The sequence below is a fragment of the Bdellovibrio bacteriovorus genome (assembly GCF_002208115.1).
Lineage (GTDB): Bacteria > Bdellovibrionota > Bdellovibrionia > Bdellovibrionales > Bdellovibrionaceae > Bdellovibrio > Bdellovibrio bacteriovorus_C.
The window spans coordinates 396,498-453,361 of the sequence record NZ_CP020946.1; the positions used below are offsets into that span (position 1 = coordinate 396,498).

Below are 56,864 nucleotides of genomic sequence, written 5' to 3' on the forward strand. Positions count from 1 at the left end.
CTCGTGAAATCTTCTTCCTGGGGCGCAATTACACAGCTCAAGAGGCCTTTGACATGGGCATGGTGAACGCCGTGGTTCCGCACAAGGATCTTGAAAAGGTGGCTTTGGAATGGGCCAAAGAAATGAACTCAAAAAGCCCGACGGCGATGCGCATGCTGAAGTATGGCTTTAACATGATCGACGACGGCCTTGTTGGTCAGCAACTGTTTGCGGGAGAGGCGACTCGTCTGGCTTACGGGACAGAGGAAGCCGTGGAAGGGCGTAACTCGTTCGTTGAAAAACGTCCGAAGGATTTCTCCAAATTCCCTTGGCATTACTAGGGGCAAGATACAGAAAAGAATAAACTCCGAAAACACGGTCCGAAAGACCGTGTTTTTTCATTTAAAACCAGCCCAACGATTTGAAAATCCCTATCAAGTGCCAGTGCTTGAATACAGCTGTATTTGTTTGTGCGAGGGGAGGACAATAGGGTCATGAAACTTGCTATATTCTTCGCACTGCTAGCGTTCGTAGGACTGGCATTCTGGGGATGCCCGACGAAGAAGTATATTCCAGATCCAACCCCACCCCAGCCTGAAGTGCAGATTCAATCCATGCGGTATGATGAAGTGTTAAGACAACATGGGCAGGCCCCACCGGTGGGACCTCGCCAAGACCAGCGTCGAATGCTGGCTATGAATTACTAGAAAATACTGATTCCCACAGACAGGAAGGTTTCGGAAGAATCCTGCGGACTCATGCCGGCCTCAATGTTAAAGCCCATGCCTGACAAATAGATCATCGCATAGTTGCGTTCGTTGTATTCTTCAAACGTCAGGCGTTTGTAGCCAACGCCCGCATAGAATGGCAAAAAGTTGGCCGTTTCAAAGTACCAGCGATAAGCCAAAGCCAAGCCGCGGTACTCAATATCTTCTTTGGATGAAGACACGGAACGCTCAACACCCACCAGAAAGCGGTCTCGCAACCAGATGCTCAAGTCCAACGCCAAAGCATTGTCCTTAATTTCTTTGCCGTTGTGATGAAGGCTGACGAAGGTTTCTTTTACGTTCAAATCAAAGCTGGCTTTGGCATCCCGAGAGCTGAACGTGCGCGACGGCTGGTCTTTCAGTGTCGCCAGTTTCGCCGGATGAATCATGCGCCCAATGCTGCCCGCCGCTTTGCGCACGTACTTGGCGGACACCACGCCGATGATTTCACCCTGATCATTCAAAACCGCACCGCCGGAATTCCCCGGGGACACGGACATGTCGGTCAGGAAATTTTTGTCAGAGTTGATTTTGGTGACCATGCCTTTGGTGAAGTTGAAAAGCATGTCGTTGTTCAGATTTGTATCGAAATCCAGTCTTGTCCCGAACGGGTGCCCGATGGTGGCGCATTCCTGGCCCACTTTGATGGAAGCAAGGTTTGCAAACTTCAGGGGCGTGGCTTTCGCCGGAGCATCCAGGGTCAGAATCGCGATGTCATTGTCTTTGTCCCAGCGGCTGATGATGGCGCTTTGCTGGGTCACGACCTTGTCGTTTTCAAGCCATTGAACGGTGATCGGACGAAGATCAAAAACACAGTGGCGGGCTGTTAGAATTTCTGTCGGGGAAATCAAAGCGCCGGAACAAACCCCGCCTTTAGAGCGGATCACCGGAATTGCGGGACGCGCTTTTTCAAAGACCGCAGACCATACGGTGTCTGCGGCAGTTGCCGGAAGAGCCACTGCCATCAGAAGAACGCCAAATAGGAATTTCATAAATTATTTTACGGTGCCTTTATAGATGTAAGCGATACCACCGGTCAGGGTGATGTATTCCATTTTGGAATAAGAACCGCTTTCTTTCATCAGATCCAGGAAGCCTTCACGGCAAGGGAATGCCGCAGAGGATTTTTGCAGGTATTCGTAAGCTTCTTTCTGGCCCGTGACGATGCCGCCGATTTTAGGCAGGATGTTCTGGGAATAGAAATTGTAAAGCGCACCGAACACCGGAATGTTCACCTGGCCAAATTCCAGAACCATCACTTTGCCGCCTGGGCGAGTGACACGCGCCATTTCTTTTAGCGCCTTCACCGGATCACCGACGTTGCGGATACCGAAAGAGATGCTGCAAACATCAAAGCTGTTGTCAGCGTATTGAAGCTGGGTCACATCGGCTTGTTCAAAAGTGATGTCCAAACCGCGCTCTTTGGCTTTGCCCGGAGCCGGGATCAGCATTTCTGCGCAGAAATCAGTTCCAGTCACAGCACCCGTGCCGACAGTTTTTTTGAACTCAATCGCCAGGTCACCTGTGCCAGTGGCACAATCCAAAACCTGATCACCGGCTTTGGCGCCGCTGTACTTCACCAGTTTTTTTCTCCACAGGTGATGGATGCCCATGGAAAGGACGTTGTTGCCCTTGTCATAGTTCGCCGCCACTTTAGAGAACATGTTTCTGATGATTTCAGGATTTGGAGAATGATTAGACATAAACTTCCGCCTTGTGCGCTTTGTGCAGTGGACGGTCGATAGCCGTCAGGATTCTATCAAGCTTCTTCATCATCACCGAGAAGTCATTCAGGGTCAGCGCCTGCATGCCATCAGACAGAGCTTCTGCCGGACGAGGGTGAACCTCGACGATGATACCATCGGCGCCCACCGCTGCGGCTGCGTAAGCCAGATCCGGAACCAAAGCGCGGATGCCCACCGCGTGAGAAGGATCCACGATCACCGGAAGGTGCGTGTTCTTTTTCGCGTAAGCCACAGCGTTCAGATCCAGAGTGTTGCGAGTTGCAGTTTCGAAGGTGCGAATACCACGTTCACACAGAATCACATTTTGGTTGCCCATTTTGGTGATGTATTCAGAGGCTTTGATCCATTCGTCGATGTAAGCAGCCAAGCCGCGTTTCAAAAGCACCGGCTTTTTCTGACGGCCCAGTTCTTTCAGCAGCTCATAATTTTGCATGCTGCGGGAACCAACCTGGAAGCATTCCACGATGTCGTAAACTTCCTCGATTTGACGGATGTCAGTCACTTCGGACACAAGGCTCATGTTTAGTTCTTTGCAAACAGTGCGAACCATGTCGAAAGAGTTTGCGCCCAGACCCTGGAAAGCAGTCGGGGAGGTACGCATTTTCCAAATGCCACCACGAAGCAGGTGTGCGCCTGCGGCTTTAACGCCGGAAGCGGTTTCCATGAACTGAGCCTGGCTTTCAATTGAACAAGGGCCGGCGATCACGGTGAAATTAGGTCCCCCGATATCAAAACCGCCAACATTGACAATTTGGGTTGAGGGACTTGTTTGCATAGTTTGCGTTTCCATAATACGAACTTCTTCTCGCCCTTGTTTTAACATTTTCACAACTACTAAGTTGAAAAAAGAGGGTCCTTTTGTGGATCGGCAGAATAGCATAACGCTCGAAGGCATTACAAACTTTTTGGAGGCAGGGGCCCTCTTGCGACATGGAAACCAATGGATTCTCATTGAGGGGCCGTTCGCTGCAGAACCAACCCCAAATAGTGTCGAAATTTCAGTATTTTGCCCGGATTTCTATGATCTGACGACCCCGGCCCGCTGGTACGGGAAAGCCCGGCACGCCCTCTCTACAGAGGAATTGCGTCGCATTTGTGAGGCCTACTTGGCTCAAGGGCCCCGTACTGTGGAGCCCTTAATGACCGCACACTGGGAAGAGCCGCGTCTGGAGGACTTTGCCGAGGCCCTTTCCGTGATCCAGTCCCGCATTGAAAAAAACGAAATTCAGAAAGCCGTTCCGGCTGTGTTTGCCCGGACCGCTCAGACCGTCACGGCCCGTGATCGTGCGCGCATGTTGGTGAAGCTGTCCGAAGCTCCATCGACGTTGTTTGTTTATGGATTCTGGAAAGACGGTGAAGGAGTGCTGGGGGCAACACCGGAAACACTCTTTGATTTTTCCAAAGGTGTTTTAAAGACCATGGCGTTGGCGGGCACCTGCCCGAAAAATGAAAGCACCGAGCGTGAATCGCTTTTGCGTGATAAAAAAGAAATGCTGGAACACCAGTTGGTCGCCGAAGACATCAAAGAGCGTCTGTCTGTCTGGGGCGCCGTGCAGTCCTCCGCGCCGTATATTCTGGAGCTTCCGACCCTGTATCACCTGAAAACCGACATCAGCGTGGTTTGTCAGACACAGCCGGATTTTGTGGAGCTGGTGAAAGCCCTGCACCCTACGCCGGCCTTGGGCGTGGCGCCACGGTCCGCCGGGTATGTGTGGATGCAGGCGCTGCCGGGGCAGCAGGGGCGCCGCAGGTTCGGAGGTCCTTTTGCCTTTATCGGGGCTGAGGAGGCCCTGTGTCTTGTCGGCATTCGCAATTTGCAGTGGAGTCAAGACTCTGCGATGATTGGTTCCGGCTGTGGTGTAGTCGCGGCCAGTGAACTGGAAAGAGAATGGCGGGAGCTTTTCCAAAAGCGCCTGTCCGTGAAAAAGATATTGGGGCTTGAAGTATGACAAACATGGAACTTGCAGCAAAAGTCATTCAGGAACTGGTGCACACCGGAGTCAGAGAATTTATTCTTTGTGCCGGCGCCCGCAACAGTCCGATGGTTCACATTCTGGATGAATGCAAGAATCTGAAGGTTTATTCATTCTTTGAAGAACGTGCCGCAGGCTTCTTTGCTCTGGGCCGTATTGCCAGCACCCGTCGTCCAGTGGCGGTGATCACAACATCAGGAACTGCTGTGGCGGAACTTTTGCCCGCGGCTGTGGAAGGCACCTATTCTTCTTTGCCTCTGATCATGGTGACGGCGGATCGTCCGAAGCACTATCGTGGTTCCGGAGCTCCGCAGACGATCGAACAAGTGGGTATTTTCTCTTACTACAACGAAGTGGCTTTGGATCTGGACAGCGAAAACTCGCATCTGTCATTCAAATCCCTGTCCTGGAAAAAACCAATTCACGTCAACGTCAGCTTTGAAGAACCGCTGATCGACGGTCCGGTACCACAAATTCATATTCCCAGTGTTTCTGAACGCACCAAGCTGCCCGTGCAAATTCCACTGGGCACGCTGAAAGAAATGGAAACTTTCGTCAACACCCACAAGCCACTGGTGATGGTCGGGATCCTGCCGGAAAAAGCTTACGGCACTGTTTTGGATTTCCTGAAGCAGTACAAAGCGCCGGTTTATTGCGAAGGCATTTCCAGTCTGCGTGGTCATCCGGACTTGAAGGATGTTGAAATCAGATCCGGTGAAAAAATGATTCATCGTATTCTGGAGATGGGCGTTTGCGATTCCATCCTGCGCATCGGGGGTATTCCGACAGCGCGTGTGTGGCGTGATCTGGAAGACAAGTACAAAGAGCTTCCGGTGTTCTCGGTCAGCTTCAATCACTTCACAGGCCTGAGCCGTCCGGTTCAGCACTGCAATTCTTTGGATTTGCTAAGTCAGGTGGAATTCTCGTATCCGCATCACGAAAACGTGAAGGTGAATATCGAGGACGCGGCTCGCGCGACGCAGATTCGTCAGCTTTTGGACAAGTATCCTGATTCCGAGCAGGGCATGATCTATGCGATTTCAAAACGCATGAAGGGCTCATCGGTTTATCTTGGAAATTCTTTGCCGATCCGTGAGTGGGACTCCAGCTCTTCGCATGATTTCCCTCCGGCGCGGGTGGCGGCCAACCGTGGCGCCAACGGTATCGACGGACAGATCTCAACCTTCCTGGGCTGGGCTCATCCAGAGCTTGAAAACTGGTGCCTTGTTGGAGATTTAACAGCGCTGTATGATTTATCGTCACTTTGGGTAACTTCCCAGCTGGATGCGAAAAAATTCCGCGTTGTTGTGATTAATAATGGCGGGGGGCAGATTTTCCACCGCATGTTTAAGAAAGAGATTTTCATAAACAAACACCAGATTTCTTTCGAATCGTGGGCAAAGATGTGGAACTGGTCCTACGACAAATGGCATACTATTCCAGAAGACAACAAAGAGTTGAACCTGGCGGACCATCAGATCATTGAGCTGAGTCCTAACTGGGAACACACTCAAGAATTCTGGAAGGAGTACGACTCATTGTGGAAAGAGTGAATCTCTTTTTCCTTCACGGCTTCCTTGGAAGACCCACGGACTGGGCGCTTGTAAAAGCGCACTTGCCGCAAACTGAAGGACTGCGCATTTTTACACCGGATTATTTCAAAGAACTTTCCCTGGGGCCGACACATTCGTTCGAGACCTGGGCGGAAAACTTTGTCAGATGGGTTGAAATTCATGGTGGTGGCAGTGCCGCCCGCAATGTTCTGGTCGGATATTCTTTGGGTGGTCGTCTGGCGCTGCATGCTCTGGAAAAAAAGCCTGCCCTGTTTTACAAAGTCATGCTGGTGTCCACCAACCCCGGCTTCAATGATATGCACGAATCCTTTGATCCTATTTCTGAAGAGCGCCGTCAGCGCTGGATGAATGATTCCTATTGGGCTGAGGAATTTTTAAAGGCCCCGTGGGACATGGTTCTGCGCAACTGGAATGCCCAGCCGGTGTTTGGCGGGGCTGAAGCTGAGCCATCCCGGTCAGAAAAGGAATACTCGCGCGAGGCGCTCAGCCTGGCGTTGACCCAGTGGTCACTGGCACAGCAAAAGAACATGCGTGGTCTGCTGGAAAAGCAGATTCAGAAGCTGATCTGGATGGTCGGGGAGCGTGATGAAAAGTTCCTGGAGATGTCCCGTCGACTGACGGAAGAGGTCCCGGGGTTCCACTTTGAAACAGTGCCCTCTTCCAGTCACCGGGTTTTGTTCGACAGCCCCAAAGAACTGGGCGAAAGAATTCGTCAGCTTTTACAGAAGCTTCTTTGAATTATCATCAATCCACTGGCGATATTTTATCACATTCATGTAGATGGATTTGTCTTTGCAAAGGTCTTTATTGTCGATGTACTGGCTTTTCTGGCTGGCTTTGACTTCGCCAGGCACGGTCCAGGAGATCGCTGAAGCCACACCCACGACATAGTCCTTGCCTGAATAGCGCATCAGCGCCGGTCCACCCGAGTCGCCGTTGCAGATGCCTTTGCCGTCTTCCTGATTGATATAAAATTGAGTCTCGTCGCTGCTGAAATGACTGATGGTCAGATCCACGTGGCGCAGCTTGCCTGAACCTTGAGTGTCATCGGCAGAAGTTTTTTTGCCCGAAATGCGCCCGTAGCCAGCGGCCGTGAAGATCAGGTCTTTGCTTAGAGGGAATTTGGAATCCGGCAGGGTCAACGGACGATAGGACGCCGGGGCATCCTCTTTCATCGAGATCAAAGCAATGTCATTGCGCTCGGTGGAATTTAATTTTTTGTATTTGTCGTGAGTGGCCACCTTGTGGGCCTTTTTCATCACGTACTGACCTGCCAGCGGATTCAGGCCGAATGCCAGAGTCAAACCCTCAGCACCTTTACCCACGCAGTGAGCGGCGGTCAGAATCAGGCGTTTGGAAATCAGCGCACCTGTGCAGTAGGTTTTTGTCGGGTTGTCATAGATCAACACCACATACTGGGAAACGATATTGTCTTTGGCGGTCATGGTGCCGCCGACAATGGCCGTGTCATTCGGAGCCGGGGAATAGGCTGCTTCATAGCCTCCGCAAGCCGAAAGAATCAAAACGATGAAAGAGCTAACGTACAACTTCGTTTTCATACTTCCCCGGACTATTTAGGCAACAACTGGTTGGGGTCAACCAGAGAACTGGAAAGTCTGGTGACCATGCGATTGATCCAGGACTTATAGTACAGCGTGCTGGTGAAAGCTGCGTACTGAGAGCAGTCGTTGTTTTCGTCCTTCACGCCACGGCTGGTGATACCCATCAGGAACAGTTTACCGTTTTGTTCAAGGTACGCAGGCCCTCCGGAATCCCCGTGGCAAGCTCCTGTGCCTTGGGTCTGATCGACAAGGAATTCAGAAGTGCTGTAATTTGGACTGTCGATTTTAACTTTTGTCGTGCGCAATGTGCCGATGCCGGCGCCGGTTTTGCCATCTGCGATGCCATAACCTGCAAGAACGATCTCTGCACCTTTTTTGATGTTGCGTTTGTTGCCCAGAAGCGTGGCTGGCTTATAGCCCGCCGGAAGTTCGCCCGAGAATTTAACAAGAGCGATATCACCAGTGTCATAGTCTTCGCCCTGGCGATTTTCCCAGTATTGGGAAACTTCCACTTTTTCAACCTTGCGGTGTTCGCTGGTGGCCGTGATTGTTGTGCCGAAGAACACGTACATGTCTTCTTGGAAAAGACCTATGCAGTGAGCGGCTGTCAGAACGATATTGTTGGTAAGAAGTGAACCTGTGCAGATTTGACCCTCGAAGGCATCATACACAGCGACGATGCTTTGGCTCATGGAGTCTTCGGACTTAACTTCCGTTCCCCCGATGATTCCGTCTCCAGATGTCAGAATGCTGGAGTCGTTTTTTTGTGGCGCGCAGGCTGAAAGTGCCAGACTTGCCATGATCCCCGAAATTAGCAACTTATTCAGTTTCACTAAAATCCCCCCGGATTTCGCTCCACAAAGCTTGTGGTTCGTGGCACTGAATAAACCCTTTTTGGCACTGCGTGACAAGATGATAATGCTTATATCAGCCATAAGGGGAAAAACCCCCTATGGCTTTGAAAGTCTTACAGATCTCTGAAACTGTCTGTGGCTTCAATAAGAGCTGAGCGGGTTCCAGGTTCGGCCGCTGCGTGGCCTGAATCCGGGATGATTGTAAATTTTGCCTCCGGCCAGGCCTTGTGCAGTTCCCAGGCGGACTTCGCCGGGCAAACCACATCATAGCGGCCCTGAACAATGGCGCCCGGGATGTGGCGGATTTTATCCACGTTTTCCAGCAGCCAGTTGTTGGTTTTAAAGAAGGCGTTGTTGGTAAAGTAATGGCATTCGATGCGCGCAAAGCTTAACGCGTATTCCGGGTCATCGAACTCATCCACCGCTTTCGGGTCCACGATCAGACGGGAGGTTGCGGCTTCCCACTTGCTCCACGCTTTGGCAGCTTCCAAACGGACATCTGCGTTTTCGTGAGTCAGGCGTTTGTAGTACGCAGCCACCAGATCATGGCGTTCGTTTTCAGGGATTGGTTTCAGATATTCGTCCCAAACATCCGGGAAGATGTGGGAAGCGCCCTCTTGATAGAACCACTGAATTTCAGACGGACGGCACAGGAAGATTCCGCGCAGAACCAAAGCCTTTACGCGCTCTGGATGAGTGATTGCGTAAGCCAGCGCCAGGGTCGAACCCCAACTGCCGCCGAAGACAACCCATTTATCGATCTTCAGCATTTCGCGGATGGTTTCGGTGTCCTTCACTAGATCCCATGTGGAGTTTTCACGCAGTTCTGCGCAGGGCAAAGACTGCCCGCTGCCGCGCTGGTCGAAAAGAATAATGCGATAAGCTTTTGGATCAAAGAAACGACGATGATCCGGGTGAACACCTCCACCCGGGCCGCCGTGCAGGAACACCACAGGTTTGCCTTGTGGATTTCCGCACTCTTCCCAGTACAGAGTATGGATATCAGAAACTTTCAGCATGCCTTTATTGAAAGGCTCTAGAGCTGGATAAAATTCGCGCATAAGCACCTCGCTTGGAAAGCAAAAGACTCGCGCAGTTCTGTCACGAAGTCAAAATGCGCCGCCCGACTGATGAAAAGCGCGCATCCGGCTGCGTTGTCGGGCGGCCTTCTCACTTCGACGTGCTTGGAGCACGCCTGCGCTGCGAGGGCAGCCCTCCGCCTTGCGGCTGCACACTTTTGATCAGTCGACTTTCTAGCTTATTTGGTGACTTTACTTTTAAAGACGAGAGGACAGATGCCGGCTTTGCAGCAAAGCTTAGCGAGTTCTTTGTTGTCGTAGGTTTTTGTAAGCATCGCATGTAACAGATTCGTTACATCCCCTGATATCAGAATACTTTGGCATTCGGTTCCGGATACGAAATGGACGATACGCACTGAGCACCTCCCGCCTTCTTAGGATAATAGGGAGATTTCTTCAGAATCCATTTATTGAGAACAATTATCAAAAGATGAAAGGTCGTTGAGAATCAAGCTGGATCAGCCCTCCGGGGAGGGAGGAGGGCTTTGGCTTGGGGTTACTTGGCGATGCTAGTGCCGATGTCGCGTGGGTCTGCCACGCCATGCAGTTTGTCGCCTTCTTTTGAGACGGCCATCACGTTGCAAGGGATCGGGTCGATCTTCACGTCATAGCCCATGTCCTTCAATTGCTTTAAAACTTCCGGCTTCGGCCCTGGCGGGTCGATGAACAACACATCCGGCTGCCACTGCTGGTGGTAGCGAACCATGGTGACGGATTGATATAACGGCAATTTGAATTCGACATAGTTCAAAATTGTCTGCGCCACGCAACTGATGATGCGTGTGCCGCCCGGAGCCCCCACGGCCATCACCGGCTTGTTATTTTGAAGCAGAATTGTCGGAGACATGCTGCTAAGTGGAGTCTTTTTCGGAGCGATGGCATTGGGTTTTCCACCGATCGCACCAAACAAATTCGAAGCGCCCACTTGTGCCGAGAAGTCATCCATTTCGTTGTTCAAAACCATGCCTGTGCCCGGCGCCACGATCGCAGCCCCCATCCAGCCGTTGATGGTCTGAGTGGTGGCGACCGCGTTGCCTTTGGCATCGATCATCGAGATGTGTGTCGTTTCGGTGGATTCATATCCTGTGACTTTGCCTGCGGAAACCTCGGATGCTTTGCGGGCGCGATTCTCGGGAATCTGCTGACGACGGTCCTTCAGATATTCCGGGGACAGCAAAGTTTTCACGGGCACGTCGGTGAACTCGGGATCACCCAGATAAGTCGCACGGTCCGCAAACGCGGATTGTAAGGCGGAAGCAGCCAAGTGAATGGACTTTGTGGACAGCGGACCTGCCTTTGCCAGATTGTCAGCTTCCAGCGTGTCCAGGAACTGAATCACGTGAACACCGCCGGAACTTGGCGGTGGCATCGAAATCACTTCATAACCGTGGAACTTTCCTTCGACGGGTTTGCGCCATTTCACCTGATAGTCGTTGAAATCTTTTTGTGTCAAAAGACCTTTGCGCTCTTTGGAAAGTTTCAGCATGGACTGCGCAACGGATCCCTTGTAGAAACCGTCTTTGCCTTTTGCGGCGATCAGCTTCAGGGTTTTTGCCAGGTCTTTTTGGACCAGTAATGTTCCCAGGGCAGGGGCTTTGCCTTCTTTCGTCAGGAAGATGGCTTTGGCCGCCGGGTCTTGGGCCAGAACATCGGCGCGGTATTCAAGAGCTCTGTGGAATTCCGGGTAAATTTCAAATCCGTTTTCAGCCAATTCAATTGCCGGCTGCATGACTTGCTTTAAAGGCAGTGACCCGAAGCGCTGATGAATTTCCAAAAGACCTGCGACCAATCCGGGGACGGCCACAGCCAGAATTCCGTCTTTGGAAAGATCGGAAACGGCCTTTCCATCTTTTCCAATGTACATGTTTTCAGAGGCCTTCAGCGGCGCACGTTCGCGGAAATCAATCGCGTAGGTGTCACCGGTTTTGGCTTCGTGGAAAAGCATGAAGCCTCCCCCTGCAATCCCGGTGGACTGGGGACGCTCGACAGAAACTGTGAAGGAAGCGGCCACGACCGCATCGATGATATTTCCGCCGTCAGCAAACATTTTTTCTGCGGCTTTGCTGGAATAGCGGCCTTGGGTGGAAATCGCATACTGTGTTCCGTAGGCCTCAGCGGTGGCGTGATCCGGGCGTTCTTTGGCGGTCAGGATGACAGGTGAAGTTGAAGTCGTCTGACAACCCAGTGCCAGCAGAGAAATTGAAAGTACGAGAAGTTTTGTTTTAGTCATTGTTTCTCCATCCGGTTTTAAAGGTCCATTCAATGAATTCTTTGTGTCGCTTTTCGGGTTCTGGCGGGTGATATTCGCCGTCCATCGGGGTGATCACGAGACTTTCTATGGGATCAAGTCCCATTTCGGCTCTTCGGTTGTTGAGATTTTTTTCATCCTCAACATCGGTGATGCGCAGGATGCCGTTTTCATCCCAGTCGGCATTGGTGCCGTAAACCTGCTTTCGTCCCTCATAGAAACGAATACGGTCAATCAGAATGGCAACGTAACTTTTAGGGACTTTTCCATTCTTGGCCAGATCAATCAGCACGGGTTCCTGCATGCGCATGAACTCTGGCCAACTGATTGCGTGCAAAATGATTCTTAAAGCGGCGGTGCAGGCCTCTTCGCCGACAAGGTCGATTGTGGGGAAGCCTTTTTCAACAATCAGGTCATTCAGTTTTCTGGCATTGCGCAGGTGAACTTTTTCCATCTGGGCGTTGTAACCCTGAAACAACTCGCCCGTGGCAGCCAGTGCTTCACGCACGGCCTCGTCTTCACGCATCAGGTGCAGGATTTCTTCTGCATAGCTCATCCGAAGAATTCCCCCATGATGCGGTTTTTTTCGATGTCCGGAATGAAGCTCGCATCAAAGGCGATCTGATTGCATTTGTGGAAGTCCTCTTTGGTAAAGCCATGCACGCGGTGAAGGACTTCATAGTCATCACTCAAAGTCGTTGCAAATACGCCGGGATCGTCGGAATTGATCGTGACCAGAACGCCTGCCTGCATCAGCCTGCGGATCGGGTGTTCTTCGTAAGTCGGGAAGGACTGGGTCAGATAGTTGCTGATCGGGCAAATCTCTAGGGGAATGCGGCGGTCTTTCACCAGTTCCAATACGGACGGGTCGTTGATGATCTGAATGCCATGCCCAATTCGTTCTGCACCCAGGATCTCGATGCTGTCGCGAACCCAATGAGCAGAAACCGGGCTTGGCGTTTCACCAGAATGCACGGTGATGCGCAGGCCCGCCTTTTTGGCTTTTTGGAACAGGGGAGCAAAGACTTTCGGATCAAAGCCCTCTTCGTTGTCTGCCAGGTCCAGAGCCAAAAAGCTGTCTTTGTGGTCAATGGCGAAATCCACAACTTTTTCCGCAACGTCAAAGGACTTGATCCTTTGAACGATGCAGATCAGGCCGATCAGCATCGGGAACTGTTTGCGGGCTTGTTCGATGCCTTTTAGCAAAGAGCGGTGGATCTTTTCGAAAGTCAGGGATTTGTGTCCATCGGCGATAAAGGTCGGCGCATAACGCAACTCAAGAAGACGAACTCCGTCATTAAAGGCGTCCTCACAAGCTTCATAGGCGACGCGGGTCAGGATTTCTTCACTGGCCAGAACTTTCTGTGCATTCATGAACTTATTCAGCACCGAACCCAGGTCCTTCATGGGACCCGTAATCAAAAACTGATCCTTTTGCCCCTGGGAGGTGGGGGCCAGCGGAATGCCCACTTGCGGAGCCAGTTCCAGAATGGTGCTCCAACGCACTGAGCAGTCCAAATGACGGTGCAGATCCACTTTCAGGATGTCGCGAATATTGTGAGAATAGAGCCTTTCCATTTGATGTTCCTCGCTCTGGGCAGTAAAACTATATCCTATGACAGAACCGATTCAGATCAAAACAAAACTCGCAGGCAACCCTACTCAAGAACCTCAATTCAAAAGCTTTGTTAAAAGCAAAGACGGACGTCAGATTCCAGTGGCCGATCCTAACGCGACTCGCGCCCTTGTTTCTTTGATGGATATGAACGCCGTCCTTGGTGGCGCGGCTTCTCACTATGGCGGTCCTGCTGCTTTGGCGGAACTTATGTCCGCACTGCACGGTCATGTGTTTGATGTGGCGGCTCGTGAAAACAAGCAATGGTATGACCTGTTCCATATCGTGAACGACGCAGGTCACTGCGAAAACGGTCTGTATGCTTTGAAAGCCAATTACAAAATGGCGGGTCTGACTTTGGACAGCCTTAAAAAATTCCGTTCGATCGAAAGCGGTCTGACGGGTCACGGTGAAGTGCACTGCTTCCCGGAAGGGGTGTTTATCTCCAACGGTCCTTTGGGTTCTGCGTTCCCGCAGACTCAAGGTGTGGCGATGGGCGAGGCGATCTCTGGCAAAAACCGTGTGACGGTGACCACGATCTCTGACGGTGCCTGCATGGAAGGTGAAGCGAAAGAAGCTTTCGCGGCAATTCCGGGTCTGGCAAAAACCGGCAAGATGGGTCCTTATGTTTTGATCATCAGCGATAACAACACGAAACTTTCCGGTCGTATCGATGCGGAATCTTTCTCGATGACTCCGACCTTCGCGTCTTTGAAGGACCTGGGTTGGAATGTGATCAACCTTGCTGAAGGCAATGATCTGCAAAAATGTTACGACACGATTGTTAACGCTATCGAGCAGGCCAAAGCCAATCCGATGGCGCCGGTTGTAATCCACGCAAAAACCGTGAAAGGCATCGGCACCAAGAAAACCGCAGAATCCGCAACGGGCGGTCACGGTTTCCCTCTGAAAAGCCCTTCTGAATTGCCTGCATTCGTTGGCGAAATTCTGGGTGGCGCGGCTTTGCCGGATGTTTTCAATACCTGGATTGCTGAACTGAACAAATGGGAAGCGGACATCAAAGCCAGCGGTGTGAAAGATTCCGGTGAAAAAATTCAAGTCGGCATTTCTTCCGCGATGGTGCGTGCACGCAAAGCCGGTTTCCCGGTTTTGAGTGTGACTTCGGATCTGCCAGGTTCCACAGGGGTTGCGGGCTTCCGTAAAGAATTCCCTCAAGATTCCTTCGACGTGGGTATCGCAGAATCCAACATGGTTTCAACAGCGGCGGGTTTGTCCAAGCTGGGTTACATCCCGGTTGTTGATACCTTTGCTCAGTTTGGTGTGACCAAAGGCGCTTTGCCTCTGACGATGGGTGCATTGTCTGAAGCGCCGGTGATTGCGGTGTTTTCTCACACCGGTTTCCAGGATGCGGCGGACGGGGCTTCCCACCAAGCGCTCAGCTATGTGGCGATGGTTTCCTCCATCCCGCATGTGGATGTGTATTCCCTGTCTTGCAGTGAAGAAGCCGACGCTTTGATGTACACGGTGATTGAAAACTTCGCCAAAGCCCGCAAGGAAGGTAAAGTTCCGAATTCAGCGGTGTTCTTCTTGGGTCGTGAAAACTTCCCTAAGACCTATGTGGCTGGTACTTCCTATGACTTGCGTAAAGCGCAGGTTCTGGCGGACACGACAGCGGGTAAAACCAAGTCTGTGGCGATTGCAACGACAGGTTCTTTGGTCCCACAAGCTTTGCAGGCGGCTAAAGATCTTGAATCCAAAGGTGTGGGTGCGGTTGTTGTGAACTGTGCCTGTGTGAACCATGTGGACGTGGCGACCTTCAAAACTGTTTTGGAAAAAACTCAAGGGCACTTGATCACGGTGGAAGATCACCAGTTGCTGGGTGGTTTTGGTCAGATTCTGACTCATGCTCTGATGAATGCCGATGTGACCTTCAAGGTGAAAAGCCTGGGTGTTCACGGCGAATTCGGTCAAAGTGCTTACACGGCGGCTGACCTTTATCGCAAACACAAGGTGGATGCGTCCGCGATCGTCGAAACCACGGGCACCTTCTTCCAAAAAAGCGGCGCCTGGTAACAGGAGGGCCCCCCGCAGTTTTTGGGCCGACACTGCGTTAGGCTATGTGAAATAAAATGAAACCCCACTGTCGAATGGCTGTGGGGTTTTTTATTTGCAGGTCCAAGGTCCGTAAACAGATATTGCCACTAGTAGGTGTCAATCCCTTCGGTGAAAATGGATATATATCAAAACTTCTGAGGGGTTCATGAAACTTCTGACCAGCGTGATTGTGTTTGTGATTTTTGGACAGTCAGCAGTGGCGGCAACAATGCCGGCCTTCACGCGTTTTGGCGAAGGCTTCTCGGTTCAACCCAAGACCGAGAAAAAAGTCACGATGCCCAAAGTGATGTCCCAGGACACTTTGGGGCTTTGTTATTCTTTTGCTGCCGCCGCGATCATGACTGCGGAAAAATGCCGAATCGAAAAAAAAGACTGTAACAATCTGCCGGATTCAGAGGTGTTTTCCCCTTTGGACGTGGCCCGATTTGGAAATGATCCCGACGGAGAGAATACCTTCGAGTCGTCTTACCGTGGTATCCGCGAGGGCGGTCCGGGGGCTTTCACTCTGGAAGTGGCGGCAACGTTTGTCGGCAACGCGGCTTCTCAGCAGTGCATGTCTCTGGATAAAGTTCTGACGAAAATCGGCGGAGCACAGATGGGGACGGAGGCTCAGGTGGCGGCCTTCAAACGTTTGCGCAAAAAATACGATGAATACCGCAAGATTGATCCAAACTGCCAAACCTGTCTTTCTGATTTTTTTGCCACGGCCAAGACCGAAGTGGACAAGGATTTTGCTGTCGACACAGATCCGGCCCGATTGTTAAAGGCTTTCAGCGAAGAGACCTATGAAAAGTTCTTTGACCGGCTTGTGACCCCGAAAGAATGTGCTCGGGCGAAAAATCGTGCCTACTTTGAGGGGATGGGCTCCACTGAGATAAGTCTGTTTCCCAAGAAGGGGCAGAAGGCAGACTATGCGAACTCTATTGCAGAGATTAAAAAGCAATTGTCTGCCGGGCATCCAATACTGCTTTCGAATATTTGTCTGAATGAAAAATACTCCGACGACTGTCCCGCCCCAGGTGTTGAGGGCGGAAACAAACATGCGACGGTGATTTCCGGTTATCGCCGCATGTGTGACAAAGCCAACAAGTGCTATGATGCAGTTCAGATTCATAATAGCTGGGGGCAGGAGTGGCAGGACACTTATAACGGTGGCTGGGTCGATGCTGAAACGCTGTTGAACTATACCGGATATCCCGAACAAATGCTGGCCTGGCTGTCAGACAAACCAAAGGACAAATAATGAAAATGCTTGCGATGATTTCAGTTTGGATTTTGGTGGCGTCGGCAGCCTGGGCAGACCTGAAGATTTATGATGGCAAAGTATATAAGCCGTTGAAGGTGCAGGAATACCAGAAATTGAAATTGTCAGTGGATTGTTTTAAGGGAAAAACCCCAAGTTGTGATGCGTGGAAGGCCGCTCAGAAACAGGCCCCTCGCGCAAATCTGCCTCAAGCCCTCGCGGGAAATCCCGCTGCCAGATATTGTCTGGATGCCGGGGGCGAAAACCGCATCGCCAAATCAGACAAGGGTGCCGAGTTTGACTATTGCATGTTTAAAGACGGCTCGATGATCGAAGCCTGGGGACTTTATCTGAAGTTTAATCCCGTCAGCGAAAGAAAATAAAAAAGCCCCGGGGAATCCCAAGGGCCTTTAATGAACGCCGATTTACGCGGCGTTTATGCAGAAGTAAGCAGGTACCTTTTTAGAGGGTGCCGCAGAGGTACCTTTTTACTTAATGGAAACTTCGCATTGGAAGGTGCCGACTTCGGTTTGTTCGCCCAGGCCCCACCAGTATACTTTGGCAGTGTGGTCGACAACGCTGATGACCAGTTCGAATTCGTAGGATGCTTCAACCCAGAAATCATAACGAACTTCAGTGTCAGAAGCGGCGCTGGATTCTCTTGCCAATGCCGGACCGTTTTTGTCCAGAGTGGAAACAGAGTAATCACCAACACTCAAAGACCAGTTCTTCGCGTCTTCGATCAGAAGTACAGTGGGATTTTTTTGGATGTTGAAATCTTCAGATACATCCGGGCTTTGGGAAAGTTTGGTAGCTTGGCAGTCAAAAACTCTCTGGCCGGCGAAAGACAGGCTGGAGAAAAGCATCGCAGTCACAAAAAAGATAGATTTCATGATTTTGTCCTTTGTTTAATGGCGTCTTGCTATCTCGTTTAGGGCGAAAAGTCTTTGATAGAAAACCCGCAGGCTTTCAGGCCCGCGGGTTTGTATTGGAATCTCTTAAAAAAGCTCTTAAGCGGCTTTGGCTTCTTCGTGGTGAGAGAACTGCGCCATCTGACCCATTTGATCCTGATTGAACGCAGACACGATATCCACAAGGATAACGACTTTATTGTCGACTTTACCCATACCACGCACGAAGGACATCGCGTGTTCGTTGCCCAGAACCGGAGATGGTTCGATTTGGTTTTCCTGAAGGTCCACAACCTCTTTTACAGAGTCCACGATCATGCCCACCTGACCGATTTCAGTATCGATCACGATGATGCAGGTGTCGCGGGTTGTGTCCTGAGACTGCATGCCGAATTTAATGCGCAAGTTCACTACTGGAATGATCTTGCCGCGAAGGTTCATCACACCTTTTACATAATCAGGAGTGCGAGGCACTGGAGTGATTTCGCCGAACTGATTGATCTCGCGCACTGTTTCGATGGCCACACCATACTGCTCTGCCATCAATTGGAAAGTTAGATACTGACCGGGTTTTGCTTTCATGGATACATCGCTCATCGTATTACGCCTTTCAAAGTCGTGATTAAAAATCTTAACAATAGACTCTTCGCGAAAAAACCAAGGTGACTTAAGAGGATTTCTCGGTGGGATGGAAAAAATAATATTCTCGGATATTTGGCGGCTCATAGTGGGACAATGGTCCTGTGTTTCATTAATTCTTTACACCAAAGGGTGGATTGATTCTCATTCTGGACCAAGGGTCTAAATAGCTCAGATGTTCGATCACCGATACATCAATGTGATTTTCTAATCTCCATGGAGCGCACAATGAGCGGTGACAATTCTTTCTTTGAAGAACTACAAATGGATTTCCTGAACGAATCCGCATTTATGCTGGAGCAGTACGAGGAATACATGATGAGGCTGGAAAACAGCGAAGATCCAGCGAAAGATCTGACAGATATATTCCGGGTGGCCCATTCCGTAAAAGGTGGTGCTGCTGCCGTCGGTCTGGCAGACTTGTGCAAATTTGCCCACGTGATGGAAGACCTTTTGGATCTTTTGCGTTCGCGCCCTGAGCTGGTGAACTCAACTGTGATCTCTTTGTTGTTGCAGTCCGGAGACGAACTGAAGAACCGCGTTGCGGCTCTTCAGCAGCAGCAGGGTGGTCCTTGGGATCCTTCTGCATTGACGGCGGAATTGATCGCCATCACCGAGCAGCTTTCTGGAAAAGCTTCCAAGCATGCACATGCTCCCGCTCCTTCAGTGGATGAGCCCAAAGTGGAAGCTCCCGATGATTTCTTTGCTCAGACGCCTGCGGCTGAAGCGGCTACACCAGAAGATGATCTGATCAATCATGATCTTTTAGCAGAACTTCTGGCACAGATGTCCCCTGAAGATCAGGCTGAATTCCATGCCAAAGAAGCGGCTGAAGCCGCTCTGAAAACGGCTATTGCCGAAGCGGCCCCTGTGGCGGCGGCAGAGCCTGCGAAGCCGGCTCCGGTTCTGAAAGTGGTGGAAACACCGGTTGAAGCTCCGGCACCAGCTGCAAAAGCAGTTCCGGCTGCGGCAGCCAAACCAGCAGCGGCGGCAGCCGCATCTGGAAGTGGTGGTGGTAATAACAAGAATGCCAAAAATGCGACCAGCGCCATCAAAGTTGACACCGGTCGTGTGGATTCGGTTCTGGATGCCGTGGGTGAGCTGGTTGTATTGAAAAATCAGCTCGTGCATGACGAAACAGTTCGCAGCGGTGTGAACCTGCGTCTGGAGGCCATTGTTGATCAGCTCGACAAGGCCGTTCGTGAATTGTATGAAAAAACTTTGAGCATCCGTATGACTCCGCTGAAATCCATGTTCATCAAGATTCAGCGTATCGTGCGTGACGTGTCTTTGACTTTGGATAAGCCAGTGGATCTGCAACTGATCGGTGAGGAAACCGAGGTTGAAAGAACCGTGTTCGAGCTTCTGGGGGATCCTTTGGTTCACCTGGTTCGTAACTCGATGGACCACGGGGTGGAAAAGAAAGAACTTCGCCAAGAGCGCGGCAAGCCGGCGACGGCAAAAGTCACCGTATCTGCAAAACAATCCGGCGGTAACGTTATCATCGACATCTCTGATGACGGTGGTGGTATCAACCGTGACAAGGTTCTGAGCAAGGCCATTGAAAAGGGCTTTGTGCCCGCGGGTGTGGATCCGGCGTCCATCCCTGATGAGCAGGTTTTCCAGTACATCTTCTATCCGGGTTTCTCTACCGCTGACAAGATTTCGGATCTGTCCGGTCGTGGTGTGGGTCTGGATGTGGTGAAATCCAATCTGGATAAAATCAACGGTAAGATCAATATTTACTCCAAGGCAGGCCAAGGGACCACGTTCCGTCTGACGATTCCTTTAAGCACGGCGATCACCGACGGTATCATCGTGGCTTTGGATGGCGCTCGTTATATTCTGCCGATCCATTCCATCCGCGAGATCGTGCGTGTCCTTCCAAAGGACTACACGAACATCTCTGGTGCCGGAAAAGTGGCCAGCATCCGTGGCCTTCTGTTGCCGGTGATAGACGTTTCCAAAACCCTGGGGTCTATCAATTGGACTTTGAACAAAAAAGACCAGCAACTGGCTCAGCGCCGCGAAAATTCTTTAAGTGCACGTCGCGAAGAAACCATGCTGGTGATCATTGAATCCATGACAGGTCAGATGGCCTTCCCGGTGGACGATGTCCTGGGGCAGGCGCAGGTGGTTGTAAAACCAATCACCACCGGTCAGGACATTCCGGAAGTGGCCGGTGCCGCGATCCTGGGTGATGGCCGTACAGTTTTGATTTTGGAGCCGGGTGCTTTGGTAAATAACGTTGCTAATGGAAGAGGAATGGCCGCATGACCGCTGTAAAAAAGACTGAGGCCACAGGCGCTCTGTACGATTTTGAAGACATCAAACTTACGGACAAAATGTTCATGAAGTTTGCTGAGCGCATGTATGATCTGGCCGGGGTGGATCTGCCACTGACGCCAAAGAATCATGCTTTGATTCGCAATAGAATTGTAAAACTGTTGCGTCGCCATTCCCTGAAGACCTATGAAGAATACTGGTCCAAGCTTGAAGCTGGTGGCAATGAAATGGTGTCTGAATTTATTTCGGCCCTGACCACGAACATGACGTCTTTTTATCGCGAGTCGAATCACTTCGACTTTCTGAAGTCCGTTTTGCCGGAACTGCACCGCAAGTTTGGCGCGGATCTGCGCATGTGGTGTGCGGCAGCAAGCACGGGCCAGGAGCCTTACACGATCGCGATGACAGCGTGTGAAGCTCAACCTGAAATGCCTTCCGCGAAGCCGCGTTTGCTTGCGACCGATATTGACCTGCAGGTTTTGAAAAAAGCCTCTACGGGCACATATGAAGAGCGCGAGATGCAGGGACTGCCACCAGTGCAGCGTTCGAAGTACTTTGAGAAAATCAAAGCTGACGGCGATGAATACTGGAGAGCCAAGGATCAGATTCATAACATGATCCGCTTCGCGCCGTTTAATTTGATGAATCCCAAGTACGAGTTCCAGCACAAGTTCCATGTGATCTTCTGCCGTAACGTACTGATTTATTTTGATGAGCCGACAACAAAACGTGTGATCGACAATCTGGTGTCCTGTTTGGCGTCGGGTGGCTATCTGGTTCTGGGGCACTCCGAATCAGGCAACGTGAAACATCCGGGTTTGAAGCCGATGTCTCGCGCAGTATATCAAAAACTTTAATTAAAGAAGGCCCCAATGGCACAAAAGATTCGTGTCCTGATTGTTGATGACTCTGCGGTGATTCGTAAGCTGCTGGAAAAGATCTTTTCCTCCTGCGCGGATATCGAGGTGGTGGGAACGGCATCGGACCCTTACATCGCCCGCGACAAGCTGGTGGCGCTAAAACCCGACGTGATGACTCTGGATGTGGAGATGCCTCGTATGGACGGCATCAGCTTCCTGGAAAAAGTCATGCAGCATTTCCCGACCCGCACGATCATTTTCTCAAGCTTGGCGAAAACCGGCTCTGAAACGTATCTGCGTGCTCTGGAAGCTGGCGCGATTGAAATCATGGAAAAGCCGTCCATCGACGTGTCCCAGTCTTTGGAGACATTGTCGGCGGCCATCATTGAAAAAGTAAAAGCGGTGGCGAAAGCCCGCATCAATCCGATCAAAGCGGTGATTCCGAATCCGGGGGCGCCAGTGCAGAAGGTGGCCAGCACCTCTTTGGCAAGAACCACGCACCAGTTGCTGGCGGTGGCTTCTTCCACGGGTGGTACCGAGGCTTTGAAGGTCTTCCTGAGCGGCATGCCGGCGGATATTCCGGGAACTTTGGTTGTGCAGCACATGCCACCGGGCTTCACGAAGTCGTTTGCTGAAAATTTGGATAAGATGTTCCCGTTTGAGGTGAAAGAAGCGCAGGAAGGTGACCAGGTGGTGCCAGGGCGCGTTCTGATTGCTCCGGGCAACTATCATATGGAAATCACGCGCAGTGGTGCCTTCTATTACGTGAAGCTGCATCAGGGCCCGGCCCTGCACAGTGTTCGCCCTGCGGCGGATTATCTGATGAAGTCGGTGGCTAAATACGTGGGTAAGAATGCCATGGGTGTTGTTCTGACCGGTATGGGTAAGGACGGCGCTGAAGGTCTTTTGGAAATGAAAAATGCCGGAGCTTACACTGTGGCTCAGAATGAAGAAACCTGTGTGGTTTACGGTATGCCAGCCGCGGCGGTGGCGCTGGGGGCCGCAGACAAAGTTTTGCCGCTGGATCGCATCGCAGGGGATCTGCTGAAACAACTGCAGACTCGTAACGCCGCTTAGTCCAGCAAAGTTTAAAAAATGTTTTACCCAAGCCCGAAGGAAACTTCGGGCTTTTTTATTGTCTTTCTTGCTTCATTCCGCCGTCCGGTTAGAATAAGTTCCTGAAATCCGTCAGGAGACATCAATGAATTTCCGCAAAAGTTTGATCCTGGGTCCTCTGTTGCTGGTGGCCTGTACGACGACGAATCAATTCAAGAAGGAGTCTCTCATGCACGATCCCTATTTGTGGCTGGAAGAAGTGGAAGGCGAAAAGGCCCTGGAATTTGCCAAGGCCGAAAACAAACGCACGCTGGGGCACTTTCAACAGAATCCACGCTTTAAAACCATCGAGCATGACTTAAGAAAGATCATGCTGGCGGAAGACCGCGTGCCTGCTGTGCACCTGAAGAACGGGGAGCTTTATAATTTCTGGCAGGACGGAAAACACGTGCGCGGCTTGTGGAGAAAAACCACCCTGCAAAACTATAGGACCTCACACCCGCACTGGGACGTGATCCTGGATATTGATGCTTTGGCCAAAAAAGAAAATGAAAACTGGGTGTGGAAGGGGGCGATGACCTTGCCACCGGCTCACGAAAAAGCTTTGGTCTATTTGTCCCGTGGGGGAAAGGACGCCACGGTGGTGCGTGAATTCAATATGAAGACCCGCCAGTTTGTGACGGACGGCTTTGTATTGCCTGAGGCAAAAAGCAATGTTCAATGGAAGGACGACAACACCGTTTATGTGGGAACGGATTTCGGGCCGGGCAGTATGACGGACTCAGGTTACCCGCGTATCACCAAAATCTGGAAGCGGGGCACGCCGGTCAGCGAGGCCAAGCTGGTGATGGAAGGCAAACCTACTGACATGTCTGTGTACAGCTATGTGCAGTTGGACGGCGACAACAAACATGTCTTCCATTCTATCCGTACGGGCTTTTATTCCAGCGAAAACTGGTACGAAGACGACAAGGGCGTTAAAACCCGTCTGCCGATGCCGACGGATTCCGAGTTCTGGGGTGTTTTCAAAAACAAACTGTTCTTTGAGCTGAAGTCTGATCTGGGAAATCTTAAAACGGGCAGCATCGTGTTCATGCCATTCGATAAAATCTTCGAAGGCGAAAAAGCTCAAGCGTCCCTGAAGGCGATCTTTGTCCCGACCGACAAAAGATTCATTCAAGGCCTGCATCCAACCAAAAATCATATCATGCTGCATGTGACAGACAATGTGCTTTCCAAAATCGAGAAAGTGACCTTCACCAATCAGGACACCTTCAAGACCGAGTCCGTGCCACTGGGTGAGAACGGCATGGCCTATGTCACTTCCACCGAGGAAGAAAGTGATCTGTATCTGGCTCAGTACATGGATTTCTTCACTCCGGTATCGACATATCTGGGGGATGCAAGTGACGGCAAAAACATGCTGGAGCTTTTGAAGAAATCTCCGGATCGTTTCAACAACAAGGGCATGAAGACCCAGCGTTTTGAAGCGACCAGCAAAGACGGCACGAAGATTCCTTACTTTGTGACTTCCAAGGCAGACATCAAGATGGATGGAAAAAATCCGACGCTGCTTTACGGTTATGGCGGATTCCAGTCGCCGATGCAGCCAAGTTATCTGGGCACGGTCGGCAAAGTGTGGCTGGAACAGGGTGGGGTCTATGTGATTTCCAACCTGCGCGGCGGGGGCGAGTTCGGTCCGGCATGGCATCAGTCCGTGCTGAAAGAAAATCGCTATAAGGTTTACGAAGACAACATCGCGATTTCAGAAGACCTGATCAAGCGCGGTTTCACCTCGCCACAGCACTTGGGTATTTCCGGTCGATCCAATGGCGGTCTGTTGACGGGGGCGACCTTCACGCAGCGTCCGGATCTGTATAATGCGGTGATTGTGGGTGTGCCTTTGCTGGACATGCTTCGCTATCACAAGCTGCTGGCGGGCGCCAGTTGGATGGCCGAATACGGTGATCCGGACGATCCAAAAATGCGTGAGGCGATTCTGAAGTATTCTCCGTATCAGCGTCTGAGCAAAGACGCGAAGTATCCTGAGGTGTTTATCATGACCAGCACCAAGGACGACCGCGTTCACCCGGGCCATGCGCGCAAGATGGTGGCCAGAATGAAAGAACAGGGTCATCCGGTTTACTATTATGAAAACATGGAGGGCGGCCACGCAGGCAGCGCGAACATCGAACAGGCCATCTTGTGGAATGCTCTTGAGTACACCTATCTTTGGGAAAAGCTGAAGTAGGTTCTAGCCGGTCAGGGCCTTGTTGGCTTTCTTCAGCCGCTGTGACAGGGTCTTGACCAAAGCCTTCGCCCACGAGGGGCGCGCAAAGATAACATTGTCCAAAGAGCCATTCGGGATCGCGATCAATTCGACTTCCGTGATGGCCTCCACGGTGGCCGAACGGGGTTCGTGATTGAAGTGCCCCATTTCGCCAACGAATTCACCGGGCAGAATTTCTCCGAACATGATTTTGTCACCGTCCGGGCCCTCCGAGTACGCACGCAGGCTGCCTTTTTTCACGATATAAGCCACTTCGGTCATATCGCCTTCTTTGAACAGCACATCACCCGGCTGCAATTGTTTTAGCTCGTACTGGGCCTGGTTGTTATCAACCTTCGGGGAAATGATTTTGGAAACGCAGTCCACCAGAGCTTTTTCGCGGTCCGGTTCGGTCAGAAACTGAATACGGCCCGAGGCGACTTCGTGTTTGAAGATATCGTGGTCGGCGACATAGGACATGATGATGATCGCGATGTCGTCGTTGTTTTTTTCTTTGAGAATCTTCGCGACGATGTCAAAGCCGGAACCCTTGGGTAAATATTCATCCACCAAAACGGCTTTGGGGTGAACGTTGTCCAGTTTGTACTTGGCTTCAAACCACTCCGAGCCGTGAAAGACCGAGCAGTTTTCAAAATTTCGATTAAGGGCTTCAGTGCACTTATGGATGCGGGTTTTGTCGCCGCTGATAATCAGGAAAGTGTTCTTCTTTTGGTCGTTCCGTCCCATATCTAAAACCTTCCATCGTTTTACGTGGGTGTTTAAGACAACCCACGCTGGGTGACATTGTCTTATTATCAGTCTTTTAGGGGACGGCTTCAATAGACCGGTCTCAATTCAATTGTGGATGTCTTGAACTGAGACCCTTAGCGGACTTAGTGGTGGGTTTCCTCGGGTTTCGGACGCGGAGCCGGTCCACGCGAGAACTTTTCATACTGCTGTTCCCAGTAGTGCATCTGGGACGGGGACAGGGAATAATCCATCTTCGCCAGCTTCATCGCCAGCAGGAAAGATTCATTCATCACAAAAGCCGCCTGACGGCGTTCGCCCTTGCGGCTGTAGTTTTCAATCTTGTGCAGACCCTGCATCAGATACAAAGCTTTGAAGAAGATCGCGATCTCCTGTTTGAAGATGCCCATTTCTTCACGCATGAAGTAGGCAAGCTTCGGATCATTGGAAAGCTCGTCATGATTCCAAGGCTCTTCGCCGTACTGGGCTTTCATGAAGGCCATCATAAATCCGGCAAACAATTCAATCGGATCATTCTTGTCGATGCCTGAAAGATTGATGCGCGCCAGATGAATTTCAAAGATTTCCATCTTGTGGGCGTCAACAAACACAGAATGCAGGCCCGGCAGGATTTGTTCCAGAATGTGCAGGTCAAACAGTTCCATGAAAGCCAGGTGGGGTTCTTTCAGGCGCAGGAATTTCAGCCATTCTTCACGACGGCGCGGAAGGACGGATTTTTTCAGCTCACCACTGCATTCGGCGATCGCCGCACGCATCGTGGCTTCAATCGAGAAATGCAATTTGTGGGAAAGACGGATCGCACGCAGGATCCGAATCGGATCCTCGATGAAACGGGCTTTCGGATCACCAATCATGCGAAGCACGCGGTTTTCGATGTCCTGGATGCCACCGCAATAGTCGATCAGTTTGTGCTGACCCGGATCGTAGAAGACGGCATTGCAGGTGAAGTCGCGGCGAACGGCGTCTTCTTCAACAGTGCCGAAGTAGTTGTCACCTTCCACAGAGTCATCGCCCTGATCGGCCAGTTCTTCCTGAGTCACGTTACGACGGAAGGTGGCCACCTCAAACTGCTGATCACCACGTTTAACAAGCACCAGCTTGAAACGACGGCCGATCACGTAAGCGTTGGGAACTTTTTTGCGCACCTGATTGGGGTGAGCGCTGGTGGCGATATCAAAATCTTTCGGATGAATCCCAACAAGCAAATCACGAACGCAACCACCAACAAGATAGGTTTCAAAACCGGCGTCTTGAAGGTTACGGACAATTCTTAATGCGTAGGAGTCGATCCAGTCCTCGTGGAGCTGGGGTTTTTGCTGGGCAGTCATTGAGGCTGAATCTACATCCCTTCGCATCAAAATTCAAACCTGAATAACAAAAGACCGGAAGGACAAGTCTTTGATCTTAAGTCCTTGAAATAATTGAGGGTCTTTTGAATAAATCAACATGACGTCACCCTCGCCCGGGGGTATAAAAGGGTATGTCTTACCTCAATAATTTCTATCATCTCTTTTATGGTCCTGAAGACGGGCGCAAATGGGTCTTTGTTCATGGTCTGATGGGCTATGGACAGAACTGGCGCCGGATCATTCAGGGGATTGAGGCGACCGAACGGTGTTTGGCCTTTGACCAGCGCGGGCACGGAAGATCCTTCCAGCCGCCCGAGGGTTACAGTCCCGAAGACTATGCGGACGACCTCAAAAAGATTGTGGATGAGTTGGGGTGGGGGAAGTTTGTTCTGGTCGGGCACTCGATGGGTGGCCGTAACGTCCTGAACTTTGCTTCCAGATTCCCCGAGTATGTGTCCCACCTGGTGATCGAAGACATTGGGCCCGAGGCCAATCCCACGGCTCATGAGTATTACGAGTATTTGTTGAATCTGGTTCCCAGCCCTTTTGCCTCCCGAGACGAGGCCAAGCGCTATTTCTTTGAGGACTTTGTCAAAACAGCGAAGACCCGGGAAAACATCCAAGTGATGGCGAACTATTTCTATTCGAATATGGTGGAACAAGCCAACGGAACTGTGGATTGGCGGTTTTCGAAACAAGGCATTCTGGACTCTGTCCGCCTGGGGCGCACAGATGACCGCTGGGACGAAGTGAAGTCCCTGAAAGTGCCGACCCTGTTGGTTCGCGGAGGAAACTCCAAAGAACTCAGTCAGGAAAACTACGACAAAATGCTGGCTAGCAACCCTATGATTAAGGGCGTCGTAATACCTGGAGCTGGACATTGGGTCCACTCAGATCAACCTCAGGCCTTTACGGAGGCCGTGAAACTGTTTGTGGGCGGCTTTTAAGCGCCTGCTTTGACATTTGGCTCCCTGCTAAGTAGTTTGGGAGCTTCAGACCGGAGTATAGAAACTTGAAATTCTCAGAATTGAATTTAGATTCCCAATTGTTATCTGCAATCCAGAAATTGAACTATGATGATTGCACGCCGATCCAGGAACAGGCCATCCCGCCGGTTCTGGATGGCAAAGATGTTGCCGGCCTTGCTCAGACCGGAACAGGTAAAACCGCCGCTTTCGTAATCCCAGTGATGGAACGTATCCTAAGAGCCCGCCCGGTTCAGGGTGAAGTGACTGAAGAGCAAAAAGCCCTGATCGAAAAAAGAGCCTACAAAGACTGGAAGCCTCAGAACTTCGTATTGATCCTGGTTCCAACGCGTGAGTTGGCCGAGCAGGTTCAGGACAACATCAACAAACTGAGCGTTGATTCCGGCCTTCGTGGTTTTGCGATCTATGGTGGTACTGGTTATGACAAACAAAAAGAGGCGCTGAAAAACGGTGTTGAATTCATCGTGGCGACTCCGGGCCGTTTGATCGACCTGTACAAGGAACATCTGGTGGACCTGAAACAGGTTCGTGCGATCTGCTTCGATGAAGCGGACAGAATGTTTGATATGGGCTTCAAAGACGACATGAAGTTCATCCTTCAGCGCGTTCCTCGTGAACGTCAGTTGCTGGTCTTCAGTGCGACTTTGAACTTCGACGTTCTGAACACGGTTTACCAGTTTGGTTCCGAGCCGGTTGAAATCAACATCAGCCGTGACCAGGCCAAAGCTGAAAACGTGAAAGACCAGATCTTCCACGTGGGCAACGAAGAAAAGCCCCAGCATCTTTTGTCTTTGGTAAAAGTGCACAATCCAAAACAGGCCATCATCTTCACCAACTTCAAAATGAGCGTCGAGCGCATCGCGAAGTTCCTGGTGGAAAACGGTGTCCCTGCCATGGCCATCTCAAGCCTTCTGACCCAGGCTCAGCGCAACCGCGTGATTGAGCAGTTCAAGGCTGAAAACGACATGAACGTTCTTGTGGCAACCGACGTTGCAGCCCGCGGTCTGGACATCAAAGGTGTCGACATGGTTGTGAACTATGAACTGCCAATGGACTCTGAATCCTACGTTCACCGTATCGGTCGTACCGGCCGTGCGGGCACGACGGGGCAGGCGTTTTCTTTGGTGGGCGACAAGGATATCGAGTCTTTGGGTCGTATTGAAGATTATCTGAAACACAAAATCGAAGTCGGCTATCTGGAAAACGACCAGTTGTTGAAAGACTTCAAACCGATGAGCTCCAGCTTCGATGGTCACTATCCAAAATCTTTGGACCGTGCACGTGCACCTCGTGAAGGTGGCCGAGGTGGTGACAGAGGCCCGCGCCGTGAAGGTGATCGTGGTCCACGTCGCGAACGCGGTGATCGCGGACCTCGTCAGGACCGTGGTCCTCGTCCAGAGGGGCAGCAAAAATCCGCACAAGGTGGTGGACAGCAGGCTCAGGGCGGTCAACGTCAGGACAACCGTCCAAGAAGACAAGAGGGTGGTCCAAAACGCCAGCACGAAGGAAAACGTGGCGAACAAAGACCAAGAACCGATCAGCAGGCCCGCAAACCGCACGGTCAACAGCAGCAGCGCCAAGGGGCTTCTGCGAAAAAGCGTGTGCCAGTGGCAGCGCAAAAGTCCATCGGCCAGAAGGTCGCAGGATTCTTCAAACGTCTGTTCTCTTAATCAGGCATTTCAAAACCCTGAAAAACAAAAAGCCTGCTCCGTTAAGGAAGCAGGCTTTTTTTATGCCCCGAGGGATTTTGGGCGTCTTATTTCTTTTTGGAAAGAGCTTTTGCCGTGTCCTGGTTGGAAGCTTCTTTTGCCACATCCAGAGCCGTCTGACCTTTTTTGTTTTTCACTTTCAGGTCAGCACCTTTTTTAACCAGGAAGTCGATGTCTGCCGGAGTTCCGTAGCGAGCCACCGCAAACAAGGCCGTCTCACCCAGAGAGTTGGCTTTGTTGATCAGGGATTTGTTTTTCGCCAGAATGGATTCTGCCGTTTTTTTATTGTTCTGGGCTGCACGCATGAACAGGGTGTCGCCTTCGTCGCCCGCCACGGTGATGTCCACGTTGGCGCCGGCTTTGATCAGCTCTTCAGCCACGTCGTAGGCATCGTTGGTCACCGCAAAAGCCAAAGCGGTTTCGCCGCCATTGTTTTTTAGTTCCAGATTCACTTTTTTGGAAAGCAGGAACTTCACGATATCCAGATTTCCACCCATCGCCGCATTCATCAGCGGGGTCATACCGGTTTCATCCTGGGCATTCAGATCGATCTTGTTTTTCTGAACCAGAGTTTTAACTTTCGCCAGGTCACCTTGTTCCGCAGCCTCGTTCAGGGCTTTATTGGATTTTCCCGCCGCGAAAGCCGTTCCGTGAAGAAGGCCCGCAAGGAAGAAAATCAATGCCGCCAGCAAATAAGACTTTTTCATACGTCACCTATTTCTTCGCTGTAGTGATAGTGTTCACTTTGGTCAGGTAAGAATATTTATCAAATGGCAAAGGCAGTTGCTCAGTGTATTTGATCGCTGTCGGGCCGCCATTTTGATTGATCAACTGGCTGACCTTGTTTTTGATCTGTTGAGAAGCCACACCCCAGTCAGAGCGGGACTTGTCATAATCTGTGTGCATCAGAACTGCGAAGTAGATTTCGCCATTCTTGGTGGAAACAGAGCCCATCAGAGTTTTGGCTTTGTTCACGCTGCCGGTTTTTGCCGTTGTGGAACCTGCCATCACGCCGCCATAGTTGCCGACGGTGGAGGATTTGTCCTTAGCGGCAACCGCCATGACGTCAGAAAGGTCATACCCTTTTGCAGACAGGGATTTGTCCAGGGAATAAAGAACCTTGATCATCATTTCGCAAGTCGCTTCGTTATAAACCGGTTTTGCCACCGAGCCTTCATTGTTGCCGGAACCGTTGTGGAAAACGATATCGGTTTGATCAGCCTGCATTTTGTTGGCGATATAAGTGTTGAAAGCCTCAGTGCCACCCAGATTCCAGAACAGATTGTCAGCGATGTAGTTATTGGACTGGTTGTTCATGCGCTTCAGGATGTTTTTCAAGGGTGAAGACAACAAAGCCATGGTGGTGGTCTTTTCAGATTTCTGGAAATCAGCTTTTTTTACGAAGCTGACAGTGCGCACGTCCACCTTCGGGCGAAGGGCCATTTGCACCCCAATGCGGGACGCTTTGGATTTCAGAATTGCGTAATAGCCCGGATTGATAGCTGTTGCAAAAGAGGACACCAAAGTCGCACGCACGACAGAGGCCTGCTGTTCAACGGTTTCATATTTAGGTGTCGTTCCACCAATCATCGGCTTTTCTTCCGCCAACCACGCCAGCAGGAAGTTTTCATCGAAAGTCAGCTTTTCGACCTTGGTGATCTTCATGCGGTTCAGTTCAGAAAGCAGGAAATAGGACATGTTGCGACCAAACAGCGGATCGCGGCTGCCTTCGATATGAATATCGTAAGAACCGTTTGCTGTCGGTGTGACATGCAGTTTGGTTTGGAAGCGATAGTCAGGACCCAGGCGGTCAATGGCCCATAATGTGGTTACGACTTTGGAGATGGACGCCAGCGGGAATTTGTCGTCCTTGTTGTCATCACCCTGGATCTGCTGGGTTTTTGAATTGGCGGCCATATGGCACATGGAATTCAAGTAAACCTTCGCAGAAGCGGCGGAACTGATTAGAAGCGTACCAACAGTAACGTGCAGTATTTTTTTGGCCAAAGCTGGAATCATTACTACCTCTCCTTCAAGACACAGCCTTTATTTCATGATCTGTACCACCTTGAGATGCTTTCAGTTTTAGCTGGGGAACCAAAACATGTCAGGATTCTGTATTGGAGCCCAAAATTGGCAGCCTGGGGAGGGAATAAAAAAAGCCCCGGGGTCTGCGGGGCTTAATTTCACTGAGATTTGCTGGTTTTCTTGAGCCTGTTACGGCTGACATTGGGTCAGTTGGAAAGCCTTCTGTACGGCCAGTTGCTCATACAAAGAAGCCGTCAAAGTCATATTATTATATAGACGCAAGGTCCATGCTTTGTCCAAAGAACCCAAAGTCAGTCCATCCAGAATCTGGTTGGGCGAGGCCTCTAGAGTGCGTTGGAATTTTTCACGCAGATCACTGATTTGCTGAAGCAATTGGGCTTCATTCATACGAACCAGGTCGCCGTTCTGAGGCAGCTCTGCAACTACGTCCGGATTTTTCATCTCAATTAATGTGCTGGCAACGACAGTGTTGATATAAGGCATGGTGACCACGGGACTTCCCACCACAGCCACGGCTCCCAAAAAGGTTTCACCGACTTTGGCGGCGATCACATTTGCGGCTCCCTCGATGAACTGACCATGGGCATAGGCGGCCCGGGAAATGAATCCTCCTGAAGTGACGGCGGCCCCGCCGGCTCCGATCATAACTTCTGCCGCAAACAGCAAGGTCATGCTGGAAAGCGCGATACCCAAGGACAGATGCTGATCTCGGGTGGCTTCATCGTAGTTTTCTTTGAACAGGGCAGAGATGGCCTTCATGTCATCTGCCTGCATGCGGTACAGGCGTGCCTGGCGAGCCAAAGCCTCGCTGTTACATTTGCTATCAGAGGCCTGGGAAGTTTGGCCTAAGAGCAGGCTTGCGGCAATAAAAACGGACAGTAGACGGGACATGGAAAGCTCCTTGAATCATTGCCAAGGGGATTCCAAGTTTCAGGCCAGCGCCGGAATCAATTAAAACACGATACAGGAATCCGGGCTGTCTCATAATTAGACGAGCGACATTTGTGGTCGGTTCTGTTAGGTTCGAGGAATCATGATTCAGGCTTTTTTGATTCTGCTGATTTTTCAGTTGTTGGGAGAGGTTGTGGTTCACCTTTTCCGATTATTTATCCCCGGCCCGGTGCTGGGTATGGTCTTCTTCTTTATAGCCCTGTTGGTGCGCCCTTCTTTAAAAGACAAGGTGGAAATCTTGAGCCGTTCCATCACGGCTCATCTGGCCTTGTTCTTTGTTCCGGCTGGGGTCGGAGTTGTTGAGTATTTCGATCTGTTTGGAAAATTCGGCGTGGGTATGGTGGTGACGGTTTTGATCAGTACCGTCATTACTTTGGGGATGACGGCCTTCGTGTTTCATCAACTGATGAAAGTCGGCACCAAGGAGTCCCCATGATTGAGTTAGGCGCCTTGATCATGACCCTGGGGTTTTATCTGGCATCCCGTCGTATCAGTGCGTGGGGGAGGGACAATCCTCTGTTAAGTCCTCCGGTGATTTCGATGTTTGCGATCATCGCGGTTTTACTGATCGCGAAGATCCCTTATCGCGATTACTTCCAGGCCGTGCGCCCGATTCACTTTATGCTGGGACCGGCGACGGTGGCGTTGGCTTTGCCGTTGTATAACCAACTGGATCGTCTGCGCCGGGTGCTGGTTCCGTTGATGGTGGCTTTGGTGATGGGCTCGGCGGTGGGAATTCTCAGTGCTGTGTTCATCGGGGCCTTCATGGGACTGCCGCACGAGGTGCTTTTGGCGCTGGCTCCGAAATCTGTGACCACACCAATTGCCATGGGCATTGCCGAAAAAATCGGTGGGGCTCCTTCGCTGGCGACCGTCTTTGTGATGATCACGGGGATTGTTGGTGCGCTGGTGGCCACCACCGTGATGAAGCTTGTGCGGGTGAAAGATCCGGTGGTGAAGGGTTTTGCGATGGGACTTGCCGCCCATGGACTGGGAACCGTGCGGGCCTTTCAGATCGGCGAGATGGCCGGGGCCTTTGCGGGGCTTGCGATGGCGCTCAACGGTTTGATGACCGCCATCATTGTGCCTTTGATACTTTCGTTGATTCCTTAAAGGCTCTTCACCAGATCGGCAAAGCCCTGAACCCATTTCGGGTTGTCGTTCACGCAGGGGACCAGATAGTACTGGTCGCCGCCGTGTTCGTGGAAGGTCTCTTGTCCGCCGATTCCGATTTCTTCCAAAGTCTCGATACAGTCAGCCACAAAGGACGGGCAAATCACGGCGATATTTTTTTTGCCGGTTTTGGCCAGTACTTCCAGACTGTGATCGGTGGCAGGTTTCAGCCATTCTCCACGTCCCAGACGGGACTGGAAGGCCACACTCCAGTGACTTGGAGCCAGATTCAGAGATTCTGCAATCGCCGTCGCAGTGGCAAAGCACTGGGCGCGATAGCAGTTCTTGGCGCAGGCGTTTTTTTCAAAACAGCAGTCTTCGGTGGTCAGGCAGCCGGGAATTCTTCGCACATGGCTTTCAGGCAGACCGTGGAATGAAAACAGATAGTGATCGACCTTTTTGTCCTGCAGGGTTTCTTCGGTCAGTTTCACCGAGGTTCCAATGAAAGAAGCATCATCGAAAAAAGCCGGCAGACGGCGCAGAGGAGTCGTCAGGTGAAGTTTCTTGGCTGTTTTCTCTGCCAGTTTGAATGAGCTTCCATTGGTGGCTTCAGCATACTGAGGGAACATAGGGGCAATCAGGATTTCATCAACACCGGCTTGCTGCAGTTCCTTCAGGGCTGATTCCACGGACGGTTCACTGTACTGCAGACCCACTTTCACGACGAAACCGTCTTTGAGTTCCTGCTGCAAAAGTTCGGCAAATCGACGTGTGTACACGGCAATCGGAGAACCTTCCTTCATCCACACTTTTTTGTAGTTTTCAGCCGAGAAGGGCGCGCGACGGGGAACGATTAAAAGATTCACCAGAGGCCAGCGCAGAACGAAGGGCAGATTGATGACCTCTTCATCCATCAAAAACTCGGTCAGATACTTTTTTACGTCCGGCACTTCGTAAGAGCGGGGGCTGCCAATATTGATTAACAGAAGTCCTTTTTTAGCCATGTGCGCTCGCAATCTTTTCAGCGATCAAATCGCTGCGTTCCAGAATTTTGCTTAAACCAATGCCGCTCAGGTAATTGCCATGCAAGTACAAACCTTGTGGTTCCGGCACTTCAGCCAGATCCGCCAGAGCATTTTCCAGGTTCAGATCATAAAACGGCAAAGCCTTTTTCCAGCGGTTGATACGATATTCCAGCAGGGTGTCTTTCTGACCCAGAATACGGAAGCGTTCTTCCGCCAGAAGCTTCAAAAGATCACCGTCAGAAAGATCCAGCAAAGCTTCTTCCTGCTGCCCACCCAGAATCCAGGTTTCATTGTAAGTTTTGTCGCGGTCCTTAAAGATATAGGAATTCATCAGAACCCCCAAAGTCTTCAGGTCAAATCCACGAGGGATCAGGCAGCCGAAGCCTTTGTATTTCTCTTGGGGCTTGGCGAAGAACAACGTCACACTCATCAGTGAAGACATCTGAATGTTGCCAAGAACCTTGGAAAAATCAGGGTGTTTTTTGGCCAGCAACTGGGTTGCAGCCCTGGCGGAAGTGGCGACCACCACCGGACCTTGCAGGGACTCAAGGCTTACCTGAGAATTCAGGTGAATCTTCACGCCCAGTTCCTGCAAACGGGTATGCAGGTGATCGACCAGATCCTGCATGCCGCCCGGGCCGGTCAGAAGACCTTTGTACTTGCTGCGTTTGTTCCCGGAAAACAGCGGGCCCAGAATCAGACTGGCACTTAGATGTGTGATCTCGTTGCCATAGATTCCCTGCATCGCAGGTCCCAGCAAAAATCTGGTTGGCGCCTTTCCGATTTTGCGCTCGCCCCAGTTCAGCAGGGTTTCGCCGGCCTGAGGGCGCAGGGCTTTTTTACCCCCGGTCAAAACGCGCGGAAGCACCCGGCCCATCAGGGCCAGGGTCTCAAGGAAGGACAGCGGCCACGCTTTCGGAGTGTTGCGGAAGAGGAAGCGTTTTTTTGATGTTTCCAGCGGATAGCTGGGAGTAATGCCGAGTTCCGCAAAAAGGCCTTCGGCTTTTTCAGTGCGGATCAGGGCATTGGCGGCACGTTCGGCAATTCCGTAAGGTGTCTGGTCAGTACCCAGTAATCCTCCGACACGGTCCGAGGATTCATAAAGTTCTACCTGAAAGCCTTTTTGGGCGAGCCTCAGGGACACTGTCAGTCCCGCAAAGCCCGCGCCGATCACATTCACTGTTTTCATATGGATTGAGAGAAGATTTTGGTCTGTGGTTGTTTGGTTTTCAAGCGCTCATCAAAAAATGCACAGGCATTTCTCAGGAACGGGCGACCGGCTTCGTTCACCATCAGCTTGTGATCCTTGATTTCAACCAGTTCGTCTTTGATCATTTCAGCCAGGAATTCCTTGGATTGATTTTCCTGAGCTTCATTGACGAATGACACCTCAAAGTTCGTCATCAGATTCAAGATCTGTTCACGACGGATTTTGTCTTCTTCGGTTAGGATGTGGCCGCGCAAAGTTGGCAGGCGGCCTTCATTCAAAGCGGCCTCGTAAAGCGGCAGCACCTTTTCGTTCTGATGGAAGCTAAACGGAGTTTCAGAGATCGAAGAAACACCCATGCCCAGCAACACATCCGTGCGCTGATCGGTGTAACCCATAAAGTTCCTGTGCAGGCGCTTTTCTTTCATCGCAATGCAAAGATTGTCCGTCGGAAGGGCAAAGTGATCCATGCCCACTTCCACATAACCGCCTTCGATCAGGATGCCACGGGCGATTTCATACAATCTGCGCTTTTCAGAAGCTTTTGGCAGATCCTCGTCTTTAAACAGGCGCTGAGCCGGTTTGATCCAAGGAACCAGAGCAAAGCTGTACAAAGCAATACGGTCCGGGCGCAAAGCCACGGTCGCTTTCGCCGTTTCGGTGATGGATTCCGGAGTCTGGCGAGCCAAACCATAGATCAAGTCAAAGTTCACGGAAGTGTAACCCATGTCGCGCGCGTCCTGAGTCAGCTTCTGGGTGATTTCCAAAGGCTGAATACGATTCACCAGGCGCTGCACTTCCGGATGGAAATCCTGAACACCCATACTGACACGGTTGAAGCCCAGCTCGCGCAAAGCTTTCAACTGAGCGGCATTGGTGCGGCGAGGATCCACTTCGATGGAGCCTTCAAAATCGTTTGTGTCGATTTTCACGCGGGAAAGAATCGGTTTCAAAAGCTGAGTCAAAGCATCTGCGGAAAGGAAGGTCGGCGTGCCGCCACCCAAGTGGATGTGCTTCAGGGGTTTTTCCAAAAGCTCAGGAACCTGATCCAGATACAACTGCCATTCTTTCAAAACCATATCCACATACGGTGTTTCACGCTTGTGGTCTTTGGTGATGATGTTGTTGCAGCCGCAGAAAGTACAAAGACTTTCACAGAAAGGAATATGCAAGTACAGGGACCAGCCCCCAGTGCCTTCTTTCAAAGTGGCGCGCAGATGCTGCACCCATTGATCCGTCGTGGGATTGGTTTCCCAGTACGGCACAGTCGGATAAGAAGTGTAGCGGGGAACTGGTACGTCGTATTTCGCCAATAGATCTTTCATCATGACAGCACCTCGCGAACAGTATCTACGAACAGTTTCACGTTCTTTTCAGGAGTTTTCGGCAAAACACCGTGACCCAGACCGCTCACCCAGCCGGCGCGCTGTTCTTTGCTCATGTTCTTCATGGGCGCAAGGTAGGTGTGCATCGCTTTTTTAAAATCAGCATCATCCATGAACAGCAAGCTTTGGTCGAAGTTGCCCTGAACGAAGCCTTTGTTCTGGATGTTGAAGCAATCCGGAAGATAATTTCTATGGTCGAAGCCCTGACCTGCCCATGGCAGTGCTCTGAAGGCGTCATTGAAGAACACCGCCTGGGTTCCCTTGGAATAGTAGCCGATCTTGCCCGGATAGTCCTGGGACAGACGGGTCAGTACCGGCTGGATCCATTCCTGGAAGAACAGAGGTGAAACTTCACCGGCAGCGGTGTCGAAGATCATCACGATCTCTACGCCACCTTCCAGTTGCAGGCGGATGTTTTCTTTTAGCAGCGGATACATTTTTTCCAGGAACTGCGGGAACATCGGAGCCAGTTTCTTGGACTGGATCAAGGAACCCGCGTGAGAACCTTCCACCGCGTAAACGAACAAAGTCCAAGGACCGCCCACAAAGCCAATCAGACTTTTATTGGAAGGCAGAACTGCGCGAGTCGCCTGGACCGCTTCTTTTTGGAAGTGCATGAATTTGACAGCTTCTTCCACGCCACCCAAGGTGCCGATGGTTTCCGGAGTCAGTTTGAAACCCAGTTGCGGGCCGTGATCCGTGTACTCAAGGCCCATGCCCAGAGCTTCCAGTGGATACAGGATGTCGCTAAAAAGGATGGATACGTCGAAATCAAATTCCGCCACGGGACCACGAGCCACTTCTGCCGCCAGATCCGCGCGTTTGCAAAGCTGGTCAAAGGAGTGATTGGCGCGCATGCCCTGATAGTGTTTGTGATAGCGGCCTGCCTGGCGCATGAACCAGATCGGTGGGACAGCCTGAGGAGTTCTTTTAAGTGCGTTGTGGAATAAAGTGTTCATGTTGCCTCCTCAGTGGACCATTGATAGCCGACGCCGCGAACAGAACGGATGTGTTTTTCTCCGTCATCGCCCAAAAGCTGGCGCAGGCGTACGATAATATTGTCGATAGTGCGATGGCTGGGGTTTTTATCAACGCCCCAGATTTCGTTCATAATTTCATCACGGCTTAGTACCCGTGGTGATTTCTCAATCAAAAGCTGCAGGATCTTCAGATCCGTCACCGGCGGATATTCAATCTGTCCGGTTTTCTTGGTCACGGACATCTGCGTGAAGTTCACCACGCAGGAATCCAGTTGCAGTTCGCGGGTCGGGGCATGGGCATCCAGCACATGCTTTACGCGAATCAAAAGCTCTTTCAAATGGAAAGGCTTGGGGATGTATTCTTCCGCGCCCAGCTCAAACCCCTGCAGGCGGGATTCCGCATCGGCTTGCGCCGTCAGGAACAGGAACAAAATGGGAGCGGTGGCTTTTAGTTTCGCCGCAAGTTCAAAACCGCTGCCGTCCGGCAGGCCCACATCCAGAATTGCCAGGTCATAGTCCTTGGTTTTTGAAAACAGGGACCAGGCCTCGCTCAGGGATTTCGCCCAGGAAACTTCATAGTCCCTTTTCAGGCGTTCATTCAGGGTTTCGCCCAAAGAGATATCATCTTCCACCAGAAGGATTTTTCTCATGGCAAAGTCCCTTCAATTTCAATGTGGGATTTGAAGCCTTCGTTTTCCTTCGATTCAAACCAGATGTCGCCGTTCATTTTTTCCAAAAGACGTTTTGTCAGCAGCAGGCCAATGCCGTTGCTGCGAACATCCTGGGACATCAGAATCTCAGAGCCTAGCTTTTTTAGAATACCCTTAAAGCCCAATCCGTCATCCTGGATGACCAGTTCGATGCGGCCTTCGCCATGCGGGCGCACACGGATCTTCACCGTGGTGGCTTTGCCGTGCAGGACTGAATTCTGCAGAAGATTGCGCAGAACACTCAGTAGGGCGCGGCGATCACCCAGGATTTTGGCTTCACGTTCAAGCTCCACAGTAAGTTCAGAGAACTCACTGCGCAGACTGGACAGAAGATCACTTAAAGACACTTGTTCTTTCAAGAGCTGACCGGCCTCAAGATTTGCCAGCAGCAGGGAGTTTTCAAGTTGCAGATCCAGACGCTGAATGTCCTGAATCAGGCGTTTCATCACCGGGTGGGATGTTGTGTTCAAATCCTCTTCCAGCACCTCGGCCTGCAGGCGCAGACGGGCAATAGAGGTTTTAATGTCATGGCTGAACGTTGAAAAGAAGAAGCGCAGACGCTGGTGGCGCTTCTGATCGCGGTAAGTGAAAATCACCAAAGCAATCCCGCCAAACAGGATCGCCGCCAGCAGGATCGAACCTTCCCACGCAAACATGCGGTGAGAAGTTCTCATCTGTTCAAGTGAAGCGTTCTCAGGACTGAGTTTCATCAGGAAGTAAACCCACCACCAACCCACCAGCGAGAAGGTAAAGGCGAACCACAGGATCGCCAATGCCGTCTTGATATGGGGTTTGATGAAGGATTTAGTCATTTACTCCGCCGCATCCACGATAATCTGTGCTGCCTGTTCCAAAAGCTCATCAGAGTGAGCCAAAGAAACGAAACCTACTTCGTAAGCATTTGGTGCAAGGTAAACACCTTTGTCCAAGGACTTCAGGAACAGGTTCTTGAAGTTGCCGCCCTGATTTGCCGGGATCTGGTCGATGGAGCGGATTGGGTTTGCGGTCGGGCCGTGGATCCAGAACAGGGACGCCACTTGGCTGACTTCAAGGTTCACACCTTTTTTCGCAAAACCAACACGGATGGCATCAGCGAATTTTTTGGTTCTTTGCTCAAGCACGTTCCAGCCGTCCACACGCTGCATTTTCTTAAGTGTGGTCAGACCTGCGCGCATGCCCACCGGGTTTGCGCTCAAAGTGCCGGCCTGGTAAACGTCACCACTAGGGGCCACCATGTTCATCAGTTCCGCTTTACCGCCATAGCAACCCACAGGGAAGCCGCCGCCGATGATTTTACCGTAAGTCACAAGGTCCGGACGGATGCCAGTTTGTTCAACCATGCCACCCAAGCCCACGCGGAAGCCCGAGATCACTTCATCGAAAATCAACAGACTGCCGTTCTTTTCGCAAAGCTCTGCGACTTTTTTCAGGAATTCGGGACGCTGAACCAAAAGGCCATAGTTGGCTGGAAGTGGTTCGATGATCACAGCGGCAATGTCTTTGCCTTGAGCCGCAAACACTTCAGCCAATTTAGCTTCGTCATCCAACGGAGCCACCACAGTGTGAGCCGCCACTTCCGCCGGGATGCCCGCGCTGGAAGAAGCCGCGGTGCCCGCCAGGCCACTGCCTGCTTTGACCAGCAGGTTGTCAACGTGACCGTGATAGCAGCCTTCAAATTTCAAAATTTTTGTACGACCTGTTGCCGCACGCGCCACACGCAAAGCACTCATCACGGCTTCAGTGCCGGAAGATACAAAGCGCAGCTTTTCCATGAACGGCAAAGTGCTGGTGATCCATTCAGCCAGTTCCAAAGAATAAATTTCAGTGGCACCGAAAGTCCATGCGGTGTCCACCATGCGGTGAACTTCCTCTTTCACTTCAGCATCCAGATGACCCAGGATCAGCGGGCCAAAGCTTTGGCAGAAGTCGATGTATTTTTTGTCTTCAACGGAAGTCAGGAAAGCGCCTTCAGCTTTTTTGAAGAAGACAGGAGCACGGTCAAGACCCTTGAAAGAACGAACCGGGGAGTGAACTCCGCCTGGAGCGACTTTCAAAGCGCGTTGGAAAAGTTCTTCAGAAGTTACTTTGTGCATTGTTTTCTCCAGTCTTCCTGATCCAAAAAGACGTGCAGTCGGGTTGGATCGTATTTCTTGTTTTCTTGCAAATAGGATCGGATCACCTGATGGGTGTTGCCCGGTCCGGAGGCGTGGTGCTGGGACAGAATCTCTGGGAACTCCTGCACTGTTTGCAGGAACTGCCTGCCGCTGCTCCAGAAGAAGAACTTCTTGCCACTGACAGTTTCTTTGGTGCCTTCCGCTTTCAACGTATAGGTCGCAACCAAAGGCATTCCACCCTGAACCGGATTGGCGAATCCGTCTTCGTGGCTCAGTTTTGCCCAAGTCAATTTACGATTCGCCAGAGTGTCCAGTTGAGGCTCTTCCTGCTCTCCAAGGCTTTCCGCACATCCGTGCACCCATATACCTTTTTGAGAGAGGTTTTTCCATGTTTTTAGACCTGCGGTCCACACAAAATCAGTCCATAGGAGGTCCGTCGGCCATGCTTCACTGCGTGCTACAAACAGGGCGGTGGTGCCTACCGGGATTTCATAGCAGGAAATCGCCTGGCGCTCGGCTTTGACGTCAGCAGACCACAATTCAGGCGCAGCAAATTGTGGCGGTTGGTTTTTAGGCTGTAATTCTTTCTTATCCAAGACCTGTCCGCCGTCAGTCAGGCCCTTCAAAAGGGTGATGCGGCCATACGGGCGGGACAAAACAGCGATGCCGATCTTCTGATGGCAGCCGCCACCAAAACCGGACAATGTATCGCGCTCACTTTGGGCGCAATGGAATGTGTCGGGATCATGGATGGTGTTCAGCAGATCGCGCAGATCCTGACGGCTTTTCAGAACCTCAACCGCCAAGGCCCCTTGGGCTGCGGCATTCGGATTCACACTCAGTGGCAGAACCACCCAGTTCAGTTCATTGAAATACTGGCGCAGCTGCTGCTGGCCTTCGGCAAACTCTGGCAGTGTTGCGCTGAACAGGCGGTCAAACGCCGCTTTGGCGACGATCAGGCCGTCGGTTTCCGGGGATTCAATCAGTTTGCGCACGCGAGTCAGCATGTTGCCGCGAACACTTTCAAATTTCACGTCCTGCAAACCAAAGGGCAGGTGTTCTTTGAAGAATCCTGTCAGGTTGTATTCGCGGCGCGGGGACGAGCTGAAAACCTTCAGGGTTTTGCTGGCCTTGATTTTGTCGAAGTGGGATTTTTTAACCAGCAACAGATCACGCTGATCCGCACGCGGCAATGTCGCACCGATCACAGTCTCGGATTTGAATTCAGTCGGAAGATCTTTCCAGGAATGCACCACCAGATCGGTTTCATCGCGCAGCAATTCGCCGAAGAAATCCTCGGTGAAAACACCTTTTTCCGGAATCTTCCACAGAGGTTCAGTCAGGTTTTTATCACCCAGGGATTCACGAAAACGGTAGTCGATTTCGATGTGTGGATTTTTTTCTTTCAGAGCGTCTCCGACCATGTAGGCCTGAAGACGGGCCAGATCACTTTTCCTTGCGGAAATTCTTAAGCGCATATGTCGTCCCAACCAAGTGGGCGAAGCTCTGTCCTTTGTGTGAAGGCCAATGCGCGCTCAAGCAAAGCGGCTTTAAGGGCCTCCAGTTTGGTAGTTGTGTCTTTCTTGGTCTCTTCGATCTCTGCAAAAAATTTGTTAAGACCCATGAAACCCACATGAGAGAATTGCGATGCAACGATGTCCGAAAGGTTGTTCGCTTCCCCGCGCAGGTCATAGACGGCGTGAGGGCGAGTGTCTTGTTTGTTCATCAGCTCCACAATGCGCTCATCAGTAAGTGGTGCAGCAATCACCAAAGCTTCGCCGTGAATAAAAGCATCATTGTAAGTGGAAATGGTAAGATTGTCGTATTTATCGGCGAAGGCCTGCATTTTTGCAGGTTCACGGCAGATCACCTGAACGGACTTTTTCAAAGCCAGCCACGGAAGGATTTCCTGCGCCAGATGGCCGGAACCGCAGATGGTGACAGAGTCCATGTCTTTTGTGTAGCGACGCAAAAGACTGCCATAGCTTTGGGATCCCAGGCCCACAAGATGCTGGGCGCGCGTTTTCTTCACTTCGGCCATGATGAAGTTCAGCCATTTCTGGTGATCTCCGAACAAGGGGTCCTGAAGCTGTTTGCGGGAATCGACGAAAAGTTTGAACTGACCGAAGACTTCAGTCTCGCCCACGATCGGGGAGTGAAGGCCGCACAGAATCTCAAGCAAAAGACACAGTGCCTTTTCGCCACGAAGAACAGTGTCTTCCGGTTCAATCACATCCGCATAGTTGCCCAGTTCCATTTCTGTGCAGAAAAGGATCTTGCGCAGACACGTCTTGAAGATCGCAGCGTCTTGCAAAGCTGCGAACTCTTCAGAGAAGTTTCTATTGGATTTTCTGTGAACGAGAAGTATATCTTCCATGTAGGATTAGGTTTATCACTAACCTTTCATTAAAGTGTCATCGAAATGTCATGGCTCATGGAAAACTCTGCCTGTTATTTAAGCAGATGACCCAATTTAAGACCCCAGGGTGGAGGCCGATTATGAAACTCACTCAAAGACCGAGAAGAAATCGCACTACAGAAGCTCTGCGCCAAATGGTGGCTGAGACCGAACTGCGTGTATCGCAGCTGGTTTTACCCCTGTTTTTAGTGGATGGAAAGGACCAACAGCAGGCCATTTCCACAATGCCGGGCATTTTCCGCCTGAGCCCGGACCTGACCTTGAAACTGATCGAAAAAGCCGTGGGTCTGGGAGTTAAATCCTTCGATCTGTTCCCAGCCCTGCCAGAGTCCAAAAAAGACAAGTACGGAACAGAATCTTTGAATCCGAACGGCTTAATGCCAACGACTCTCAAAATGATCCGCGACAAGTTCCCGGACGTGACTTTGATCACGGACGTGGCTTTGGATCCGTATTCCTCTGACGGTCACGATGGTGTGGTTGAAAATGGCAAAATTCTGAATGACGAAACTGTCGAGCTGCTGGCGAAGATGTCCCTGGTTCATGCGCGCGCCGGAGCAGACATCGTGTCCCCGTCGGACATGATGGATGGCCGTGTGGGGGCGATTCGTGAAGCTTTGGACAGCGAGGGCTTCATCAACACGGGGATTCTTTCTTACTCGGTGAAATATGCGTCATGCTTCTATGGTCCGTTCCGTGAGGCTTTGGATTCAGCACCGAAATTTGGCGACAAAAAAACCTATCAGATGGATTTCCGCAACACGCGAGAGGCTTTGCGTGAGATTGACCTGGATGTGGCAGAGGGTGCTGACATGGTCATGGTGAAACCTGCCTTGAGTTATCTGGATGTGATCGCGAAAGTGAAGGCCCACACCAACCTGCCAGTGGCGGCTTACAACGTCAGTGGTGAATACAGCCTGATCAAGGCCGGGCACAAGGCCGGCATCATGGATGAAACCCGCGGCATGGTGGAAACTCTTTATTCCATCCGTCGCGCTGGTGCAGATGTGATCTTTACGTACTTCGCCCTGGATATGGCCCAGTGGCTTCGCGATAACCGCAATTAATTCAAATGCCGGCGACAGAGTTGTTGCCGGCATTTTCTTTTCAGTCGTTTATTTGCTGCAAGGTTTTAGCACGACTTCGACTGTCGCCTGTCTGTCAGTTTCGATCTGCGCAAACAATATGATTTTGCCCAAATTATCCCAGACTCTGATATCAACCAGTGTAAAGCCTGTTCTGTTCTTGATTGTTTTCTGAATGATCTGTTCTGCTTCTTCCGGAGTTCCCGTGTAGCAGATTTTATCGGTGAAAAGAAAATTGGCGGGAATTTTTGTCGCCTTGTCGATGATGGTGATTTCGTTGTAGGCGCTGACGATAATAACGGCCTTTTGTTTGGCCTGTGCCGTTGCAGAGAACATCAGGGACAGTGCCGCTAGAACGATAAACTTGCGCATAAAAGCTCCTTTGTTTTTTTGGTGTCGAAACAAGGGATTGCGCGGACCGTGCCACAGGGGAAATGAATAAATTGATTTTGAGGGTGTGGCGCGCGAAAAAGCCACAGACACGGTGACAACCAAGGCGCATCAGCGACTGTCACTGGCGGCAACGGACTTTTTTAGCAGTTCGATTTCTGCTGACGGTGTTTTGATGTTGCAGGCAAGGTATAGATCCACGCTCGCGATCTTCACGACTTTGACGTAATCGAAAAACTCGGTGCCTTTTTGTTTTTCGAAATCGATATAGACCGGATCATCGATCCAAAGCTGGATTCTTTGTCCGACAAGCTTGTCTTTGTTAAGCCAGTTTGTGACTACCGACTCGGTTTTGAAGCCCTGCCGTTTCAATTCACTTAACGAGGCATCTCCTTCCAGGCCACCAATGACAAATTGCCGGGCGTCTTCCAGTTTCTGAATGCTGGCGGCGGGTGTTCCCTTCTTCGCAAACAGGGCCCATTCGACAGTGACTAAGGGGCCGACCCAGTGAAACAAAGCTTCTCGTTCTGTGGTGCGGGCGGTGGAATACACACAATGGCGTGCACCGCTCAAGGCCCGGTTGTAGGCCCGCAACCAGGGATAAAGCCGGATCTGGTATTCAAAGCCGGATTTTTCCATCGCAGTTCTGACTTTGCGGGTGGCAAGGCCGACGATGGTTTTGTTTTTGTCGTCATAGTGATTGTAGGGTGGATAGTCTTCAGTGCTGATTTGATATGATTTTGCCGTCGGGGCAGAAACCGCCACAGACGCGCAAAGCAGAGCTATTAAGAAAACCAGCAATGATTTCATCAAGACCTCGCCAGTTAACTTTATCATTTCTTAACACGCGGATTCACGATGTCCTTCGACACTGGACCCACGAAAACAAAAAAAGGGAGTCGTCGTGACTCCCTTTTAAGTTTTTTTCCAGTTTTGAAAACTACTGGAAGTAGTGTCGGTAATAGATCGTGAAAGTAGGATCGATTTTTCCGGTTTCCATGTTGCGACCGTTGTAGGTCTGATAGTTGTGCAAAGTTCCGTGAGTCTGTTCCAGACGGAACCCAATGCGCCAGTTCTTTTTACCTGTGGACAGATCCACGTAACCTGAACCCTGATAGCCATCCTGGAAACCTTTGGAGTTGTGACCGATCTCTGCTCTGTAAGTCAGTGTTCTTGGGCCGGCCTGACACCACAAAACTCCACCGACATTGGCAGCCACATAGCTTGCGCCATCAATGGTGGACCCACGACCGCCAAGTTCGGTGAAAGCACGGGCACGGCAGGTGTTTTTCGCGTTCACGTATTCTTTCGCAATACCCAGATAAAGACCCATGATCATGCCGTCACGGGTTTTCTGCCCGTCGCTGATATAGGTTGGCGTTTTGGTTTGACCTGGCTTCAGGTTGTTCACCATCTGGTGGAACTTGTCCTGCTGGTTGGCGGCTGTCAGCACGTTGCCACGGGAATCAGACTGCAGTTGCTGCCAGCCGGCTTCGGCTTTCCAGTAGAAGGTTTCAGCGCGGGCATTGTCGATATTGTCGATTACGAACTTCAGAACGTTTTCATTCGTGAAGTGCTGGTCAATACCACGGCCGCCATCAGGAAGTTGTTTGGCGGTGCCTTCGATTTCACGAGTGTACAAATCAGAAGTTGCATCGAACTGCAGGTAATGACCCGTTGGCAGGAAGCCACCGATGGAAAGTTTTGATCCATGAGTATAACCGTTGTCATCAGTGTCAGCACCCACCGCAATTGGATTCAGCAGATTGTAATCGTTGGTGACGGCCAGATAAACGCTGATACCGCGTGGACGTTCAAAGTCTTCACCGGGCAGGAACTGTCTGAACATTTCAGGAACGTCACGGGCGTCTTTAAAACGAATGTGGATCACACCCCCCAGTTTTTCCGGGCGAGCGGCGTTGTTGTAAGAATACTTATGACTGAAGATATCAGGCTGCGTGTTCTCGGCATACAAGTCCTGGAACTTCCAGAACTCTTCCGCGTGCGCCACGGAAGAAAGGCCAAGAACCGAGGAAAGAAGCAACAAGCCCCATCTTTTAAAAATCATGAATCCACCTTGCGAATTTTTAATAGAGTTAAAGCACAAGGGGGCAATTCACAAGGTGGCGTCTTTGGATTCACCTTTTTCCAAGGCGTCGTCTAAAGTTCAGCCGGTTTAATTTCGTTATGGCGTGGATTTACGTGGAACACGCGCCAGTGAAGGCTTTCGTGGGTCTATTGTTTGGTCGTCGGGGTGGCTGGAGCCGGAGTCGATGGAGCCGCTACTGGCTTTTTTTCCTCTTCATTCCAAGAGAACGACTTCATGATCTGATTGCAGCTTTGCAGGGACTTGCTGAAGGTGGCTTTGTCATCCAGGCAGGTCATGATCGCCACACGGTCCTGGTTTTTCAAAACCACCTGACGGATTTGTTTGTTTTTGGATCGGGATAGCATGTCCACCACCAAAGCGGGACTGCCGTTCAGTTCGAAGTTCTTCGCCGAGATCACCTCAAAACCATAGTTCGGGTAATCCCGCATCCATTTGCGTGTGTAAAGCTCCAGGGACGCGGTTTTTGCGACTTTGTCAGTGCGAATGCTCAAGACCCCTTTGCCGTTGTCTTTGGCGGCAAAGCGGACGGTGTCCAGCAGGCTTTGTTCAGAGGTCGCAACTGGGATCCAGGATGTGCCTTCGGTTTTCAGGGTGAAACCCTTGTGCAGGAAATAGAGACCCTTTTCCGGATTGGTCAATGCCGAAGAGCTCGTCGCCGGAAAAGGCGCCGCCAAGGCAGACATCGGTAAAAGGATCAGTAAACCAAGCAGATTTCTCACTTCTTCAGGGTATCTGAAGGGGCGGGTTCCAGGCAAGGGCCTAAATCTGCGGGCAAGGTGACAATGTAAATTTGTTTCTTGTCCTGAAAGCTGCGAGTAAACGCCAGACGCTCCTGGGATTCATTGGAAACCACCGGGGAGGCCAAAGAGTCATTGCCTTTGAATACAACCTGCGTGCACTGCTTTTCAAGGTCGTACGCTTCCAACTGCCACTGCTTTTCACCCTTGCGCAGGATGCTGTAAAACAGGCGGGCCGGGGGACGTGGAGCAAACTGCAAATCGCGATATTCACCCTCCTGGCTTTTCAAAACCACGGGGATTTTTTCTTTCAGCTTGAAGGCCACCAGGCTTTGCGTGTTGGTCTTCAGATCCTTTTCCACCCATACCAGTTGTTTGGCATCAGGGGACAGGGTTGGATAGCGTTTGTCTTTGTCTTTTTCCGCTGAAATCAGACTGACCGGCAGATTTTTCAGATCCAGACGATAGATGCCCGTCAGGCCGCCACGACGGGACGTGAACAGAATTGCAGGCTTCAAGGCATGGGTCATGAACAGGCTTTGCCCGTCATATCCCGGCTGCTGGGTCAGACGCACAATCTCGGTGCCGTAAAGATCACTCATGTATAAGTCTGACGGAGGATATTCTTTGTCGAAAGTTTTGTTCAGCAGCGGGCTTTCTTTGATTTCATCCGTTGTGGAGGAATAAAGAATCTCGGAAGCGCTGATATAGATCGCATCAAAGGCATCACCATCAGAAAAGGTCACGCGGCGTTCTTTGTTTTTAGCCAGGTCCATTTCGTAGATCTGTGAACCTTTGTGGGATGAACGGCCACGACTGGTGTAAATCAGTTTGTCGTTGTCTTCGGAAAAACGCGGATGATCGTTATCACCGAGGAACGTGATTTGTTTGGAGCCTTTGGCCAGCAGATAATCCGGAGTCAGAACGTCTTTGGTGACACTCAAATGTGAACAACCCGTTGCAAGAAAACAAAGGGCCACGATCGCCGGATTCATCCACTTCATATTTCAACCTTGTGCAGTACTTTCTGGAGTAAGGAAGAAGGATTGACCTTCTTCAGTTCTTTCAAATCAACCCACTGCAGGTTTTTGCCCGTCAGTGATTTCTTTTCAGTGATCTGAATAAAGATATCATGATGGGTAATGTTGTGTTTGGCATCATAGGCTTTGGGCTTGTTTTTTTCCATGCTGATTTCCCCTGGGAAAATCATCTGGCCCTTCAGGAAGGGGGCATAGTCATTCTGTACCAAAGCCACCTTTTGGTTTTTGATTGCAACCACTGGTTTCCAGACCCAGACCTCGGATTCTTTGCGTGGCTTTTTCAGGGGCAGCTTTTCCACCAGATTTTTTTCGCGGGACACACAGGTCGCGGCCCACGGGCACAGCATACACATGACTTTTTGCGGAGTGCACACGGTGGCGCCAAGCTCCATCAGTCCCTGATTGACGACATCCGCCTGCCCGAGCAGGGACAGTTCGTCCGAGATCTTTTGCAATTGATCACGACCTTTGCCGTTCCACCATTCCAGTTTCAGGCCATAACGACGGGACAAAACACGAATGACGTTTCCATCCAGGACACCGACTTTTTCACCGAAGGCAATGCTTGCGACCGCGCGGGAGGTGTAAGGGCCAAAGCCCGGAAGCTCCAGCAGTTCGGCGGCGGTTTTGGGAAAGCCGCCGGCGGCCAGCGCTTTAGCGGCCTTATGCAGATTGCGGGCGCGGGAATAGTAACCAAGACCCGCCCAGGCTTCCAACACCTCCGCTTCAGGGGCCTTGGCCAGATCCTGAACGGTCGGGAACTTTTGCAGAAATTTTTCGAAGTAGGGAATCACGGCAACAACGGTGGTTTGTTGCAACATGACTTCTGAAAGCCAGATACGATACGGGTTCTTGTTTTCCCGCCATGGCAAGGAACGTTTGTTCTTGTTGTACCACTGGGTCAGTTGCTTGTGATCTGTCTTGTAATCGTGTTGGGCCGCCATGCGCGGTAATGTAGTCAACAGCCCAAGGCAGAGTCAAGGGGCGTCATTGCCCGGGGCTCGACACAGGGGTAGAATAAGGTTGTAACCGGGCTATTTCAGTCAGTGAGGAGCACCATGGAATACAAACCGCTGAGCGGACGCGAGTTCCCGCGTTTTTCCGCAATTAAAACTTTCTTCAGATTGCCGTATGTTTCAATCGAGGCCGACTACGAAGTCGGGATTTTTGGTATCCCGTATGACGGTGGGGTGTCGTATCGTCCGGGCGGGCGCTTTGCTCCGGCGAAGGTGCGCGATGTGTCCAGTCTGGGCCGTGGCTTCCATATGACCCGCATGGAAAATTTCTTTGAAAACCTGAAGGTGGCCGACATCGGTGATTGTCCCACAGTGCCGATTGATCAAAAGCAGACTTACGAAAAAATCGAAAAGTTTGTCGGTGAAGTTTTAAGTCACAACAAACGTTTCCTGGCGGTGGGCGGGGATCATTCCACAACGTTGCCGGTACTGCGTGCTTTAAGAAAAAAATACGGCAAGCCGTTGGCGTTCATTCACTTTGATGCCCACTTGGACACGTATCCGGCAGCCTGGGGTCAGGAATACCACCACGGGGCCTTTGCCCGTCACGCTGTCGAAGAAGGTCTGGTGGATCCGAAGAAGATGGTGCAAATCGGTATTCGCGGACCGCTGGCCGGTGGTGATGATCTGAGCTTCGTGAACAAACACGGCATTCGTGTGATCACCGTGGATGAGATCCGCAACCAGCCGATCAACGATTTCCTAAGAACCCTGCCGACGTTTGATGAAACGCCGACCTACATCAGCTATGACATCGACAATCTGGATCCAAGCTGTGCTCCGGGCACCGGCACACCGGTTCCAGGGGGGCTGACGACTTATGAAGTTCAGCGCATCTTCCGTGCGCTGAAGATTCCAAATCTGGTCGGTGGTGACGTGGTGGAGATTTCGCCTCCATTTGACCACGCAGACATCACGGCCTTGGCTGGCATGGATGCACTGTTTGAAATGCTTCATTTGTTTCCCACCAAGAAATAGCTAATTTCGTTCGCCGTGGGATATCACCAGGATCTGGGATTTGGTGATATTCACGGCGATAAAGCTGACCGCATTGACGCTCGGAAACCAATACGTGTCCGGGTCGACCCAGAAGTTTTCCAGGCCCTCTTTAAGCTGTAACAGTTCCCAATGATTTTTGCTTTTGGTTCGTTGCATGACTTCAATTTGATCGAGGTCATCATAACGGCGAATTTGACTTTCCATCGAGGCCATCAGGGTCTGGATCATCAGAGACCATGTGGCCGGACGCAAGTGCCAGTCATTCAGGTCCCGCAGTTCCTCCAAATCCGCCGCCAAGTCCTGCGCGGAGCTTTGATAAAATTCAATTCGCACGCAGGCAAAGTCTGCGTAAGCCTCTTCCACTCGGGCGCATTCGGTGCGCAGGGTTTTCAAGGATGAACTGGCTTCGATTTCGGTCAACGCCCAGACGCCGGAAGGACAGGACATACACAGGAACATTGTTATCAGTAAGAATTTCATGAATCACCTCAGGTACAATGGATTGCAAGCCAGAGGCATAATTCAATTAAAATTCAATCGTTCTTGGGTGAACTGCTGTCCGATGTTGGGAACAGGGGCAAACCTGTCCGCGCAATTGTCTTCGCCCGATACTTTTTATTTTCGCAATTTGCAAAGCGCCTCAGAGCTTTGCTAGGATGGCGCCATGAAATGGGCCTTTATACTTGTATTTTTTGTAAGCTCAATGGCGATGGCTGAACAGTCGCCTTTGCAGTCGCCCAAGCCTGTGGTGATGGGGCTGCCCTTTCATGTCAAACGCATTAAAGCCATCATGCAGTATCAGGACTTCATCAATCAGACTATGTCCAGCGTGGGATACAAAGTCAGCATCCGCAACACTCAAGGCAGTCCCCCCAATAAAGTGCTGACCGATGGACAGATCGACGCCATTACCTATGACGACAAGACCTGGACCGAGCAGCGGGATAAGACCGTCAGTCTGTCATTTCCGATTATTCGCACTCGAGGGCGCATTTTTTTCAAGGGTAACAACACACGATTTGACGAAACCAAACTGGCAAAGTTCAAGGGCGGTATTTCCAATAACAATATGGCGTTCACAGAAGAAGCAACCCGCCGCAAACTGAGGTTCATCAACACCGCAAGTCCGTTGCAAAGTGTGGTGGATCTAATGAGTGGCAAGATTGACTATTTTGTCGCCATCCAGGAAGTGGGATTGAGTGCCGTCGATTCTCACCCCGAAGGCAAAAGCAGTATTGTCATGGGTAAAACAGTTTTTCTGGAAGTGCCGCTGTATCTGACTTTTTCGCGAAAGTTCCAGTCGGATCTGCCGCGGATTGAAAGTGCCTTTCGCAAAGCGCTGACCGGAGACCTGTCCAAATACCCGCTGATCATTGAAAATCTGAATAAAGAGCCCTGAAATGAAAAAACCCGCTGCTTTGAACAGCGGGTTTTGTTTTTTAAGTCGGGGTGATTTCGTTTGGCGGGGTCAGACCTTTCTTTTTGATCTTCTCTACCAGAGTTGTGCGGTTCAGTCTTAGCAAAGCCGCTGCCTGATTGCGATTCCAGCCTGTTTTTTCCAGGGCTTTCAGAATCAGGGCGTTTTCGTAAGCGTCCACCGCCGAATTAAAGTCCATACCCACATCCGGAATTTCAAGGCCGCCGATTTCAGTCGAAGCCGTTTTGCCGGATTTGTATTTCAAAGGCAGATCGGAAATGTCCACCTGACCCTGGCCTTTAAGGATCGTCATGCGCTCCACCAGGTTTTCAAGTTCACGGATGTTTCCTGGCCAAGGGTAATTCACCAGACAGTCCAAAGCATCAGAAGTGATGCCGGTCAGACCGCGGCCCTTGGTTTTATTGAAGATATCCATGAAATGATTCAGCAGCAGCGGAATATCGCTCTTGCGTTCGCGCAAAGCCGGAACGGTGATCGGAATCACGTTCAGGCGATAGAACAGATCCTCACGGAACTTGCCGTTTTCAACCGCTTCTTCCAGATTCAGATTGGTCGCGGCAATTACACGCACATTCACGCTGACAGTTTTGGTGGATCCCACCGGCTCAAAGCTTCTTTCCTGCAGGGCGCGCAAAAGCTTCACTTGCAGGGACGGCTCAAGATCACCGATTTCATCCAGGAAGATCGTGCCCCCGTCAGCCATTTCAAAGCGGCCCACACGGTTGGCAATGGCGCCGGTGAAGGCACCTTTCATATGACCGAACAGTTCACTTTCCAAAAGTTCTGAAGGGATCGCACCGCAGTTAATCGGTACAAAAGGCCCTTGTGCGCGGGAGGAGTTATAGTGAATTGCGCGGGCAATCAGTTCTTTCCCGGTCCCGGATTCCCCGGTCACCAGAACTGTCGAATCAGAATCAGCCACGCGCTCAATCATGCGCAGAACATTCTGGATTTGGTCGCTGGTGCCGATGATCTGGTCGAATTTGTATTTCTTGTTCAGCTCCGAGCGCAGTTGCTGATTTTCCTGCTGCAGTTTTTTGTGCGTCAGGGCTTTTTCAATCAGACTCATCAGCTCTTCAAGATTGAAGGGTTTGGTCACGAAGTGGAAGGCCCCTTTTTGAGTCGCGCGAATCGCGGATTCAATAGTGGCATGACCAGTCAGGATGATCACTTCAGTCGCCGGTGTGAGTGATTTAAGATAAGTCATGAACTCGATGCCGTCGCCATCTGGAAGATTCAAATCGACAATGGCCAGATCCACCGGGCTGTCACCCTGGCACAGAACTTTGGCTTCTTCGATTTTATTGGCGGTGATGACGTTCAGGCCTTTGCGATCCAGCACCCGGAACAGAGCGGTGCGGAGTGAAGACTCATCATCTAATATCAGGACACGTTGGCTACGCATGAACCTTCCTTCCATGGTGGGTTCTTGGCGGAAGAAACCGCCTAAAATCAGGATAAGGGGATTTTGACGGGACTGTCAAAAAATCCGCGCCTGGCAAGGCTTTCAGGACCATAAAACTGGACGGGGGTGGGAAAAAAATGCCAGATTTCGCTGGGCCAGAGGCGAGGAAAATTCGAGCTTTTTCTCGTGAAGCAAGGCCTGCCAAAACCCATGGAAATTGCTAACAGCTAAAGAAGACTTGGGTATTCCAATTTTACCAGAAAGAACTGATTAAAAGACGGGCAGACCTGACAGGGATTCGCAAAAACCCCTGCCTTGTGAGGCCACAAGGGCTTAGAAGCCCAGGTTTTCGATCTTTTTGCGAAGCAGGTCCAAAGTGACGGGTTTAACGATGTAGTCATCCACACCGTCTTTCAAGGCGGACTTCACCGAGTTTTCATCTGACACATTGGTGGTCATGATGACTTTCACGGATTTGAATTTTCGCGACCGTTTCAGTTCCTGCAAAACGGCGGCACCATCACGCTTGGGCATACGCCAATCCAAAAAGATCAGTTGCACGGGGTTCAGCGTATCAAAGGCATTTTCCAATTTTCCCAAAGCGATGGATCCATCTTCGGCTTCAAGAATATTCTTAAAGCCCAGGGTGTCCAGCGCCGCCACCATGATCATGCGGTCGGTGCTGTTGTCGTCAATTACCAGAGTCGGACATTTAATGCGTTGAAAACTCATGTGGAAATTCCTTGTTGTGGTACTTCGAGCATTTCTGAGCGCCACAGATGCGTGCAGGCCATCTTGTATTCAGAGCGAAGTTGCAGCAGCAGATAACGAAGCTCTTCTTTGGTGCCCGCACGGGCCTGCTTTTCGATATCGCTGCACAGTTGACCCATGACACGCAGGCCGGCATTCACACAGCTTGATTTCAGATAGTGGGCGCGGTCAGCAAGGTCTTTCAGATCCCCGCGTTTTTCCGCTTCGATCATCTCCACCACATAGGCGGGGGCCTCTTTACCCCATGCCTGCAGAATCTGCTTCATCAGGTCGTCAGCCATATCCGGGCTGATCTGGCGCAGGTTTTCCATGGCTTTGGGATCAACCACCTGGGTTGCCGCATATTTCAGATGCCGTGACCACAGCGCCAGTTTTTCATCAAGCTCTGCCAGGGTCAGAGGTTTTGACAGATAGTCACACATGCCGGCAGCCAGGCAGGCTTCTTTGTCGCCGCGAATCGCGTTGGCGGTGACGGCAATAACGGCCGGCCCCTGACACCATTGCGGGAAACGTTCCGTGATTTTTTGCGCGGCCTCATAACCGTCCATGACGGGCATGTGGCAGTCCATCAGGATAATGTCGTAGGTGCCGGAAAGGGTTTTCTCCAAAGCCTCTTTCCCGTTGTTGACGATGTCAAACTTGTGTCCCAGTCGGTTCAGCATGACTTTCACAACTTCCTGATTGGTCATGTTGTCTTCGGCCACCAGAATTTTCAGAGGGGCCTGGGATGATGAATAGCTTTGTGATTCGCTGGGGCGCTGGTTTTCCGGCATCACGTTGATCGCTTCAAGGGGCAGGGTCACCCAGAAGATGGAGCCTTCGTTGGGTTTGCTTTCCACTTCGATCTTGCCGTTCATCAGCTCCACCAGTTGTTTGGTGATGGAAAGGCCCAGACCGGTACCGCCGAATTTGCGGGTGGTGGATTTGTCAGCCTGCTCAAACGGAGAAAAGATTTTTTTCAAAGTCGCTTCGTCCATGCCCAGCCCCTGATCCTTGACCTGAATCTGCAGCATGGTGCGGGACTGATCACTGCGGAAAGAGTTTACAATCAGGCTGACGGTGCCTTCCGAGCTGAACTTGATGGCATTCCCCAGAAGATTGATCAGGATCTGGCGCAGGCGCAGGACATCCCCTGAAAACGCTGCCGGCGTCTGTTCACTGACCGAGGCATGCAGATCCAGTCCTTTGGATTTGGCAGAGTATTCAACGGTGTTGATGACTTCCTGAACCAGCTTGCGCGGCTCAAAATAGCTTTCTTCCAGTTCCAGTTTGCCGGATTCAATTTTTGAAAGATCCAGAATGCCGTTGATCAGCGACAGCAGGTTCAGGGCGGATTCGCGGATGATTTGAATTTTCTTTTTGATTCCCGATTCAGGGTTCTGATCCAGCAGAACTTCGGTCATGCCCAGAATTCCATTCATCGGTGTGCGGATTTCGTGGGACATATTGGCCAGGAAGCTTGATTTCATATGAGAAGCCTGAAGGGCTTCGTTGCGGGCTTCGACCAGTTGTTTTTCGAGCTGGCGACGCTGACGGCCTTCAAATTCTGTCATGACATAAGCCACGATGATCAGCAAAAAGGCCATAGCAGTGCCCAGCACCTGCCACAATTGATTTCGTTGGGCTGTGATTTCGGATTCCTTTTTCAGTGCCAGTACGCGGGCGCGTTCGTTAGTGATGACCGTGTTAACCGCTTCACGCAGCTGGTCCATGACACCCTTGCCTTGGCCGGATTTAACCAAAGCAATTGCGGAGCTGAGTTTGCCAACACGCACCTGATTGATGACGTTTTCTGAAATTTCCATTTTCTGGCGAACCAGAGCGGACATGGATTGATATTCAGGGCTGGCTTTCAGAGTTGCCGGAGCACTCTTTTCAAGGAGTTCAAATTCCTTTTCGATCGCATCGTTGGCATCCAGATACGGCTTCAGAAACTGTTCGTTCTGCGTCAGCACGTAACCGCGCTGGCCGGTTTCCAGATCCAGTGTGGATTTTTCCACGTTCTGAATCATAGAAATAAGAGCTTCGGTTTTTTCATAGAGTGCAATGGTTTCTCGATATTCCTTCAGGGCCAGGAATTTCAGGATGAAAACCGTCAGGGTGGCCGCAACACCGGTTGAGAACAGCAATAGTGTCAGGGTGCGATTCATTTTAAATGCCAAGGTGGTCCTCGTTTCCGAGTCTTCAGGATAAGAGAAAGACTCTGCTCCAACAAGTGTCCTAAGACCTAAGGCGTGTGTGTTGGAGTGAAGGAAATCTTAACACCGTTTCCGGCGGTTTTGTCAGGAAGAATTTCCAGTTTGGCGTCATGATCGCGCAGAATCTGGGACGCAACGGAAAGTCCCAAACCCAAAGGCATGGAGGTGCTTTTC

54 protein-coding genes (2 of these 54 cut by a window edge) are annotated in these 56,864 nt (G+C 51.1%); 18 read left to right on the forward strand and 36 right to left on the reverse strand.

The window, feature by feature from the left end; all coding sequences use genetic code 11:
* A protein-coding gene (locus B9G79_RS02050; RefSeq protein WP_088564070.1) for a 1,4-dihydroxy-2-naphthoyl-CoA synthase crosses the window boundary here: on the forward strand, positions 1-320 show its end. It extends 580 nt beyond the left edge of the window; 320 of the gene's 900 nt are visible here — the last part of the coding sequence; its start codon lies off the left edge, out of view; its stop codon occupies positions 318-320.
* A gap of 362 nt (positions 321-682) precedes the next feature.
* Here the strand turns inward: B9G79_RS02050 and B9G79_RS02060 are convergent, their stop codons facing one another.
* From B9G79_RS02060 to aroF, 3 genes are read right to left on the reverse strand one after another with little or no spacing between them, the layout of a single operon-like run.
* A complete protein-coding gene (locus B9G79_RS02060; protein WP_088564072.1) occupies positions 683-1,738 on the reverse strand; it encodes a S1 family peptidase in 1,056 nt (351 codons plus the stop codon).
* A 3-nt stretch (positions 1,739-1,741) separates the two neighbouring features.
* Entirely contained in the window at positions 1,742-2,449 is a 708-nt protein-coding gene (gene ubiE / locus B9G79_RS02065) for a bifunctional demethylmenaquinone methyltransferase/2-methoxy-6-polyprenyl-1,4-benzoquinol methylase UbiE (protein WP_088564073.1), read from the reverse strand.
* Complete coding sequence (gene aroF / locus B9G79_RS02070; protein WP_232468996.1) at positions 2,442-3,281, reverse strand: 3-deoxy-7-phosphoheptulonate synthase; 840 nt, start codon at positions 3,279-3,281, stop codon at positions 2,442-2,444. The genes ubiE and aroF overlap by 8 nt, the downstream gene beginning before the upstream one ends.
* A gap of 349 nt (positions 3,282-3,630) precedes the next feature.
* On the opposite strand from aroF, the gene B9G79_RS02075 reads away from it, so the two are divergent.
* Genes B9G79_RS02075 through B9G79_RS02085 form a run of 3 tightly spaced genes read left to right on the forward strand, consistent with a single transcriptional unit; the run spans position 3,631 to position 6,775 of the window.
* Positions 3,631-4,440, forward strand: a complete 810-nt coding sequence (locus B9G79_RS02075; protein WP_232468998.1) for a chorismate-binding protein — start codon at positions 3,631-3,633, stop codon at positions 4,438-4,440.
* A 5-nt stretch (positions 4,441-4,445) separates the two neighbouring features.
* Positions 4,446-6,017 (forward strand): 2-succinyl-5-enolpyruvyl-6-hydroxy-3-cyclohexene-1-carboxylic-acid synthase, encoded by a 1,572-nt coding sequence (gene menD / locus B9G79_RS02080; RefSeq protein WP_232469000.1) that lies wholly within the window; start codon positions 4,446-4,448, stop codon positions 6,015-6,017.
* Entirely contained in the window at positions 6,005-6,775 is a 771-nt protein-coding gene (locus B9G79_RS02085) for an alpha/beta fold hydrolase (protein ID WP_232469002.1), read from the forward strand. Before menD ends, B9G79_RS02085 begins: the two co-directional genes overlap by 13 nt.
* Here the strand turns inward: B9G79_RS02085 and B9G79_RS02090 are convergent.
* The 6 genes from B9G79_RS02090 to add all read right to left on the reverse strand — a co-directional run bounded on the left by B9G79_RS02090 (position 6,758) and on the right by add (position 13,359).
* Entirely contained in the window at positions 6,758-7,597 is an 840-nt protein-coding gene (locus B9G79_RS02090; RefSeq protein ID WP_088564077.1) for a S1 family peptidase, read from the reverse strand. The two genes, B9G79_RS02085 and B9G79_RS02090, sit on opposite strands and share 18 nt — an antisense overlap.
* A gap of 11 nt (positions 7,598-7,608) precedes the next feature.
* On the reverse strand, positions 7,609-8,535 hold the full coding sequence (locus tag B9G79_RS02095) for a S1 family peptidase (protein ID WP_088564078.1): 927 nt from the start codon (positions 8,533-8,535) through the stop codon (positions 7,609-7,611).
* A gap of 32 nt (positions 8,536-8,567) precedes the next feature.
* Entirely contained in the window at positions 8,568-9,515 is a 948-nt protein-coding gene (gene pip / locus B9G79_RS02100) for a prolyl aminopeptidase (protein ID WP_011165810.1), read from the reverse strand.
* A gap of 514 nt (positions 9,516-10,029) precedes the next feature.
* On the reverse strand, positions 10,030-11,763 hold the full coding sequence (ggt, locus tag B9G79_RS02105; RefSeq protein WP_088564079.1) for a gamma-glutamyltransferase: 1,734 nt from the start codon (positions 11,761-11,763) through the stop codon (positions 10,030-10,032).
* Positions 11,756-12,337, reverse strand: a complete 582-nt coding sequence (locus tag B9G79_RS02110; RefSeq protein WP_088564080.1) for a DUF6624 domain-containing protein — start codon at positions 12,335-12,337, stop codon at positions 11,756-11,758. Before B9G79_RS02110 ends, ggt begins: the two co-directional genes overlap by 8 nt.
* On the reverse strand, positions 12,334-13,359 hold the full coding sequence (gene add, locus B9G79_RS02115; RefSeq protein WP_088564081.1) for an adenosine deaminase: 1,026 nt from the start codon (positions 13,357-13,359) through the stop codon (positions 12,334-12,336). The genes B9G79_RS02110 and add overlap by 4 nt, the downstream gene beginning before the upstream one ends.
* Before the next feature lie 37 nt (positions 13,360-13,396).
* On the opposite strand from add, the gene B9G79_RS02120 reads away from it, so the two are divergent.
* From B9G79_RS02120 to B9G79_RS02130, 3 genes are all read left to right on the forward strand, one after another.
* Positions 13,397-15,430, forward strand: coding sequence for a transketolase C-terminal domain-containing protein (locus B9G79_RS02120; RefSeq protein ID WP_088564082.1), 2,034 nt, complete (start codon positions 13,397-13,399; stop codon positions 15,428-15,430).
* Positions 15,431-15,617: 187 nt separating this feature from the next.
* Complete coding sequence (locus tag B9G79_RS02125; protein ID WP_088564083.1) at positions 15,618-16,715, forward strand: hypothetical protein; 1,098 nt, start codon at positions 15,618-15,620, stop codon at positions 16,713-16,715.
* A complete protein-coding gene (locus B9G79_RS02130; protein WP_088564084.1) occupies positions 16,715-17,098 on the forward strand; it encodes a DUF333 domain-containing protein in 384 nt (127 codons plus the stop codon). The genes B9G79_RS02125 and B9G79_RS02130 overlap by 1 nt, the downstream gene beginning before the upstream one ends.
* Before the next feature lie 105 nt (positions 17,099-17,203).
* On the opposite strand, the gene B9G79_RS02135 is transcribed toward B9G79_RS02130, so the two are convergent.
* Positions 17,204-17,608, reverse strand: a complete 405-nt coding sequence (locus tag B9G79_RS02135; RefSeq protein WP_088564085.1) for a hypothetical protein — start codon at positions 17,606-17,608, stop codon at positions 17,204-17,206.
* Positions 17,609-17,725: 117 nt separating this feature from the next.
* Positions 17,726-18,223, reverse strand: a complete 498-nt coding sequence (locus tag B9G79_RS02140) for a chemotaxis protein CheW (RefSeq protein ID WP_088564086.1) — start codon at positions 18,221-18,223, stop codon at positions 17,726-17,728.
* Between the two features lie 270 nt (positions 18,224-18,493).
* Here B9G79_RS02140 and B9G79_RS02145 point away from each other — a divergent pair, with 270 nt between their 5' ends.
* From B9G79_RS02145 to B9G79_RS02160, 4 genes are all read left to right on the forward strand, one after another.
* Entirely contained in the window at positions 18,494-20,542 is a 2,049-nt protein-coding gene (locus tag B9G79_RS02145) for a chemotaxis protein CheA (protein ID WP_088564087.1), read from the forward strand.
* Positions 20,539-21,408: a CheR family methyltransferase gene (locus B9G79_RS02150; protein ID WP_088564088.1), complete on the forward strand. Its 870-nt coding sequence runs from the start codon at positions 20,539-20,541 to the stop codon at positions 21,406-21,408. Before B9G79_RS02145 ends, B9G79_RS02150 begins: the two co-directional genes overlap by 4 nt.
* Before the next feature lie 15 nt (positions 21,409-21,423).
* Complete coding sequence (locus tag B9G79_RS02155) at positions 21,424-22,488, forward strand: protein-glutamate methylesterase/protein-glutamine glutaminase (RefSeq protein ID WP_088564089.1); 1,065 nt, start codon at positions 21,424-21,426, stop codon at positions 22,486-22,488.
* Positions 22,489-22,612: 124 nt separating this feature from the next.
* Entirely contained in the window at positions 22,613-24,718 is a 2,106-nt protein-coding gene (locus tag B9G79_RS02160; protein ID WP_088564090.1) for a prolyl oligopeptidase family serine peptidase, read from the forward strand.
* Between the two features lie 3 nt (positions 24,719-24,721).
* Here B9G79_RS02160 and B9G79_RS02165 read toward each other — a convergent pair whose 3' ends face one another.
* Complete coding sequence (locus B9G79_RS02165; protein ID WP_088564091.1) at positions 24,722-25,483, reverse strand: cyclic nucleotide-binding domain-containing protein; 762 nt, start codon at positions 25,481-25,483, stop codon at positions 24,722-24,724.
* Between the two features lie 146 nt (positions 25,484-25,629).
* Positions 25,630-26,832 carry a CCA tRNA nucleotidyltransferase gene (locus B9G79_RS02170; protein WP_232469004.1) on the reverse strand — a complete coding sequence of 401 codons (1,203 nt, stop codon included), beginning with the start codon at positions 26,830-26,832 and terminating at the stop codon, positions 25,630-25,632.
* A gap of 152 nt (positions 26,833-26,984) precedes the next feature.
* Between B9G79_RS02170 and B9G79_RS02175 the strand changes: the two genes are divergently transcribed.
* Positions 26,985-27,800: an alpha/beta fold hydrolase gene (locus tag B9G79_RS02175; protein ID WP_015092457.1), complete on the forward strand. Its 816-nt coding sequence runs from the start codon at positions 26,985-26,987 to the stop codon at positions 27,798-27,800.
* 98 nt (positions 27,801-27,898) lie between these two features.
* Positions 27,899-29,509 (forward strand): DEAD/DEAH box helicase, encoded by a 1,611-nt coding sequence (locus B9G79_RS02180; protein WP_232469006.1) that lies wholly within the window; start codon positions 27,899-27,901, stop codon positions 29,507-29,509.
* An 86-nt stretch (positions 29,510-29,595) separates the two neighbouring features.
* On the opposite strand, the gene B9G79_RS02185 is transcribed toward B9G79_RS02180, so the two are convergent.
* The 3 genes from B9G79_RS02185 to B9G79_RS02195 all read right to left on the reverse strand — a co-directional run bounded on the left by B9G79_RS02185 (position 29,596) and on the right by B9G79_RS02195 (position 32,488).
* On the reverse strand, positions 29,596-30,255 hold the full coding sequence (locus tag B9G79_RS02185; RefSeq protein ID WP_088564094.1) for an ankyrin repeat domain-containing protein: 660 nt from the start codon (positions 30,253-30,255) through the stop codon (positions 29,596-29,598).
* 7 nt (positions 30,256-30,262) lie between these two features.
* On the reverse strand, positions 30,263-31,567 hold the full coding sequence (locus tag B9G79_RS02190; protein WP_088564095.1) for a D-alanyl-D-alanine carboxypeptidase: 1,305 nt from the start codon (positions 31,565-31,567) through the stop codon (positions 30,263-30,265).
* 198 nt (positions 31,568-31,765) lie between these two features.
* Positions 31,766-32,488: a hypothetical protein gene (locus B9G79_RS02195; RefSeq protein WP_088564096.1), complete on the reverse strand. Its 723-nt coding sequence runs from the start codon at positions 32,486-32,488 to the stop codon at positions 31,766-31,768.
* Positions 32,489-32,630: 142 nt separating this feature from the next.
* Between B9G79_RS02195 and B9G79_RS02200 the strand changes: the two genes are divergently transcribed.
* Both B9G79_RS02200 and B9G79_RS02205 read left to right on the forward strand, forming a co-directional pair.
* A complete protein-coding gene (locus B9G79_RS02200; protein WP_088564097.1) occupies positions 32,631-32,984 on the forward strand; it encodes a CidA/LrgA family protein in 354 nt (117 codons plus the stop codon).
* Complete coding sequence (locus B9G79_RS02205) at positions 32,981-33,661, forward strand: LrgB family protein (protein WP_088564098.1); 681 nt, start codon at positions 32,981-32,983, stop codon at positions 33,659-33,661. The genes B9G79_RS02200 and B9G79_RS02205 overlap by 4 nt, the downstream gene beginning before the upstream one ends.
* On the opposite strand, the gene hemH is transcribed toward B9G79_RS02205, so the two are convergent.
* From hemH to B9G79_RS02250, 9 genes are read right to left on the reverse strand one after another with little or no spacing between them, the layout of a single operon-like run.
* Positions 33,658-34,665 (reverse strand): ferrochelatase, encoded by a 1,008-nt coding sequence (hemH, locus tag B9G79_RS02210; RefSeq protein ID WP_088564099.1) that lies wholly within the window; start codon positions 34,663-34,665, stop codon positions 33,658-33,660. The genes B9G79_RS02205 and hemH overlap by 4 nt on opposite strands.
* Positions 34,658-35,875 (reverse strand): protoporphyrinogen/coproporphyrinogen oxidase, encoded by a 1,218-nt coding sequence (locus B9G79_RS02215; protein ID WP_088564100.1) that lies wholly within the window; start codon positions 35,873-35,875, stop codon positions 34,658-34,660. Before B9G79_RS02215 ends, hemH begins: the two co-directional genes overlap by 8 nt.
* On the reverse strand, positions 35,872-37,221 hold the full coding sequence (gene hemN, locus B9G79_RS02220) for an oxygen-independent coproporphyrinogen III oxidase (protein ID WP_088564101.1): 1,350 nt from the start codon (positions 37,219-37,221) through the stop codon (positions 35,872-35,874). Before hemN ends, B9G79_RS02215 begins: the two co-directional genes overlap by 4 nt.
* Positions 37,218-38,237: a uroporphyrinogen decarboxylase family protein gene (locus B9G79_RS02225; protein ID WP_088564102.1), complete on the reverse strand. Its 1,020-nt coding sequence runs from the start codon at positions 38,235-38,237 to the stop codon at positions 37,218-37,220. The genes hemN and B9G79_RS02225 overlap by 4 nt, the downstream gene beginning before the upstream one ends.
* The gene (locus B9G79_RS02230) at positions 38,234-38,908 is read right to left on the reverse strand and encodes a response regulator transcription factor (RefSeq protein WP_088564103.1); all 675 of its coding nucleotides are present in this window, start codon (positions 38,906-38,908) and stop codon (positions 38,234-38,236) included. Before B9G79_RS02230 ends, B9G79_RS02225 begins: the two co-directional genes overlap by 4 nt.
* Positions 38,905-39,780, reverse strand: coding sequence for a sensor histidine kinase (locus B9G79_RS02235; RefSeq protein ID WP_088564104.1), 876 nt, complete (start codon positions 39,778-39,780; stop codon positions 38,905-38,907). Before B9G79_RS02235 ends, B9G79_RS02230 begins: the two co-directional genes overlap by 4 nt.
* The gene (gene hemL / locus B9G79_RS02240; RefSeq protein WP_088564105.1) at positions 39,781-41,061 is read right to left on the reverse strand and encodes a glutamate-1-semialdehyde 2,1-aminomutase; all 1,281 of its coding nucleotides are present in this window, start codon (positions 41,059-41,061) and stop codon (positions 39,781-39,783) included. It lies immediately after the preceding gene.
* A complete protein-coding gene (gene hemC / locus B9G79_RS02245; RefSeq protein WP_088564106.1) occupies positions 41,049-42,560 on the reverse strand; it encodes a hydroxymethylbilane synthase in 1,512 nt (503 codons plus the stop codon). The genes hemL and hemC overlap by 13 nt, the downstream gene beginning before the upstream one ends.
* Positions 42,551-43,459 carry a hypothetical protein gene (locus B9G79_RS02250; RefSeq protein WP_088564107.1) on the reverse strand — a complete coding sequence of 303 codons (909 nt, stop codon included), beginning with the start codon at positions 43,457-43,459 and terminating at the stop codon, positions 42,551-42,553. The genes hemC and B9G79_RS02250 overlap by 10 nt, the downstream gene beginning before the upstream one ends.
* A 122-nt stretch (positions 43,460-43,581) precedes the next feature.
* Between B9G79_RS02250 and hemB the strand changes: the two genes are divergently transcribed.
* A complete protein-coding gene (gene hemB, locus B9G79_RS02255) occupies positions 43,582-44,568 on the forward strand; it encodes a porphobilinogen synthase (protein ID WP_088564108.1) in 987 nt (328 codons plus the stop codon).
* A gap of 48 nt (positions 44,569-44,616) precedes the next feature.
* On the opposite strand, the gene B9G79_RS02260 is transcribed toward hemB, so the two are convergent.
* The 6 genes from B9G79_RS02260 to B9G79_RS02285 all read right to left on the reverse strand — a co-directional run bounded on the left by B9G79_RS02260 (position 44,617) and on the right by B9G79_RS02285 (position 49,825).
* On the reverse strand, positions 44,617-44,958 hold the full coding sequence (locus tag B9G79_RS02260) for a hypothetical protein (RefSeq protein WP_088564109.1): 342 nt from the start codon (positions 44,956-44,958) through the stop codon (positions 44,617-44,619).
* A gap of 129 nt (positions 44,959-45,087) precedes the next feature.
* The gene (locus B9G79_RS02265; RefSeq protein WP_088566745.1) at positions 45,088-45,786 is read right to left on the reverse strand and encodes a substrate-binding periplasmic protein; all 699 of its coding nucleotides are present in this window, start codon (positions 45,784-45,786) and stop codon (positions 45,088-45,090) included.
* 130 nt (positions 45,787-45,916) lie between these two features.
* The gene (locus tag B9G79_RS02270) at positions 45,917-47,044 is read right to left on the reverse strand and encodes a hypothetical protein (RefSeq protein WP_088564110.1); all 1,128 of its coding nucleotides are present in this window, start codon (positions 47,042-47,044) and stop codon (positions 45,917-45,919) included.
* A gap of 167 nt (positions 47,045-47,211) precedes the next feature.
* Complete coding sequence (locus tag B9G79_RS02275) at positions 47,212-47,805, reverse strand: hypothetical protein (RefSeq protein ID WP_232469007.1); 594 nt, start codon at positions 47,803-47,805, stop codon at positions 47,212-47,214.
* A complete protein-coding gene (locus tag B9G79_RS02280) occupies positions 47,802-48,827 on the reverse strand; it encodes a TolB family protein (RefSeq protein ID WP_088564111.1) in 1,026 nt (341 codons plus the stop codon). Before B9G79_RS02280 ends, B9G79_RS02275 begins: the two co-directional genes overlap by 4 nt.
* The gene (locus B9G79_RS02285) at positions 48,824-49,825 is read right to left on the reverse strand and encodes an A/G-specific adenine glycosylase (protein ID WP_232469009.1); all 1,002 of its coding nucleotides are present in this window, start codon (positions 49,823-49,825) and stop codon (positions 48,824-48,826) included. The genes B9G79_RS02280 and B9G79_RS02285 overlap by 4 nt, the downstream gene beginning before the upstream one ends.
* A 96-nt stretch (positions 49,826-49,921) precedes the next feature.
* Between B9G79_RS02285 and speB the strand changes: the two genes are divergently transcribed.
* Positions 49,922-50,857, forward strand: coding sequence for an agmatinase (gene speB, locus B9G79_RS02290; protein WP_088564113.1), 936 nt, complete (start codon positions 49,922-49,924; stop codon positions 50,855-50,857).
* On the opposite strand, the gene B9G79_RS02295 is transcribed toward speB, so the two are convergent.
* Positions 50,858-51,358 carry a hypothetical protein gene (locus tag B9G79_RS02295; protein ID WP_088564114.1) on the reverse strand — a complete coding sequence of 167 codons (501 nt, stop codon included), beginning with the start codon at positions 51,356-51,358 and terminating at the stop codon, positions 50,858-50,860.
* 184 nt (positions 51,359-51,542) lie between these two features.
* Between B9G79_RS02295 and B9G79_RS02300 the strand changes: the two genes are divergently transcribed.
* Positions 51,543-52,277 (forward strand): transporter substrate-binding domain-containing protein, encoded by a 735-nt coding sequence (locus tag B9G79_RS02300; protein ID WP_088564115.1) that lies wholly within the window; start codon positions 51,543-51,545, stop codon positions 52,275-52,277.
* Between the two features lie 40 nt (positions 52,278-52,317).
* Here B9G79_RS02300 and B9G79_RS02305 read toward each other — a convergent pair whose 3' ends face one another.
* From B9G79_RS02305 to B9G79_RS02320, 4 genes are all read right to left on the reverse strand, one after another.
* Positions 52,318-53,721 (reverse strand): sigma-54-dependent transcriptional regulator, encoded by a 1,404-nt coding sequence (locus B9G79_RS02305; RefSeq protein ID WP_088564116.1) that lies wholly within the window; start codon positions 53,719-53,721, stop codon positions 52,318-52,320.
* A 333-nt stretch (positions 53,722-54,054) separates the two neighbouring features.
* Positions 54,055-54,453 carry a response regulator gene (locus B9G79_RS02310; RefSeq protein ID WP_011165766.1) on the reverse strand — a complete coding sequence of 133 codons (399 nt, stop codon included), beginning with the start codon at positions 54,451-54,453 and terminating at the stop codon, positions 54,055-54,057.
* Positions 54,450-56,654 (reverse strand): ATP-binding protein, encoded by a 2,205-nt coding sequence (locus B9G79_RS02315; RefSeq protein WP_088564117.1) that lies wholly within the window; start codon positions 56,652-56,654, stop codon positions 54,450-54,452. Before B9G79_RS02315 ends, B9G79_RS02310 begins: the two co-directional genes overlap by 4 nt.
* Before the next feature lie 65 nt (positions 56,655-56,719).
* Positions 56,720-56,864 carry the 3' end of a PAS domain-containing sensor histidine kinase gene (locus tag B9G79_RS02320; RefSeq protein WP_088564118.1) on the reverse strand. Its footprint extends 1,703 nt past the window's final position, so only the last 145 of its 1,848 coding nucleotides appear in the window; its start codon lies beyond the right edge, outside the window; its stop codon occupies positions 56,720-56,722.

Excerpts from the sequence above, each read along its gene's own strand:
- B9G79_RS02060 (WP_088564072.1), bottom strand. The coding sequence starts at position 1,738 with ATGAAATTCCTATTTGGCGTTCTTCTGATGGCAGTGGCTCTTCCGGCA.
- ubiE (WP_088564073.1), bottom strand. The coding sequence starts at position 2,449 with ATGTCTAATCATTCTCCAAATCCTGAAATCATCAGAAACATGTTCTCT.
- aroF (WP_232468996.1), bottom strand. The coding sequence starts at position 3,281 with ATGGAAACGCAAACTATGCAAACAAGTCCCTCAACCCAAATTGTCAAT.
- B9G79_RS02075 (WP_232468998.1), top strand. The coding sequence starts at position 3,631 with ATGACCGCACACTGGGAAGAGCCGCGTCTGGAGGACTTTGCCGAGGCC.
- menD (WP_232469000.1), top strand. The coding sequence starts at position 4,446 with ATGGAACTTGCAGCAAAAGTCATTCAGGAACTGGTGCACACCGGAGTC.
- B9G79_RS02090 (WP_088564077.1), bottom strand. The coding sequence starts at position 7,597 with ATGAAAACGAAGTTGTACGTTAGCTCTTTCATCGTTTTGATTCTTTCG.
- B9G79_RS02095 (WP_088564078.1), bottom strand. The coding sequence starts at position 8,535 with ATGGCTGATATAAGCATTATCATCTTGTCACGCAGTGCCAAAAAGGGT.
- pip (WP_011165810.1), bottom strand. The coding sequence starts at position 9,515 with ATGCGCGAATTTTATCCAGCTCTAGAGCCTTTCAATAAAGGCATGCTG.
- ggt (WP_088564079.1), bottom strand. The coding sequence starts at position 11,763 with ATGACTAAAACAAAACTTCTCGTACTTTCAATTTCTCTGCTGGCACTG.
- B9G79_RS02110 (WP_088564080.1), bottom strand. The coding sequence starts at position 12,337 with ATGAGCTATGCAGAAGAAATCCTGCACCTGATGCGTGAAGACGAGGCC.
- add (WP_088564081.1), bottom strand. The coding sequence starts at position 13,359 with ATGGAAAGGCTCTATTCTCACAATATTCGCGACATCCTGAAAGTGGAT.
- B9G79_RS02120 (WP_088564082.1), top strand. The coding sequence starts at position 13,397 with ATGACAGAACCGATTCAGATCAAAACAAAACTCGCAGGCAACCCTACT.
- B9G79_RS02125 (WP_088564083.1), top strand. The coding sequence starts at position 15,618 with ATGAAACTTCTGACCAGCGTGATTGTGTTTGTGATTTTTGGACAGTCA.
- B9G79_RS02130 (WP_088564084.1), top strand. The coding sequence starts at position 16,715 with ATGAAAATGCTTGCGATGATTTCAGTTTGGATTTTGGTGGCGTCGGCA.
- B9G79_RS02135 (WP_088564085.1), bottom strand. The coding sequence starts at position 17,608 with ATGAAATCTATCTTTTTTGTGACTGCGATGCTTTTCTCCAGCCTGTCT.
- B9G79_RS02140 (WP_088564086.1), bottom strand. The coding sequence starts at position 18,223 with ATGAGCGATGTATCCATGAAAGCAAAACCCGGTCAGTATCTAACTTTC.
- B9G79_RS02145 (WP_088564087.1), top strand. The coding sequence starts at position 18,494 with ATGAGCGGTGACAATTCTTTCTTTGAAGAACTACAAATGGATTTCCTG.
- B9G79_RS02150 (WP_088564088.1), top strand. The coding sequence starts at position 20,539 with ATGACCGCTGTAAAAAAGACTGAGGCCACAGGCGCTCTGTACGATTTT.
- B9G79_RS02155 (WP_088564089.1), top strand. The coding sequence starts at position 21,424 with ATGGCACAAAAGATTCGTGTCCTGATTGTTGATGACTCTGCGGTGATT.
- B9G79_RS02160 (WP_088564090.1), top strand. The coding sequence starts at position 22,613 with ATGAATTTCCGCAAAAGTTTGATCCTGGGTCCTCTGTTGCTGGTGGCC.
- B9G79_RS02165 (WP_088564091.1), bottom strand. The coding sequence starts at position 25,483 with ATGGGACGGAACGACCAAAAGAAGAACACTTTCCTGATTATCAGCGGC.
- B9G79_RS02170 (WP_232469004.1), bottom strand. The coding sequence starts at position 26,832 with ATGACTGCCCAGCAAAAACCCCAGCTCCACGAGGACTGGATCGACTCC.
- B9G79_RS02175 (WP_015092457.1), top strand. The coding sequence starts at position 26,985 with ATGTCTTACCTCAATAATTTCTATCATCTCTTTTATGGTCCTGAAGAC.
- B9G79_RS02185 (WP_088564094.1), bottom strand. The coding sequence starts at position 30,255 with ATGAAAAAGTCTTATTTGCTGGCGGCATTGATTTTCTTCCTTGCGGGC.
- B9G79_RS02190 (WP_088564095.1), bottom strand. The coding sequence starts at position 31,567 with ATGATTCCAGCTTTGGCCAAAAAAATACTGCACGTTACTGTTGGTACG.
- B9G79_RS02195 (WP_088564096.1), bottom strand. The coding sequence starts at position 32,488 with ATGTCCCGTCTACTGTCCGTTTTTATTGCCGCAAGCCTGCTCTTAGGC.
- B9G79_RS02200 (WP_088564097.1), top strand. The coding sequence starts at position 32,631 with ATGATTCAGGCTTTTTTGATTCTGCTGATTTTTCAGTTGTTGGGAGAG.
- B9G79_RS02205 (WP_088564098.1), top strand. The coding sequence starts at position 32,981 with ATGATTGAGTTAGGCGCCTTGATCATGACCCTGGGGTTTTATCTGGCA.
- hemH (WP_088564099.1), bottom strand. The coding sequence starts at position 34,665 with ATGGCTAAAAAAGGACTTCTGTTAATCAATATTGGCAGCCCCCGCTCT.
- B9G79_RS02215 (WP_088564100.1), bottom strand. The coding sequence starts at position 35,875 with ATGAAAACAGTGAATGTGATCGGCGCGGGCTTTGCGGGACTGACAGTG.
- hemN (WP_088564101.1), bottom strand. The coding sequence starts at position 37,221 with ATGATGAAAGATCTATTGGCGAAATACGACGTACCAGTTCCCCGCTAC.
- B9G79_RS02225 (WP_088564102.1), bottom strand. The coding sequence starts at position 38,237 with ATGAACACTTTATTCCACAACGCACTTAAAAGAACTCCTCAGGCTGTC.
- B9G79_RS02230 (WP_088564103.1), bottom strand. The coding sequence starts at position 38,908 with ATGAGAAAAATCCTTCTGGTGGAAGATGATATCTCTTTGGGCGAAACC.
- B9G79_RS02235 (WP_088564104.1), bottom strand. The coding sequence starts at position 39,780 with ATGACTAAATCCTTCATCAAACCCCATATCAAGACGGCATTGGCGATC.
- hemL (WP_088564105.1), bottom strand. The coding sequence starts at position 41,061 with ATGCACAAAGTAACTTCTGAAGAACTTTTCCAACGCGCTTTGAAAGTC.
- hemC (WP_088564106.1), bottom strand. The coding sequence starts at position 42,560 with ATGCGCTTAAGAATTTCCGCAAGGAAAAGTGATCTGGCCCGTCTTCAG.
- B9G79_RS02250 (WP_088564107.1), bottom strand. The coding sequence starts at position 43,459 with ATGGAAGATATACTTCTCGTTCACAGAAAATCCAATAGAAACTTCTCT.
- hemB (WP_088564108.1), top strand. The coding sequence starts at position 43,582 with ATGAAACTCACTCAAAGACCGAGAAGAAATCGCACTACAGAAGCTCTG.
- B9G79_RS02260 (WP_088564109.1), bottom strand. The coding sequence starts at position 44,958 with ATGCGCAAGTTTATCGTTCTAGCGGCACTGTCCCTGATGTTCTCTGCA.
- B9G79_RS02265 (WP_088566745.1), bottom strand. The coding sequence starts at position 45,786 with ATGAAATCATTGCTGGTTTTCTTAATAGCTCTGCTTTGCGCGTCTGTG.
- B9G79_RS02270 (WP_088564110.1), bottom strand. The coding sequence starts at position 47,044 with ATGATTTTTAAAAGATGGGGCTTGTTGCTTCTTTCCTCGGTTCTTGGC.
- B9G79_RS02280 (WP_088564111.1), bottom strand. The coding sequence starts at position 48,827 with ATGAAGTGGATGAATCCGGCGATCGTGGCCCTTTGTTTTCTTGCAACG.
- speB (WP_088564113.1), top strand. The coding sequence starts at position 49,922 with ATGGAATACAAACCGCTGAGCGGACGCGAGTTCCCGCGTTTTTCCGCA.
- B9G79_RS02295 (WP_088564114.1), bottom strand. The coding sequence starts at position 51,358 with ATGAAATTCTTACTGATAACAATGTTCCTGTGTATGTCCTGTCCTTCC.
- B9G79_RS02300 (WP_088564115.1), top strand. The coding sequence starts at position 51,543 with ATGAAATGGGCCTTTATACTTGTATTTTTTGTAAGCTCAATGGCGATG.
- B9G79_RS02305 (WP_088564116.1), bottom strand. The coding sequence starts at position 53,721 with ATGCGTAGCCAACGTGTCCTGATATTAGATGATGAGTCTTCACTCCGC.
- B9G79_RS02310 (WP_011165766.1), bottom strand. The coding sequence starts at position 54,453 with ATGAGTTTTCAACGCATTAAATGTCCGACTCTGGTAATTGACGACAAC.